The organism is Ensifer sp. EB106-03-01-XG145 (assembly GCF_058792075.1).
This window is the reverse complement of record NZ_JBYTEC010000029.1, coordinates 1-43,730: the sequence shown is the minus strand read 5'-3', so window position 1 is coordinate 43,730 and position 43,730 is coordinate 1. Positions and strand designations below refer to the sequence as shown.

General features: G+C 58.1%; 50 protein-coding genes, 1 tRNA gene and 8 pseudogenes. 28 read left to right on the top strand and 31 right to left on the bottom strand.

Annotation, left to right across the window (positions count from 1 at the left end):
* Positions 1-126 precede the first annotated feature (126 nt).
* Together AC3WWH_RS31675 and AC3WWH_RS31670 are read left to right on the top strand one after the other, a co-directional pair.
* Positions 127-501, top strand: a pseudogene (locus AC3WWH_RS31675) (hypothetical protein); the annotation flags it as partial.
* Positions 502-1,539: 1,038 nt separating this feature from the next.
* Complete coding sequence (locus AC3WWH_RS31670) at positions 1,540-1,710, top strand: hypothetical protein (RefSeq protein ID WP_156433236.1); 171 nt, start codon at positions 1,540-1,542, stop codon at positions 1,708-1,710.
* A gap of 165 nt (positions 1,711-1,875) precedes the next feature.
* Here the strand turns inward: AC3WWH_RS31670 and AC3WWH_RS31665 are convergent, their stop codons facing one another.
* The 6 genes from AC3WWH_RS31665 to AC3WWH_RS31640 form a co-directional block, all read right to left on the bottom strand.
* The gene (locus AC3WWH_RS31665) at positions 1,876-2,256 is read right to left on the bottom strand and encodes a DUF302 domain-containing protein (protein ID WP_058324818.1); all 381 of its coding nucleotides are present in this window, start codon (positions 2,254-2,256) and stop codon (positions 1,876-1,878) included.
* Positions 2,257-2,661: 405 nt separating this feature from the next.
* Positions 2,662-2,904, bottom strand: coding sequence for a hypothetical protein (locus AC3WWH_RS31660; protein ID WP_492377476.1), 243 nt, complete (start codon positions 2,902-2,904; stop codon positions 2,662-2,664).
* 56 nt (positions 2,905-2,960) lie between these two features.
* Positions 2,961-3,482: a DUF4158 domain-containing protein gene (locus AC3WWH_RS31655; protein ID WP_245299288.1), complete on the bottom strand. Its 522-nt coding sequence runs from the start codon at positions 3,480-3,482 to the stop codon at positions 2,961-2,963.
* A gap of 103 nt (positions 3,483-3,585) precedes the next feature.
* Positions 3,586-4,218: a DUF6448 family protein gene (locus AC3WWH_RS31650; protein ID WP_058324815.1), complete on the bottom strand. Its 633-nt coding sequence runs from the start codon at positions 4,216-4,218 to the stop codon at positions 3,586-3,588.
* Between the two features lie 168 nt (positions 4,219-4,386).
* Complete coding sequence (locus tag AC3WWH_RS31645) at positions 4,387-4,584, bottom strand: hypothetical protein (protein WP_245299287.1); 198 nt, start codon at positions 4,582-4,584, stop codon at positions 4,387-4,389.
* A gap of 341 nt (positions 4,585-4,925) precedes the next feature.
* Entirely contained in the window at positions 4,926-5,252 is a 327-nt protein-coding gene (locus AC3WWH_RS31640; protein WP_373419937.1) for a Tn3 family transposase, read from the bottom strand.
* A 108-nt stretch (positions 5,253-5,360) separates the two neighbouring features.
* Here AC3WWH_RS31640 and AC3WWH_RS31635 point away from each other — a divergent pair.
* Positions 5,361-5,614 (top strand): annotated as a pseudogene (locus AC3WWH_RS31635) (type II toxin-antitoxin system HicA family toxin).
* The gene (locus tag AC3WWH_RS31630) at positions 5,611-5,967 is read left to right on the top strand and encodes a type II toxin-antitoxin system HicB family antitoxin (RefSeq protein WP_058324814.1); all 357 of its coding nucleotides are present in this window, start codon (positions 5,611-5,613) and stop codon (positions 5,965-5,967) included. Before AC3WWH_RS31635 ends, AC3WWH_RS31630 begins: the two are co-directional and overlap by 4 nt.
* Before the next feature lie 231 nt (positions 5,968-6,198).
* Here the strand turns inward: AC3WWH_RS31630 and AC3WWH_RS31625 are convergent, their stop codons facing one another.
* The 5 genes from AC3WWH_RS31625 to AC3WWH_RS31605 all read right to left on the bottom strand — a co-directional run bounded on the left by AC3WWH_RS31625 (position 6,199) and on the right by AC3WWH_RS31605 (position 9,327).
* Positions 6,199-6,585, bottom strand: a complete 387-nt coding sequence (locus tag AC3WWH_RS31625; protein WP_058324813.1) for a DUF302 domain-containing protein — start codon at positions 6,583-6,585, stop codon at positions 6,199-6,201.
* Positions 6,586-6,707: 122 nt separating this feature from the next.
* The gene (locus AC3WWH_RS31620; RefSeq protein WP_058324812.1) at positions 6,708-7,499 is read right to left on the bottom strand and encodes a sulfite exporter TauE/SafE family protein; all 792 of its coding nucleotides are present in this window, start codon (positions 7,497-7,499) and stop codon (positions 6,708-6,710) included.
* Between the two features lie 15 nt (positions 7,500-7,514).
* Positions 7,515-7,967 (bottom strand): DUF6691 family protein, encoded by a 453-nt coding sequence (locus AC3WWH_RS31615; protein ID WP_058324811.1) that lies wholly within the window; start codon positions 7,965-7,967, stop codon positions 7,515-7,517.
* Positions 7,964-8,395, bottom strand: coding sequence for a YeeE/YedE family protein (locus AC3WWH_RS31610; protein WP_058324810.1), 432 nt, complete (start codon positions 8,393-8,395; stop codon positions 7,964-7,966). The genes AC3WWH_RS31615 and AC3WWH_RS31610 overlap by 4 nt, the downstream gene beginning before the upstream one ends.
* Before the next feature lie 5 nt (positions 8,396-8,400).
* Positions 8,401-9,327 (bottom strand): MBL fold metallo-hydrolase, encoded by a 927-nt coding sequence (locus tag AC3WWH_RS31605; RefSeq protein ID WP_058324809.1) that lies wholly within the window; start codon positions 9,325-9,327, stop codon positions 8,401-8,403.
* Positions 9,328-9,437: 110 nt separating this feature from the next.
* Between AC3WWH_RS31605 and AC3WWH_RS31600 the strand changes: the two genes are divergently transcribed.
* Both AC3WWH_RS31600 and AC3WWH_RS31595 read left to right on the top strand, forming a co-directional pair.
* The gene (locus tag AC3WWH_RS31600; RefSeq protein ID WP_058324808.1) at positions 9,438-10,082 is read left to right on the top strand and encodes a peroxiredoxin; all 645 of its coding nucleotides are present in this window, start codon (positions 9,438-9,440) and stop codon (positions 10,080-10,082) included.
* On the top strand, positions 10,079-10,501 hold the full coding sequence (locus AC3WWH_RS31595) for an ArsR/SmtB family transcription factor (protein ID WP_058324807.1): 423 nt from the start codon (positions 10,079-10,081) through the stop codon (positions 10,499-10,501). The genes AC3WWH_RS31600 and AC3WWH_RS31595 overlap by 4 nt, the downstream gene beginning before the upstream one ends.
* Before the next feature lie 1,165 nt (positions 10,502-11,666).
* Here AC3WWH_RS31595 and AC3WWH_RS31590 read toward each other — a convergent pair.
* From AC3WWH_RS31590 to AC3WWH_RS31580, 3 genes and pseudogenes are all read right to left on the bottom strand, one after another.
* Positions 11,667-12,077: pseudogene (locus AC3WWH_RS31590) on the bottom strand (response regulator).
* Positions 12,078-12,118: 41 nt separating this feature from the next.
* Positions 12,119-12,521, bottom strand: a pseudogene (locus AC3WWH_RS31585) (type II toxin-antitoxin system VapC family toxin).
* Positions 12,518-12,691: a FitA-like ribbon-helix-helix domain-containing protein gene (locus tag AC3WWH_RS31580; protein ID WP_197417447.1), complete on the bottom strand. Its 174-nt coding sequence runs from the start codon at positions 12,689-12,691 to the stop codon at positions 12,518-12,520. The pseudogene AC3WWH_RS31585 and the gene AC3WWH_RS31580 overlap by 4 nt, the downstream one beginning before the upstream one ends.
* 402 nt (positions 12,692-13,093) lie before the next feature.
* Here AC3WWH_RS31580 and AC3WWH_RS31575 point away from each other — a divergent pair, with 402 nt between their 5' ends.
* From AC3WWH_RS31575 to AC3WWH_RS31560, 4 genes are all read left to right on the top strand, one after another.
* The gene (locus AC3WWH_RS31575; RefSeq protein ID WP_058324805.1) at positions 13,094-13,483 is read left to right on the top strand and encodes a hypothetical protein; all 390 of its coding nucleotides are present in this window, start codon (positions 13,094-13,096) and stop codon (positions 13,481-13,483) included.
* A gap of 71 nt (positions 13,484-13,554) precedes the next feature.
* Positions 13,555-14,058 carry a DUF3833 family protein gene (locus AC3WWH_RS31570; protein WP_058324804.1) on the top strand — a complete coding sequence of 168 codons (504 nt, stop codon included), beginning with the start codon at positions 13,555-13,557 and terminating at the stop codon, positions 14,056-14,058.
* A gap of 17 nt (positions 14,059-14,075) precedes the next feature.
* Positions 14,076-15,362, top strand: a complete 1,287-nt coding sequence (locus AC3WWH_RS31565) for an MFS transporter (protein ID WP_245299286.1) — start codon at positions 14,076-14,078, stop codon at positions 15,360-15,362.
* A 93-nt stretch (positions 15,363-15,455) separates the two neighbouring features.
* Complete coding sequence (locus tag AC3WWH_RS31560; RefSeq protein ID WP_245299285.1) at positions 15,456-16,244, top strand: SDR family NAD(P)-dependent oxidoreductase; 789 nt, start codon at positions 15,456-15,458, stop codon at positions 16,242-16,244.
* Positions 16,245-16,250: 6 nt separating this feature from the next.
* Here the strand turns inward: AC3WWH_RS31560 and AC3WWH_RS31555 are convergent, their stop codons facing one another.
* The 3 genes from AC3WWH_RS31555 to AC3WWH_RS31545 are packed head-to-tail and all read right to left on the bottom strand — an operon-like array spanning position 16,251 to position 19,619.
* Positions 16,251-17,468, bottom strand: a complete 1,218-nt coding sequence (locus tag AC3WWH_RS31555; protein ID WP_058324802.1) for an SAM-dependent methyltransferase — start codon at positions 17,466-17,468, stop codon at positions 16,251-16,253.
* Positions 17,455-18,261, bottom strand: coding sequence for a DUF1365 domain-containing protein (locus tag AC3WWH_RS31550; RefSeq protein WP_306341310.1), 807 nt, complete (start codon positions 18,259-18,261; stop codon positions 17,455-17,457). Before AC3WWH_RS31550 ends, AC3WWH_RS31555 begins: the two co-directional genes overlap by 14 nt.
* Entirely contained in the window at positions 18,261-19,619 is a 1,359-nt protein-coding gene (locus tag AC3WWH_RS31545) for an NAD(P)/FAD-dependent oxidoreductase (protein WP_058324800.1), read from the bottom strand. The genes AC3WWH_RS31550 and AC3WWH_RS31545 overlap by 1 nt, the downstream gene beginning before the upstream one ends.
* Before the next feature lie 89 nt (positions 19,620-19,708).
* Between AC3WWH_RS31545 and AC3WWH_RS31540 the strand changes: the two genes are divergently transcribed.
* From AC3WWH_RS31540 to AC3WWH_RS31530, 3 genes are read left to right on the top strand one after another with little or no spacing between them, the layout of a single operon-like run.
* The gene (locus AC3WWH_RS31540) at positions 19,709-20,422 is read left to right on the top strand and encodes a sigma-70 family RNA polymerase sigma factor (protein WP_245299284.1); all 714 of its coding nucleotides are present in this window, start codon (positions 19,709-19,711) and stop codon (positions 20,420-20,422) included.
* Positions 20,419-21,090: a ChrR family anti-sigma-E factor gene (locus AC3WWH_RS31535; RefSeq protein WP_058324798.1), complete on the top strand. Its 672-nt coding sequence runs from the start codon at positions 20,419-20,421 to the stop codon at positions 21,088-21,090. The genes AC3WWH_RS31540 and AC3WWH_RS31535 overlap by 4 nt, the downstream gene beginning before the upstream one ends.
* 23 nt (positions 21,091-21,113) lie before the next feature.
* Entirely contained in the window at positions 21,114-21,518 is a 405-nt protein-coding gene (locus AC3WWH_RS31530) for a DUF2177 family protein (protein WP_058324797.1), read from the top strand.
* A 47-nt stretch (positions 21,519-21,565) separates the two neighbouring features.
* Here AC3WWH_RS31530 and AC3WWH_RS31525 read toward each other — a convergent pair.
* Positions 21,566-21,736 (bottom strand): annotated as a pseudogene (locus AC3WWH_RS31525) (histidine/lysine/arginine/ornithine ABC transporter ATP-binding protein); the annotation flags it as partial.
* A gap of 313 nt (positions 21,737-22,049) precedes the next feature.
* Between AC3WWH_RS31525 and AC3WWH_RS31520 the strand changes: the two are divergent.
* Complete coding sequence (locus AC3WWH_RS31520) at positions 22,050-22,745, top strand: SDR family NAD(P)-dependent oxidoreductase (RefSeq protein ID WP_058324796.1); 696 nt, start codon at positions 22,050-22,052, stop codon at positions 22,743-22,745.
* 167 nt (positions 22,746-22,912) lie between these two features.
* Here the strand turns inward: AC3WWH_RS31520 and AC3WWH_RS31515 are convergent, their stop codons facing one another.
* Positions 22,913-23,470, bottom strand: coding sequence for a fasciclin domain-containing protein (locus AC3WWH_RS31515; RefSeq protein WP_058324795.1), 558 nt, complete (start codon positions 23,468-23,470; stop codon positions 22,913-22,915).
* Between the two features lie 407 nt (positions 23,471-23,877).
* Between AC3WWH_RS31515 and AC3WWH_RS31510 the strand changes: the two genes are divergently transcribed.
* On the top strand, positions 23,878-24,375 hold the full coding sequence (locus AC3WWH_RS31510; protein WP_058324794.1) for a TspO/MBR family protein: 498 nt from the start codon (positions 23,878-23,880) through the stop codon (positions 24,373-24,375).
* Positions 24,353-25,117, top strand: coding sequence for a deoxyribodipyrimidine photo-lyase (locus tag AC3WWH_RS31505; RefSeq protein ID WP_162752589.1), 765 nt, complete (start codon positions 24,353-24,355; stop codon positions 25,115-25,117). The genes AC3WWH_RS31510 and AC3WWH_RS31505 overlap by 23 nt, the downstream gene beginning before the upstream one ends.
* A gap of 381 nt (positions 25,118-25,498) precedes the next feature.
* On the opposite strand, the gene hemH is transcribed toward AC3WWH_RS31505, so the two are convergent.
* From hemH to AC3WWH_RS31470, 7 genes are all read right to left on the bottom strand, one after another.
* Positions 25,499-26,521, bottom strand: coding sequence for a ferrochelatase (gene hemH, locus AC3WWH_RS31500; RefSeq protein WP_492377475.1), 1,023 nt, complete (start codon positions 26,519-26,521; stop codon positions 25,499-25,501).
* A 156-nt stretch (positions 26,522-26,677) separates the two neighbouring features.
* Positions 26,678-27,673, bottom strand: a complete 996-nt coding sequence (locus AC3WWH_RS31495) for an NAD(P)-dependent oxidoreductase (protein WP_492377474.1) — start codon at positions 27,671-27,673, stop codon at positions 26,678-26,680.
* A gap of 226 nt (positions 27,674-27,899) precedes the next feature.
* Positions 27,900-28,559 carry a YdeI/OmpD-associated family protein gene (locus tag AC3WWH_RS31490; protein WP_082641235.1) on the bottom strand — a complete coding sequence of 220 codons (660 nt, stop codon included), beginning with the start codon at positions 28,557-28,559 and terminating at the stop codon, positions 27,900-27,902.
* A 128-nt stretch (positions 28,560-28,687) separates the two neighbouring features.
* Entirely contained in the window at positions 28,688-28,990 is a 303-nt protein-coding gene (locus tag AC3WWH_RS31485; RefSeq protein WP_058325142.1) for a DUF982 domain-containing protein, read from the bottom strand.
* Positions 28,983-29,345 (bottom strand): DUF982 domain-containing protein, encoded by a 363-nt coding sequence (locus tag AC3WWH_RS31480; protein WP_082641238.1) that lies wholly within the window; start codon positions 29,343-29,345, stop codon positions 28,983-28,985. The genes AC3WWH_RS31485 and AC3WWH_RS31480 overlap by 8 nt, the downstream gene beginning before the upstream one ends.
* A 72-nt stretch (positions 29,346-29,417) precedes the next feature.
* Positions 29,418-29,894 (bottom strand): Hsp20 family protein, encoded by a 477-nt coding sequence (locus AC3WWH_RS31475; RefSeq protein ID WP_058325144.1) that lies wholly within the window; start codon positions 29,892-29,894, stop codon positions 29,418-29,420.
* 150 nt (positions 29,895-30,044) lie between these two features.
* Positions 30,045-30,317 carry an usg protein gene (locus AC3WWH_RS31470; protein WP_058325145.1) on the bottom strand — a complete coding sequence of 91 codons (273 nt, stop codon included), beginning with the start codon at positions 30,315-30,317 and terminating at the stop codon, positions 30,045-30,047.
* Positions 30,318-30,599: 282 nt separating this feature from the next.
* On the opposite strand from AC3WWH_RS31470, the gene groES reads away from it, so the two are divergent.
* The 4 genes from groES to AC3WWH_RS31450 all read left to right on the top strand — a co-directional run bounded on the left by groES (position 30,600) and on the right by AC3WWH_RS31450 (position 33,661).
* Positions 30,600-30,914 carry a co-chaperone GroES gene (groES, locus tag AC3WWH_RS31465; RefSeq protein WP_058325156.1) on the top strand — a complete coding sequence of 105 codons (315 nt, stop codon included), beginning with the start codon at positions 30,600-30,602 and terminating at the stop codon, positions 30,912-30,914.
* A 55-nt stretch (positions 30,915-30,969) separates the two neighbouring features.
* On the top strand, positions 30,970-32,598 hold the full coding sequence (groL, locus tag AC3WWH_RS31460; protein WP_058325147.1) for a chaperonin GroEL: 1,629 nt from the start codon (positions 30,970-30,972) through the stop codon (positions 32,596-32,598).
* Between the two features lie 132 nt (positions 32,599-32,730).
* Positions 32,731-33,033, top strand: a complete 303-nt coding sequence (locus tag AC3WWH_RS31455) for a DUF982 domain-containing protein (protein WP_058325148.1) — start codon at positions 32,731-32,733, stop codon at positions 33,031-33,033.
* A gap of 475 nt (positions 33,034-33,508) precedes the next feature.
* Positions 33,509-33,661 (top strand): cupredoxin domain-containing protein, encoded by a 153-nt coding sequence (locus tag AC3WWH_RS31450; RefSeq protein WP_156433252.1) that lies wholly within the window; start codon positions 33,509-33,511, stop codon positions 33,659-33,661.
* 45 nt (positions 33,662-33,706) lie between these two features.
* On the opposite strand, the gene AC3WWH_RS31445 is transcribed toward AC3WWH_RS31450, so the two are convergent.
* Positions 33,707-35,029 (bottom strand): NRAMP family divalent metal transporter, encoded by a 1,323-nt coding sequence (locus tag AC3WWH_RS31445; RefSeq protein WP_058325149.1) that lies wholly within the window; start codon positions 35,027-35,029, stop codon positions 33,707-33,709.
* 270 nt (positions 35,030-35,299) lie between these two features.
* Between AC3WWH_RS31445 and AC3WWH_RS31440 the strand changes: the two genes are divergently transcribed.
* On the top strand, positions 35,300-35,614 hold the full coding sequence (locus AC3WWH_RS31440) for a c-type cytochrome (RefSeq protein WP_058325150.1): 315 nt from the start codon (positions 35,300-35,302) through the stop codon (positions 35,612-35,614).
* A gap of 653 nt (positions 35,615-36,267) precedes the next feature.
* Here the strand turns inward: AC3WWH_RS31440 and AC3WWH_RS31435 are convergent.
* A pseudogene (locus tag AC3WWH_RS31435) lies at positions 36,268-36,639 on the bottom strand (DUF1194 domain-containing protein); the annotation flags it as partial.
* 1 nt (position 36,640) lies between these two features.
* On the opposite strand from AC3WWH_RS31435, the pseudogene AC3WWH_RS31430 reads away from it, so the two are divergent.
* A pseudogene (locus AC3WWH_RS31430) lies at positions 36,641-37,526 on the top strand (magnesium and cobalt transport protein CorA); the annotation flags it as partial.
* 189 nt (positions 37,527-37,715) lie between these two features.
* On the opposite strand, the gene AC3WWH_RS31425 reads toward AC3WWH_RS31430, so the two are convergent.
* On the bottom strand, positions 37,716-38,021 hold the full coding sequence (locus AC3WWH_RS31425) for a hypothetical protein (protein WP_156433253.1): 306 nt from the start codon (positions 38,019-38,021) through the stop codon (positions 37,716-37,718).
* A 230-nt stretch (positions 38,022-38,251) separates the two neighbouring features.
* Between AC3WWH_RS31425 and AC3WWH_RS31420 the strand changes: the two genes are divergently transcribed.
* The 4 genes from AC3WWH_RS31420 (at position 38,252) to AC3WWH_RS31405 (ending at position 40,771) form a co-directional block, all read left to right on the top strand.
* Positions 38,252-38,326: transfer RNA gene (locus AC3WWH_RS31420), tRNA-Ile, on the top strand.
* A 274-nt stretch (positions 38,327-38,600) separates the two neighbouring features.
* Positions 38,601-39,350 (top strand): exonuclease domain-containing protein, encoded by a 750-nt coding sequence (locus AC3WWH_RS31415; RefSeq protein WP_058325153.1) that lies wholly within the window; start codon positions 38,601-38,603, stop codon positions 39,348-39,350.
* 198 nt (positions 39,351-39,548) lie between these two features.
* Positions 39,549-40,109, top strand: coding sequence for a 2'-5' RNA ligase family protein (locus AC3WWH_RS31410; protein ID WP_058325157.1), 561 nt, complete (start codon positions 39,549-39,551; stop codon positions 40,107-40,109).
* A 32-nt stretch (positions 40,110-40,141) separates the two neighbouring features.
* A complete protein-coding gene (locus AC3WWH_RS31405) occupies positions 40,142-40,771 on the top strand; it encodes a hypothetical protein (protein ID WP_058325158.1) in 630 nt (209 codons plus the stop codon).
* Between the two features lie 168 nt (positions 40,772-40,939).
* Here the strand turns inward: AC3WWH_RS31405 and AC3WWH_RS31400 are convergent, their stop codons facing one another.
* The gene (locus AC3WWH_RS31400) at positions 40,940-41,389 is read right to left on the bottom strand and encodes an Rrf2 family transcriptional regulator (protein ID WP_492377473.1); all 450 of its coding nucleotides are present in this window, start codon (positions 41,387-41,389) and stop codon (positions 40,940-40,942) included.
* A gap of 91 nt (positions 41,390-41,480) precedes the next feature.
* On the opposite strand from AC3WWH_RS31400, the gene AC3WWH_RS31395 reads away from it, so the two are divergent.
* Complete coding sequence (locus AC3WWH_RS31395) at positions 41,481-42,077, top strand: TehB-like domain-containing protein (protein WP_162752536.1); 597 nt, start codon at positions 41,481-41,483, stop codon at positions 42,075-42,077.
* Between the two features lie 24 nt (positions 42,078-42,101).
* On the top strand, positions 42,102-43,316 hold the full coding sequence (gene hmpA / locus AC3WWH_RS31390) for an NO-inducible flavohemoprotein (RefSeq protein ID WP_058325155.1): 1,215 nt from the start codon (positions 42,102-42,104) through the stop codon (positions 43,314-43,316).
* Positions 43,317-43,436: 120 nt separating this feature from the next.
* On the opposite strand, the pseudogene AC3WWH_RS31385 reads toward hmpA, so the two are convergent.
* A pseudogene (locus AC3WWH_RS31385) lies at positions 43,437-43,679 on the bottom strand (LysR substrate-binding domain-containing protein); the annotation flags it as partial.
* Between the last annotated feature and the right edge of the window lie 51 nt (positions 43,680-43,730).

The window sequence follows — 43,730 nt, the reverse complement described above, 5'->3', positions numbered from 1 at the left end:
CGCAGCGCGGTTCGTGTTCGCCTGCGCCCCAATATCACCCGCGGTCGAGGCCTGCGCGGCTGGCAGCACTAGCGTCACGCCTTAGATGGCGCGGGCTTTGACAACGAGACCCTCCGGCCCCTCACGGGGCTGGGACTAAGCTCGGTCTATGGATTTGTGAAGCAGTCCGGCGGGCACGTCGCGCTGTACAGCGAGGTCGGACAGGGAACGACCGTGCGGGTCTACCTTCCCTTGGTCACCGACAAGCGCGATGAGACATCGGAAGGTCAGGCAACTCCGAGATTGCCCAAGGGCAATGGCGAACTCATTTTGGTCGTGGAAGATGACGAGCGCGTTCGTCGCGTCACCGTCTCGCGGCTGAAACAGCTTGACTACAAAGTCCTTGGGGCAAGCAATGGCCCGGAGGCACTGTCCATTCTTGAACGCACGCCTGCCATCCAGCATGCCAGGCGGAATGAGCGGTGCCGATCTTGCTGCGGTAAGCAGCAAGCGTTTCCCTGAAATCCCGGTTCTCTTCACATCAGGCTATGCCGGACCGGAAATCGCAGCGGATGCCCGGGTCAGCAGCCGGTTGCGGAAGCCTTACACGTTCGCGACTTGGCGGCCGCGCTACGGGGTGTATTCAATGGTGTATTCAATAAAGAGGATCGCGCCTCCGTTAACTGAAGTGGCCGTGGCGCTGTGAGAGCTGTCGGTTAGTTTTCAGTGCAAGGACGATACGTCAGTGTGCTTAGCGTCGCCGTTTCGTCCGGCAGCAGGGTGGAGCGGTGTTAATCTTGGCGGGGCAAGCAGCAAACGTTCGCAGGGTTTTTCGCGCCTCGTTTGCTGATGCCGTCAAGTGGACGTGGCATCTGCAAGCTGGGTCAAGGTTGAAGACATGCTGTCCTCCTTAGTTGGGCATATCGGCGGCACAGTACCCTGCGGGACCATGAGGCATACTCAGAGCGCTTTGACAACCGTCTCCAGCATGGATCGCACCTCGTCCGCTTAAGAGTTTGGCCTTACCCGCCAAAACAGCCGCGGAGGCGAACAGCGTCAGGTTGAAATCAACCGCCGTAGATGTAAACTCGGCGAGATCGTTCTATGCTTTCTCACATCATGACGGTCATGAGAGGGTGCCATTTGGGCCCTCTACCGGAGCCGACCCCTTCCTGTCCAGCTGCGAACCCTTTTCGATGTGATCGAGAAGGCAGTGACACTTTTTGTGCCCCTGCTCGTTCCGAGGGTGCGCGAAAACCCAGGATTTCGGGGGCAAGCTATGTAAGATTTCCTCCGTTTTTTCAACATCCACCACCCACAAGAGCCTTTGTCCAATACGATGTTGCCCTGCTTTTCTGCCCTCTCCCATGCGCTGAACTCCGCGAAGCCGAACAGCTTGAAGACTGATGACGACGTCGACTCTGGCTTGACCGATTTGGCGACAACGCCGGGCTATCGAAACAGCAAGAGCTTGCACGCCGTTTAAAGGCTCCATCAAGGCCGCGTCGCTTTGCGCCCATCGTCCTAGTATGCTCCGATCCGGACACGAAGGAGATGCAGGTGGACGATCGCGAAATCGAACAGCGCGCGAAGAAGCTCTGGCAACAAGAGAACCCAGGGCGTCCTTGGTATCCGGTTGCCCATCGGGCCGAACTTGGTCAGGACTTGTCCACCGGCGCCACCGAGGAAGACAGACAGCGATACATCCAGAGGGTTCGCGATGGCGAGTAGGGTCAAGCCACCATAAACTGGCAGGTGTCGCACGCTCAGTCAGTTAGCCGTTCCGCTCTCGGCATCCAGTTGCTCCGCGGCCAGAAACGACAGTCCGCGCATCTTCTCCTGCAGTTGTTCCCTGGTCGCCGCGATTCCGGCCGGCCCAATGGGCATTGACCGAAGTCAACGGCAGCCCGCTCCCAAATGCGATGCGGGCTGCTTTGCCGTCTCCAGAAGCCCCGGATTGTCAATGGCTTGCATGGAGGCGTCATTGTTCAGGATGCTGAGGCCGGCAAGACGGAGATCGCAGCGATCGATTCCGTCGTTACACGGCAGTATCGTCCCAACCTTGTCCTCGATCTTCAATGCTTCGTACGCCATGCGCGGGTTGCAGGCGCCAAGAATGACGTAATGCCGGAAGTCTACATCGATCTTCTTTCTCAGCGTCTCCTTGACATCAATTTCGGTGATGATACCGAAACCAGCATTTTTCAACGCTTCCGCGGTGCGGTGCACCGCCTCGTCAAACCCGCAGGAGAGCGTCTTGGCAAAATAATTGCTCATCGGACATCTCCTTCTGTTCGTGCCCATAACAGCCCATTTCGCCATGCAAAGACCGGGATGTCACGCCTGGATCAAAGCCCGATCAGGGGACAGCCGTTGCACTTAACCAGGCAAAAGGGGCGCAGTTTCATCACCACCGAACATGGGCCGCAGGCTCGCTTCGAAATGGTGCGGCCGAAACCGCACGAGCTCAGTGTCCGCATTCACCTCCCATTGCTCGGTCGCTTCGGTTTCGTCGTTCGAGCCATGTCGTCTTCACCAGCCAGATCGGCATCAGGATTCATGCTCCACTTGAAGGTCATTTGTACACATCAGCCGGCTTTGTTGGCTGCGGCGACCTCTACCTCCTTGTGTTTGGCAGTCCCACTGCCTTCCGGGATAGACCGTGTTGCTTGATAGTCGCGGTCAGGTCGAGATTGATGGGCCAGCGACCTCGCCGAGTGCGATCAGGATCCGCTTCAATATCCCGGTCTCATCTCCCGGCATGCCTTCTTCAAGGGGCACCGCCTCCTCCGAGGCGTTGTATTCGCAGCGGCTTAGGATTTCGATCTTCTGCTCCCGCGTGAGTGAAACATCTCGCAGGACGTCCTCGGGCTTGTCAAAGACCGAGGCAGGATCCTGAACCGCCTTTTCGAATTCAACTGACATGATCACCTCGCCCCGACCCGAAAGGACACTGGTCGCGAAGACGGCCATTGACCTGTTCAGGCGCTTTGGCGATATCTTCGCCTTTCTCCCTGGCCTCGATGAGCGCATGGCAAGCTTTCGAGACGTCCGTCAGCGGCTTCTGAACCTCCCGGACAGACCGGGTGACGGGCGGCCGCCTGATTGTCGGCTCGCCGAATCAAGATTCCATCCGCAAGCGGTCGTCCCGGATAACGCAGCACGGCCAGAACACAGGCAAGTCCCAGCCGGTTGGATGTCTTGTTCTGTCGCATGATCAGATTGAGGTCCTGCCGGTCAAGCGTGCAATGTTTGGCGATCTCCCTTTCGTTGTCCGGGATGGCGTTCACCGCAGCCAAACAAGAACGCCGCGACGCCGAAGGGGCTTCAATCCGCTCGCCATGTCGCTCGCACCGGCGTGATCGCGTGCACTGGCTGGATGGGCGCGTCCAACTTATTCGCTCGGATGGGTAGCGCAGAAGAAGCGGCGATACCGTGTGTGTGTTCTGCCCGTCGCGATCAAAACCAGGGTGTCGTCGGGAACTACGGGTTCGCCCGGACATTGCGGTGGCGCTGTCCATGTCAGCCGCGCTCGTCTTCACGGGGTGCTCGCCGCCGCCCTCCACAGCTACCGTACCGCCGTACTGTACGGGCCGATTGGACACGTCAGTCCGTGCCTTGATGGTGATCCGTGGTAGCCGCGGCTTCGACATGCACGCCGCCCTTCGTCGCGAGATAGATGCCCTCGATATACCCGATGAAGGCGAGTTCCGCACTCACACGCTCACGAGCCTTAGCGACATCAGCTGCTGTGGAAGGCGCCATCATCGCTGGCGCTGCGCTGTGAGGCATCGCGTCGCGGTAGCGGTCTTCAATGCCATGGGCGACTTGCTCGGCTATGAGTGCAGTCAAGTCATCCGACTTGCCGATCTTAAGCGCCTTCTCGGCGGCAGGGATCGCGGGTCCAAAATCTGTGCCCGCGGGCTTTAACCCGGTATAGGGCGCTCCTTCCCCCGCGCGGTGGAGCCGCACGGCGGTTTCCATGAAGTAGTGATCGGCCAGCGCCTTGGCCTCCGGCCCCTTCTCGCGCACGCTGAGGGCCTGCTTGAAGGCGACGCTCAACTCAGGCTCCGCTTGGGCCGGTGCGAAGGGGAGGATGAGATTGACGTTCCGGGTATCGAGGGCCCTGATTGCTGCCGTGGCTACGGGACCATCCGCGGCGTCGCAATGGGCGCGAGCGCTCATAGGCGCAAGCGCAAGCCCGACAAGCAGGGCATAGGAAGCGAGAATTTTCGCCATCGTGAGTTCCTCCTGGGAATTGATCAGCGGGAAAATAGCTCCGCGAGCGCGCCTACTTTCCGAGTCTGAGCTTCAAATAGCGGTCGCCGAGGAGCGCGGCTGGGCAAAGGAATTCTTCCTCAGTTCGGGCGTGCGAGATCAGCCTCTCGGCAAGATGCGCGTACTCGGTTACTTCTCGGCCTTCGCCGCAGCCACGAGATCGCCGAGCGCCGCGCACAATCTGCCTGTGCTCGGCGAACATGCCGGGCAGTTCGCCTCAAGCCTGTCTGTTAGGGCGAGAACGTCGGCAATGCCCTGGACGACGGTTCGCGCGACTTTTTCCGCCGCTTCGCCGGTATAGTCGCCTGCTCTCATTGCATCGACCACGCGTGAATTCCGGCTTGCTCTGCTTTCAGCGGTCAGGGATCTTGAAATCCATCGCTTGCTCCTCCCAAGCGCACGGCTATCCCGGACTGACTACCGGAATTGCTCTTATCGCATAGAAATCAGGTACTGGCTTTGCGGCAGATCAATATGTTGAAGAGGTCGTCCATTCACCGCAGCAAGTGCAATAGGATCCAGCTCTGCTTTTGGTCGATTACAGCGCTTGGGCGAGCAGGCACGGGAGGTCCGCTTCAAGAACAGCTCTGCGCACGAAACCAAAAACGCGAAGGAGAAAACCAGGAACTTGACCGTCACACACGACCCGTTACAACATAAAGGGCGGGTCAATTCTCGCCGAAAAATGCCGGTCTCAGTGGAAATCGACAGTCCACGTCCAAACAGTTCACGTCCAAATCGCTTAGGTAAAATTTCGCCCCCTCCAGCAAGCGACCCCAATCGTCCCGGGAAGAGATGCCGGTGAGATTGATGTGCTCCCAACTGAGAGGCGAGACACATGTTTGAGCAGGCGTCAGGAATGATCCGGCCGCTCTTACGGAGGTGACGACAGCGCGGCTGAGATAGATGGTGTTCCAGTGTACGATGGCACTGACGACGAGATTGAGGCCGGAATCGGAATTCTTGGCTCTCGAAAAATCGGTCGCGGATTTCACCGCGTTCGTGGGTAACACCAGCCAGCGGCTCCATCGATACTCACTGTACTCATAGTGGCATCGAAAATAACGCTTGCAGAAATAGCAAGCGCCACTATGTTTGCTAGCATGAACAGCAAGCAGAAAAAGACCCTCGCGGCTGTGTTCAGAGATCCGGTCTCGGGAACCATTGAGTGGGCCGCTATAGAAAGCCTGCTTGTAGCTGCCGGCGCGAACGTCATCGAAGGAAACGGCTCTCGCGTTAAGTTCGAAAAGGACGGCATAATCGCGAGCTTCCATCGTCCTCATCCCACAAGGAGGCAAAGCGTTATCAGGTTCGCGACGCTCGCGAATTCCTGACGCAAATTGGAGTAGAACCATGAACACCATGACTTACAACGGTTACCACGCTCGCATAGAATTCGACGCGGAGGACGAACTGTTCTTCGGTAAGATTGCTGGCATTTCTGACGTAGTCGGGTTTCACGGGGACAGCGTTGCTGAACTGAAGAAGGCGTTCCATGAAGCTGTCGATGATTACCTTGAGACCTGCAAGAGCGTCGGCAAAGAGCCTCAAAGGCCCTATTCCGGCAAGATGATGTTTCGCGTCGCTCCCGAAGTGCATCGCCGAGCTGCTCTGGCTGCCGAACTTTCGGGAAAGAGTCTCAATCAGTGGGCCGAGGAGGCATTGGAAGAAGCCGCGGCGCACTTCGCAGAGGCCCGTCTTTCGGCATAGGCCATTCGCTTCCCCGCAAGGCCGGCATTCCAGTCGATACATTATGTAACGGTCATCAGTACAATCATGGAGGCCTTGAACATCGCTGTGCTCTTGCTGAGTGAGCATCAATGATAAGTCGCTGGCCAACTTTGGGTCATTGATCGGCATCAAATGTGCCAGCCGACGTCCATGGCCGACAACCAGTGGCTCTGATTTTCTTTGCGTCATGATTGTGAGCGAGACGACCGGTCAAAGTCCCTCGACGACGCTCTCCAGCATCGACCGCACTCGCTTGGCGGTCTCCAAAAGCTTTGGATTGCCGATCGCTTGCATCGAGGCGACAGGATCAATGGCGGCGACCTCGATCTTGCCGTTTCCAGCATCCTGTATGATGACGTTGCACGGTAGCATCGTACCGACCTTATCCTCGATGTTGAGCGCCTCATACGCCATGCGCGGGTTGCAGGCGCCGAGGATTCGGTAAGGACGGAAGTCCACGTCGATCTTCTTCTTCAACGTCTCCTTGACGTCGATTTCGGTGATGATGCCAAAACCGGCAGCCTTCAAGGCGCCTGTCGTTCGCTGTACCGCTTCGTCAAAGCCGCATGACAACGTTTTTGCGAAATAGTAGCTCATTGGACTTCCTTTCATCGGTTTTCGTTGGAGCGTTTCAGATTGGTTCAAGGACGGTTGAGCGAGTGAAGTGTTCGCTACTTCCTAAGCGGCACATCGAAATGGATGCTTCGGTCGGCGTGGGATCAAGACGCCGTAGTCTGGCCCACGCCCCTGTAGATCATGTAGCCAGCGACTACGAAGATCAGTGAAGCGAACAATCTATTGAGCACGCCTTTCCTGGCCGAAAGATGTGCCGCGACGAATGCGCCAAGTGTCCCGCCTGCGACACCGCCGAGGATGAAGACCGCTGCCAGTGCCCAATCGACATAGCCGGAAAAGGCGTAGTTCAGGGCCGTCGTCAGCCCAAGTGCGGTGACGGCGACGAGGGAGGAGCCGATGGCATTGATGATCGGCATGCCTGTTGCCGCAATGAGCCCGGGGACGATGAGGAACCCCCCGCCAATCCCGAAGAAACCTGATAGAATGCCGGTCATGCCGCCAAAACCTAAGACTTTAGAGGCATTCTCGGGATTGCATTGGGCTCCCGGATTGCCTTCGGCATCCCCTCGCTTGAACATCAGGGCGCCGATGACTAGCATCAGGAGGGCGAACAGTATCAGCAAGTGCTGGCCGCTGACGATCTTGCCGAGCGTTGAACCGAGGAACGCCCCGGCGATTCCTGCGGCACTGTAGACGGCGGCACAGCGCCATTTGACGTTTCCGAGGCGCGCGTGAGCGACAAGGTTCGTGAAGGCATTGGCGGCAACCGCGAGCGCGCTGGTACCGATCGCCAGATGCGCGCTCGGAACGCCGACCAGATAGACCATCAGCGGGACGGCGAGTATCGAACCGCCGCCGCCAAACAGGCCGAGAGTGAAGCCAACCAGGACACCGGACAGCCCGCCGAGAAAATATTGTAGAGGATCGAGATACATGGATGTTCCGTCGGGCTAGGCTTTAGTGCTGGCTGAAGAGCTGGTTTTCAACATGCCGCCGAGCGAAACGCGATAGGCCGCCATGCCGAGCAACATCGCCGCAACGAACACTGCGGCCTCCCATCGGCCGGTCGACAATGCGGCGATCGCCGGACCGGGGCAGAGCCCCACCAATCCCCAACCGAGCCCGAAAAGGGCCGCGCCAGTCGCGAGCTTCCAGTCGATCGAGGCGTTTTCTGGCACATGGAAGCGGCTGTCGAGCAGTGGTGCCGCGCGGCGACCGCGGATGATGTAGGCGGCGGCGGAGGGGATGAGGGCACCCCCCATTACAAACGCCAGCGACGGATCCCAGTTGCCGGCGACATCGAGGAAGGCCAGCACACGTGCGGGGTTGATCATGTCGGAGATCACCAGCCCCGCCCCAAAGATGAGGCCGCAGAGGATGGATGCCAGGACACGAGCGATCATAATTGACCTCCCAGATGATGGCGGGTCACGAAGACGGTAATGCCTGCTACGGCCATGAAGATTGCTGTTGCAGCGAGCGAACGTCGCGAAAGACGTGCGATCCCGCAAACGCCGTGACCGCTCGTGCATCCGGATCCGAGCCGTGTGCCGTAACCGACGATCAGTCCTGCAGCGATCAGCAACGGGGGCGAGGAGGTGATGGCGATGTGGGGTTCTCGAACAAGGAGGGACGTGAACCAGGCGCCGGCGACGATGCCTGCGAGAAAGCCCAGTCCCAACTTGTTGATCCCGCCACCTGTCAGGCTCACCGCCGCGGCCGTAAGACCGGAAACTCCGGCGATCCGTCCGTTTAGCAGAAGGTAAAGGCCCGCCGACAGGCCGATTAGAAGGCCGCCGGCTAATGGCCAAAGATAGTTGATCTCACTCATCGCTGTTACAACCTGTTCACGGGGATTTTAAGATAGTGCACGCCGTTGTCTTCAGCGGGTGGCAACCGGCCGCCGCGCATGTTGATCTGCACTGAAGGTAAGATCAGGTTCGGCATCGAAAGCGTCGCGTCCCGCTCGGTCCGCATCTTGACGAACGCATCTTCGCCAATGCCGTCGTGCACATGAACGTTTCCGGTCCGTTCTGCACTCACGGTGGTCTCCCAAGCAAATTCCTCGCGGCCTGGCGCCTTGTAGTCGTGACACATGAACATGCGGGTTTCGTCCGGCAGGCGCATCAGTCTCTGGATCGACCGATAGAGTTGGCGGGCATCGCCGCCCGGAAAGTCGCAGCGTGCCGTGCCGTAGTCGGGCATAAACAGCGTGTCGCCAGGGAATATGGCGTCGCCGATGATGTAGGCGAGGCAGGCGGGGGTGTGTCCCGGTACATGCAAGACCGTTGCCTCGAGATCGCCAATCTTGAACCGGTCACCATCTTGGAAGAGCTGATCGAATTGGCTGCCGTCCCGCTGGAACTCAGAGCCGGCATTGAAGATCTTGCCGAAGACCTCCTGCACCCGGACAATCTCGCGGCCAATCGCGAGCGCGCCCCCGAGTTCGGCCTGCAGTAGTGGAGCTGCCGACAGGTGATCTGCATGGGCATGCGTCTCCAGAAGCCACCGCACCTCGAGACTTTCGGATTTTACGTAATTAATGAGCGCCCGTGCTGAGTCATTCATTGTCCGCCCGGAGGCGGGATCGTAATCGAGCACACTGTCGATAATGGCACAGGCGTTCGATCCCGGATCGCGAACGACATGGCTGACAGTGAAGGTTGCGAGGTCGAAGAATGACTTTATTACTGGCCTCTTCATTGGTTCATCTTGGGCGGCGAGGATAATTTCGCGCGCGTGAGTGAATGCGGTATCCGTCATCGCAGATCTCCTGGCTGACCAATCATATATATATTTACAGTAAATATGCAAGTGTGTATATCGTGGATTTCTGAGCTATAGGCGGAGAAGTACCGGTCAGGAGATTTGGAATGAACGACACCGATTCAGGAACAGAGGCGCGCACTCTCAGGATCAACGATTACGCGCCCGGCTTCTCGGCTCGATCGACGGCGGGAGAGGTGTCCCTAGCCACCTATCGAGGCCGCTGGGTTTTGTTCTTTTCGCATCCGGCCGATTTCACTCCGGTTTGCACGAGTGAATTCATCGCCTTTGCGCGTGCAAAGGAACGTTTTGCCGCATGCGGATGCGACCTCTTGGCTCTATCGGTCGACGGCCTTTATTCGCATCTTGCCTGGTTGCGCGATATCGAGCGGAGCTTCGGCGTCAAGGTGGACTTCCCGCTAATCGAGGATCCGTCGATGGCGATTGCGCAAGCCTATGGCATGCTCGACAGTGCGGCGCCGAGCAGTGCAACTGTCAGGGCCACCTATGCCATCGATCCTGAAGGCGTTATCCGCGCTATCGTCTGGTATCCCACGAATGTAGGTCGATCCGTGGACGAACTTTTGCGCCTTGTCGAAGCCTTGCAGGTATCTCAGCGCGAAGGCGCCTCCACGCCAGAGGGTTGGTGTTCCGGCGACCCACTGTTATTGCAGCCGGCAACGACCCTGGAGGAGGCGGAAGCGGCCAATGGGTCGACGGGCGCTTGGTATTATAGGGAGCGGATCGCATGAGCGGGAAAGACATTCCCATCGAAACGCTGCAGAACAAGGCCACCGAGGCCGCCGAATTCATGCGGTTGTTCAGCGCGCCAAGCCGGCTGATGCTGCTTTGCCACATCGCTCAGCAGGAGCGGTCGGTCGGCGACATCCAAAACGACCTTGGGCTGAAGCAGCCGGCACTGTCGCAACAACTTGCGGAGCTGCGCCAGGCGGGTCTGGTCAAGACGCGTCGGGAGTCGCGCACGATCTTCTACTCCATCGCCGATGAAAGGGTCGAAGCGGTCATGGACCTGCTGCTGAGTCTCTTCTGCGGCGCTGACCGCCATATAAAATCGCGTGACGGCCAACATGCGCCTGCTTTATCGTCGTCCAGCGCCCTCAAGTCAAATATCGGGGAAGCGGCGCACTTCGCACGGATGGATCCGGTTTGATAGCCCCTGAACGGCGTCGAAGAGCCATCACTCCGAAATTCCAATGACCGCACCTAGCAAGCAGAGTCATGCAAATTCGCACGACACAACGTCACCACGCGATCGCCGTCGCAGTCGTAAGCCGGCTTGCCTCTCTGGACCTCTCAGACGACAGCAGCGAGGCCGAGGATAATACCGCCTGAAATTCGCGGGAGCCAGGCTCCCGCCCAACGGCTGATAGCGAAATACCTCTCGTCAACCGCAAGCAGGATTTCGACATCCACCTGCAGCGGCACGTGACCTGTGCCGGCCCGGAAGTCATCACAAAGAGTAACTCGCTTGGAGTATGAACCTCCCTTCAGCCGAACCGTGGAAACAGTAGGGTCCGGAGAAGCATGTTATGAAACTTGTCGAAAGCTGTGCGGCTGTTGGGTACGAGAATGGGCGCCGATCTTGCGCCGTTACCTGTTTCATTCATTTTCTTGAGAGGGTCAGTCGCGACTGTATCGGAACGTTCCACGCCAACGATAGTCAGGCGGTAGCCAGGGGTGGTCGGTTGCGGACAGGATCGCGGAAGGACCTCCGGCCGGCCTCCTCGCGGCTCAGAGAGATCCTGAGCGAGACCGAAATCAGCGCCATTCGCTGCGCAGCGGCATCGGTTCGAAATGATCGACGGGGTCACCGGCGCGGATTTGCGCCAGAATGTCAAACTCCTCGCCAAGACCGTCAGCGGGAATCAAGAAGGTAACTGGCCGTCCCACGGCCGTTTCGGCGGTTTAGCCGTAGATTGGCCTGGCTCCTGCATTCCAGCTGATGACTACTGCGCCATTTACGTCCGTCGACTGGATTGCATCCTCGGAGGACGCCACGATCGCGGTAAGCTGATGAGCTGCCCGCTCGGCTTGGTTCGTTCGCCACTTCGCGCTCGGCCGCCCGAGCGTTTTCGATCGCAATCGCTACATGGGCAGCGATCGAGGCGACCATCTTCTCGGACTCGGCGGTTAACACGCTGGGTTGGTCGTGCCCGACGATAGCTAACGACCGGCAAGTGCCCTGCGGCATACCGTGGTGAGGAGCCGATTTTCCCATAGCGGGGGTCGGCATGGATATCGCGGACCGCACGATGCCGACGACCGAAAGGTGGGTTCGAACGTTGCCACTGCATCATAGCGAATGCGCGATCATTTCAGTTGGTCGCGGGTTGACTGCCCGTTCTGTCATTGAGGAGTTGGGAGATCGCCGTTACCAACTGAGCCAAGCCGAAGCGTTTCTCAAGCATGATGCTATTCGGAACGCCTTTCGAAAGCCCACTCATGGGCGCCATCTCCACTGAGATAGACGACGGCAATCTGCGGGTCGATTTCTCGTGCGATGCGCGCAATCTCCCACCCATCCGGCGGTTTGCCGAGTCGGATGTCGGTGACAATGCCTTGGATTGGCGAGGTTGCCGCCGTCAAGATCTGCAAGGCCTTTTTTTTGCGTTGGACGCCGCCAGAATGTGGGAACCTGCCCCAGCGAGGGCGTGCTCAAAATCCAGTAGCAGCAGCGCATCGTCTAAGGTTGGATGTCTCTTTGGGTCGGGAGCCGACCACCGGATCTTGCTCCTGAAGCGAACCCGAGAGCCGCCCCATCGCGACTCTATGGGTGGCTCCACGGGTTGACGACGGCAGCTCCTGCCGCCTCGAAGGGTCTTGTATCGCGTGTTGCGATTGTAAACCCCTTGGAGGCTGCGATAGCGGTGTCGGGAAGCCCTTCCCCGCCGCTCGCGCGGTTGCCGCGAGGTCCGCATGGTGCCGAGCGGCCGCTGTGTCGAATGGCAACAGGCGATCATCGAACAGTTCGAGCAGGCCATCAAGCGTTTCGGCTAATGCCTTTTGCGCCGGCCATCTGGTAGCGCAGCGATGCCAAACAGCAACTCCGCCAGCGTCATGCTGGACAGATACAAAGTTTCGGCTACTTGGTCATTCAACCAAGTGCGCACGGCCAAATCCGGGGTCGGCTTCATCGCTTCAGAGACAACATTCGTGTCCAGGACGATCATTCAAACCTCATTGGCTCCCCTGGCGCCTTGTCTCGCACCTGGTCGAACACTTCAAAATCCTCATTGGTCAGGCCAAGCCGCCCGCTCAGCTCAGCCAAGGCATCGCCGATGCGAACACGCAAAGCTCGGTGCACCTCATCAGGCACATTTCGTACCGTCAGGATAGCCATACTCAGACCCTCCTCTTCGACTTCATTGACTGCAATGTAGCGTCGAATGCAGTCAATCTTCAAGTTGCAGGATTTCATTCTTGAACGGTTGGCTTCTAGCCCAGCTTGAAAGGCTCGGCCGGCGGTTCGAGTGCAGCTTCAAATCCTCTTCTAGCTGGTGCTTCAAGCACCTCGCCTGCCTGCGCCGTAGAGGCATCGCCGGGCCAAGCTCGCGCGTGGGCGGTCTACCAGGGTTCGTTTGACTAGAGTAGCGCACCACCGGCTCCGGAGGAACGATAGACGTCGATTTAGGACGCCCGAAGCTCACGAAATCCAAACAAGAACGCGTAGCAGAAATGATCCAACTTCACCTGCTTCTCGTAACCACCGCCGACGACAGCAACGGGAGCACTCGAAGGAGCCATGTTTCGCACTGCAATAGTGATCGCAGCGTTGTCCACGGCTACGGCATCCCAGGCCGCTGCGGAACGATACAAAGCGAACGAGATCGAGGGAGAGATCGTAGGCCGGCAGATCTTCCTTGAAGCTCCGCTGGGAGGAGAATTCCCCCTCAACTATCGAAGGAGTGGGAGCGTCGACGGTGACGGCGAAGCCTTGGGTCTCGGTCGGTTCGTCAAACCCAAAGACGCGGGCACCTGGTGGATCGACTCAGACCGCCTCTGCCAGCGGTTTCGCACCTGGTACGACGGTCGCTCAATGTGTTTCGAGCTTTATCGGGTCGATCAAAAGCGGCTGAAGTGGATCCGCGACGACGGAAAGACCGGCATTGCCCGAATAGGTCCACAGCTTTGAAATATCGGTCGGAAGCGAGGCGAGACGGAGTTTGTGATCATGCCGAGCAATAACTTTGACGGAGGACAAGCATGCGGATCTTCAGCGTTTTTCTCACGGTCGTCGCCATGAACCTTGCACTGGTTACGTCGGCGAACGCCGGATCCTTTTCGCTTGAAAGCTTCTTCACAGGCAGGTCGAGCGCCGAAGGAAGCTTTCGAAGCATCACTGGGGTTAAAAGGACATTCGAAGTCCAGTTGCTGGGGAAATGGGACGGCCGCACCCTGACGCTCAGGGAGGATTTCACGTTCGATGATGGCACGCGAGATCGCAAGACATGGCGGTTCATCAAGGATGGACCCGGCACATACAGGGGTACGCGGGAGGACGTGATTGGAGAGACCGAGGTGCGGATTAGAGATAATGTCGCGCGCTTTAGCTATCTGGTGTTACTCGATCCGAAAAACCGCAAGAACAAAGTCCGCTTCCACGACACAATGACGTTGAATAATGACGGTCGGATACTCAATACCGCCTATGTGACGAAGTTCGGATTGCCGGTCGCGTGGACACGTGTCGAGTTCACGAGGCGGTGAACGTGAGAACGCGCGCCGTGACACTCGTTATCTATGCGCTACCTGCGCTTCCGTTGGCGGCGCTGGCTTTGCCGCTTTTCGTTATCGTTCCAACCTTTTACTCCGAGGTCATGGGACTACCAGTCGCGGCCGTTGGCGGCGTACTTTTTGCCATTCGTGTTCTTGATGCGGCGAGCGATCCGATGTTCGGCTGGCTTGCCGACCGGTGGCATGGCGTCGGCGGTCGCCGGCGCGGCTTTTTTCTCGCGTCGATCCCGCTAACTGCCTGCGCCGCATTTATGCTCTTCTGGCCGCCTCAATCTGTCGGGCTCGCTTATCTGTTTTTATGGGGCGGGCTTTTGTCACTTGGCTTTACATGGACATCTCTCCCCTACACAGCCTGGGGCGCAGAACTTTCAAACGACTATGCCGAGCGAACACGTATTGCCGCTTTCCGCGAAGGGTCGACACTATTCGGGACCTTAACGGCAATCAGCCTCCCCTTCGTTGTTGGGCCGACAGTGACCGATGGCGTTGAGGGGCTAGAGACGATAGCCATCCTGGTCGCGGTCCTCCTTCCGATCACAGGTCTTGCGGCCTTCGTTTTCGTTCCCGAACCGGTCAACCGATCGACCCGTGACGTTAACATCGTTCAAAGCCTGCTTCTCATGACGAAGAACCGGCCTTTCCTGCGCCTCATTGTCGCTTTTCTTTTGAATGGATTCGCCAATGCAGTGCCAGCTACCCTTTTTCTTTACTTTGTCTCCGATCGGCTCGGCGCACCGGATTGGCGCGGCCCGCTTCTCCTTGTCTATTTCGCATGCGCCATCCTTGGTGTACCGCTCGCAGTGAAGACCGCAAGCCGGTGGGGCAAGCACAAGGCGTGGAGCGGCGCTATGATAGCGACGTGCGCCATCTTCGCGATATCTGGATTTCTTGGGGACGGCGATCTGGTCGCCTTTGGTGCGATATGCGTGTGCACCGGCCTTCTGCTCGGCTTCGACCTGGTCCTGCCACCGTCCATGCAGGCAGACGTAATTGACAACGATACAGCAGTCTCAGGTTCTCAGCGTTCCGGCATGTATTTCGCTGCGTGGGCGCTTGCCACAAAGCTCTCGCTCGCGGCAGCCGTGGGGGTGGTATTTCCGTTGCTGAGTGTGTTTGGCTTCGATCCGGCTCAAGAACGTTCGCCGCCCGACGCGCTCAAGGGACTTTCGATGCTTTACGCCTGGTTACCGATAGTTCCGAAGCTCGCAGCAATCGGGCTCATGTGGCGTTTTCCGATCGATCGAGTGGCCCAACGAGAGCTTCTTGACCGCATTTGAGAGGATTTGAGGTCGTTCCAGACTGGCAGGGTTAATCACAAAGCCGTCCCCCTTGCTACCTGAGGTAGATTCGTTTTGACTGTGAGGCTCGAATTGATCAACAATCACACGCTCCACAAGACCGATGAGCGAAAGGTGGCGTGGATCACCGGCGCAAGCTCTGGGATTGGTAAATCGCTTTCCCTCCGTTTGGCACTTGACGGCTGGACCGTCGCCGTGAGCGCGCGTAACTCGGTGGAGCTTGATACTCTCGCAAAATCGCTGGAGAACAAGATCCATTCTTTTCCCCTCGATGTGACCGACCGCGAAGCGACAGAAATCACCGTACGCGACGTTGAAATGCGCCTGGGTCCGATTTCCCTTGCGGTCTTCGGCGCAGGCACGTATCGGCGCGATACACTGGCCACTTTCAACGCCGCGGCGATCGGAGAGATGGTCGGGCTCAATATCATTGGTACCGTCAACTGTTTGCAGGCAATCATGCCAGCAATGACCGCGCGCCGGTCGGGTCGGATTGCAGTAATGGCGTCTGTGGCAGGCTACACCGGTCTTCCTGGTGCCGCCGGCTACGGCGCAACGAAAGCCGCCTTGATAAACATGTGCGAAGCTCTTTATCCGGAACTGGAAAGGCATGGCGTCCAGATGACAATTATCAACCCGGGGTTTGTCGATACGCCTTTGACGCGTCAGAATGACTTCCCAATGCCCTTCCTGATCTCGTCAGAAAGTGCGGCGGAATACATTATGCGGGGGCTTGAGCGAGGGCAGTTCGAGATCGCATTCCCGTGGAGGATGAAAGTGGCCTTGAAGCTATTGAAGGTTCTCCCTCCAAGTCTACGGTTCGCCTTAACGCGCCGTATGCTGCGCGAGGACGAAACCTGACCTCAGTCACTTCAATTCCAGGCGGAACTGGTAGACATCGATGGTACCGTTACGAAAACCGGCAGCGCAGTAGTTGAGGTAGTAGCGCCACAATCGCTTAAACCGTCCGTCGAATGCAGCGGATTCAATCTTGTGCCAATTGTCGAGGAAAGCGCCCTCCCACATGAGCAGGGTTTTTTCGTAGTCACGGCCGAAGGAAAATGCATCCCGCACCAGTAAGCCGGAAGCGACAGCCGTCTGCCTGAAGACTGCCGCAGAAGGCAGCATGCCACCGGGAAACACATAGGTTTGAATAAAGTCGGCGTTTTGCCGGTACCGCTCAAACCGCGTCTCATCGATCGTAATGACCTGGACCAGCGCTTGTCCGCCTGGAGCGAGGTTCGCTCGCAGCTGCTCGAAGTATACCGGCCAATTCTCCTCTCCGGCGGCTTCGAACATCTCTATTGAGACGATCTTGGTGAAACGTCCTTTGCAATCTCTATAGTCCTGCAGCCGAACCTCAGCCAACGGGGACAATCCTTTGCCTGCCAGCCGAGTTTCCGCAAAGCCGGCCTGTTCCTTAGACAAAGTCAGCCCGGTAATACGACACCCCGTGCGCGAGGCGGCGTACTCCATAAATCCGCCCCAGCCACAACCGATCTCAAGAACATGATCTTCGGGACCGATTCGAAGCTCATTTAGGATCCTGTCATACTTAGCCCGTTGGGCCTCACCGAGTGACTGCCCTTGCCGCTCAAAGATGGCGGCAGAGTAGGTCATCGTCTCATCGAGCCATGCGCCGTAGAAACCGTTCCCGAGGTCGTAATGGAACGCGATATTTCGGCGGCTCCCGGCACGGGAGTTTCGTCTGAACAGATGCCGTAGGTAAGCGAGGCGGCTGAATAGCGGGCGAGAGGCGAGCGCGGGCTTCAGGGGCTCTTGGTTGGCGAGCGCCAGATCCATGAGCCTTCCCAAGTCTGGCGTCTCCCAATCGCCATCGAGATAGGATCGGGCAAACCCCAGGCCGCCGCTTGTTAACATTCGCCAGACTGGTCTTGCATTCTTGAAAACGATCGCCGCCGCCGGTCCGGGTCTGTCGCCCTTGACCAAGTGCCCCGCCCCGCACGGAAATTCCACTCGCACTTCACCGCACTCAATGCGGGCAAGCCACTCGCAGGCTATTCTCTGCCACAGCGGGCGACCGTACCATATTGGCAACGGAGCACGCTGCTCAAACTCGCTCATTTTTAGTATCTTTCTGTTCGAGACGGGAGACAATCGTTGAGGCGACCCGCAGAACCGCCGGCCGATGGCGATGCACGGGCATGCCCTTTAGCCAGATTTTGAGCGCCTCCCAATGGATCGCACCCATTACTTTTACAGTCATGAGGGGGTGTTTCAGGAAGGTTAGAAGAAGCCTCTTGTCCGAGATCTCTTCCCTTTCTCCGGAAAACACAGCCGTGAGAAGTCGCCCGTCACAATCGTTTTCGGTTATGCCGACGAACACGGTTTCTGCCGGCGGCCTGAGGTTGAACTCGTAGCGGCAATCCATCGGTACAAATGGAGAAACGTAAAGTTCTTTGACGCACGACTGCCGGATCGCTCCCCCTTCGTCTTTGCTCACCGGAATTACATAGGTATGACGTTCGTGGAACGTGTTGCAGACCTCATAGAGAACGGCCCGGACTTGGCCATCGCTTGCCTCACAGTAAAAGACCGTCAAAGGGTTGAAGACGTAGCCGAGTATGCGGGGGTAACATAGCACACGGATACGCAGTTGCTTCGCGTCCACTCCGGCCTCAGAAAGCTGCCGTTCGACCCAACTGCGAAGCGCGCCTACTTCACCATTGCCGTGATCGCTGTCGCGAAAACTGAACAGAGCCCAGCGATTATGGCTGAAAAGGCGCAGCTTGCGGTCTAAGGACGCCAACTCATCCAGATCGAGGAGCAGCGAAAAGACCCTGTAGGAAAGCCTATGCCGGCGGGGCCGAAACCGAACGTGCCACACTTGCCCGCTGTAAAGAGCCGACCTCGACATCATTGAGCCGCCGCATAACCGATATCGGAGGGGATCCGGCCAGAATCATCGCGGACCGTCCATGGACGCCGCTCGCCGGAGATGGCCTCGGCAACCGCAAGCCCGGACTGCAGTCCGTCCTCGTGAAATCCGCTGCCGAAGTAGGCCCCGCAAAACCAGACACCGCCGCGTCCCTGGAGACCCCAAAGCTCCTTCTGAGACGCCAACGCTCGCTGATCGAACAGAGGATGGTCGTAATCGAATGTCGTGATTATCCGCTCACTGGCTATATTTTGATGCGGGTTCAGTGTCACAAAAAGCGGCGTCGCCGGATCGATGCCTTGCAATCGGTTCATCCAGTAGGTCACACACAGCTGGCGCTCACCGCAATCCTCCGAAGCGCCAATATAGTTCCAGCTCGACCAGACGGTTCGCCGCTTGGGCATCAATAAAGTGTCTGTGTGAAGAACTGCCTTATTGATCGTGTATCCGATTGCTGACAACAGTTCTTGCTCATGAGCGTCAGGCTCTGAAAGCATTGCCAGCGCTTGATCGGCGTGCGTCGCGAGAACGACATCCGTGAACGTGTCACGGTTGCCATCACGATCGGTTACGACCACCGTTCCCACCTCGCGGCGGATCTCCCGAACTGCACTTCTTGTTCGTAGCTCGCCGGAAAAATCCGCCATTAGCCTGTTGACATATTCGCGGCTTCCGCCGGTTACGGTTCGCCAGCGCGGCCTGTCCGTCAATGTAAGCAAACCGTGACTGTCGCAGAATCTAATGAAGGCATGCAGCGGATAATCTCGCATGCGTTTGGTCGTTGTGGACCAGATCGCAGCGCCCATCGGAAGGAGATGATCGGTAACGAAAGCATGGCTATAGCCATTCTCGTCGAGAAACTCACCAAGTGTCTTGCTAACCAGATTTTGGCAGTCGAGGGCTTTGGGAGCGTCTCGATAGAACCGCAAAATGTCTGACAATATTCTCCAGAAGCGCGGGCGAAGTGCGTTCAACGGCTGAGCAAACAAGCCTGTCAATCCAGAGCCCGAGTATTCGAATGCCCCGCCATCCAACGAAGCGGAGAACGACATGTTGGAGGCTTGGGTCGGGACACCGAGGTGGTCGAACAGCGCCACGAGGTTGGGATAGTTGCGATCGTTATAAACGATGAACCCGGTGTCGACGCGAACCGGCCCGCACGGCGTCGGCGCGACAACGGTATTGGCATGGCCGCCGGGTTTCTCGCCGGCTTCGTAAAGCACCACCTCCAAGGTTTTTCCGAGCAACCAAGCCGCGGACATTCCCGAGATACCCGCGCCAATCACGGCGACCCGCCGTTGCCCGGATTCATCCCCAATACCCCGATCGAACCGCATGTTGTCCCCTTACTCTGACGAACAATTACGAACGCACTACGAAAAAGTTGCCCAAGCGGATTGAACCCTTTGCAAAATTTTGAACGACTATGATCCAAGAAGCAGGAGGCACCGTAACTGGAGCCATGGAGACAATTCGTGCGATTTCGGCTACCGCTATTCCCGACATTCCGTTTGCTCGAACCAGGCCCGTGGCGCCGGTTCAACGCGGGAGACAGAAGAAGCGTGGACGCATGATAGAGCCGGCCGGGGAACTGACGAAAGATGAAGCCTGCTCGCTGCTGGAGGCGGTTGGCCGCGACGGGGACATCGAATCCTTTGAGACGCTGTTCCGATACTATGGTCCGCGCGTTAAGGCCTATATGGCCCGCCTTACGCGTGATCCGAACGTTGCCGAGGAATTGATGCAGGAAGTGATGATCACAGTCTGGAACAAGGCAGGCCAGTTCGAGGCGACACGCGGCAACGCAGGCACGTGGATCTTCACGATCGCCCGCAACCTTCGCATTGACGTATACCGCAAGAACCGGAGGCCTGATTTTGACGTCAATGACCCCGCTTTTGTCACGGAGGATGCCAAAAGCGCAGAAAACGCGCTGGCGGAACGGCAGGATGCGGCCCGATTGAAGAAAGCGATGAAGAACTTGCCTCAGGAACAGATCCAACTGCTGACGCTATCGTTCTTCGACGATTGTTCCCACAGTACGATTGCCAACAAGCTGAACCTGCCGCTCGGAACGGTTAAGTCGCGAATTCGGCTTGCCTTTGCGAGGCTTCGGGCTGCGCTGGAGGACGGAAAATGAACATCCGTCACCACGTTAGCGACGAATTGCTAATGGGATATGCATCCGGCACGCTCGAAGAAGGATGGCGGCTCGCTGTTGCAACCCACCTTGCTCTGTGCCCGAACTGCCGCGCACGACTGAATCTAATGGAAAACACGGCCGGAGAGTTGCTCGAGAATATATCGCCGCTGCCAGTTGAAACCTCGTCATTTGATCGATTGAAAGAACGCATCCGAACCGAGGTCATAGCCGCCAGCGTCTCGCCCAGGCAGCCCACGAGTTTCGCCAAAGTTGATTCGCCGCCGATAATCCCGGAACCCCTGCGTTCGTATCTTGGAGGAGATCTGACGGAGCTGAAATGGAAGTCTCTTGGACGAGGCGCGTATCATATTCCGATCAAGCTCGCGGACCGGTCAACGACGGCGCGTCTGCTTCGCATACCTGCTGGAAAACCGGTGCCTGAACACAGCCATGGAGGGCGCGAGTTGACGCTCGTGCTCAGCGGCAGCTTCAACGATGGTGAGTTAGTGTTCGCCCGCGGAGATCTTGAGGAGGCGGACGCGAGCGTTCAACACCAGCCCCTGGCGACACCGGGTCAGGATTGCATCTGTCTGGCCGTGACCGATGCGCCGCTCAGGTTTCGGAGTTGGATTATGCGGTTGCTTCAACCTGTTCTTGGGATCTGATCGTAAAGCGGGGCGTAACCGATATGACTTACGTAATTTCGTATCTGGTGACAGCCGTCGTTTTTCTCGGTTTGGACTTTTTATGGCTGACGGGCTCGTCGAAGTTCTATCGCAGCCGTATTGGTGAGCTTCTGCTAGACCAACCGAATTTTGTTGCTGCAGGCGCCTTCTACATTATCTACCTGACAGGCGTCTCGTTTTTTGCCGTGATGCCTGCAGTTAATTCTGGAACTTGGTCGACAGCGCTGCTGTCGGGCGCTCTGCTCGGCTTCGTCGGTTTTGGCACCTACGACATGACAAATCTGGCAACAATTAAGGGATGGTCGTTGGAAGTAAGCATGGTGGACATGGTGTGGGGTGTCTTCATCACCGCGACGTCCGCTCTCGCCGGCTATTTTTCCGGTTTGGCGGTACAGAAGTTGATTTGACCGAGTTCCGATTACCCGGACTCGTCGATTGAAGCGCCCGGGGGCGCTCAACCCATATCCCGCGAAGAAAGAAAGGTTCGAAGACGTTCGGAACTCGGGTTGCTCAGAACATCGCGTGGATCGCCTTGCTCCTCGATGACGCCTTGGCTGAGAAAAATCACCTGATTGCCAACGTCGCGGGCAAACGCCATTTCATGGGTGACAATAATCATCGTTCGTCAATCATCGTTCGTCCCTCCTCGGCCAATCCCCGCATGACGGCTTTTACATTTCTCGCATGTCCGATTATTGCAAGGGCTGCAAATACGATGTGCGAAGGAAGACCGGACAATCCGCCTGCCCGTTCAATTTCCTCTATTGGGATTTTTTGGATCGCCACGGGGAACAGCTTTCCTCCAACCGACGTCTGCATCAGTCTTACGCTACATGGAGGCGCATGAACGAGGATCGGAGAAATGAGCATCGGCAAAGCGCTGCTGCATTCCTGAAGAGGCTGGACGAAGGTCTGGGCATTTAGAGGAGACCGTTACAATGCCGCTTACGTCACTCCCCAGAGGTTACCGCGCCGTCGTAGTAGGGGCTAGCGGCGGCATCGGCGCCGCAGTCGCCGATGAGCTGAGTTCCGACTCACGTTGCCTGGAGCTTGCGACGCTATCACGAAGAGACGACGCGCTGGACATCACGAACGAAGAGTGTGTCGCTGCCGCAGCGGCGGATACGGCTGACGAGCTTCATCTCGTTTTTTGTGCAACCGGCGGACTTGTTATAGATGGCTTCGGCCCCGAAAAGTCGCTCAAGCAAATCGCGCCGGATGTAATGATGAAACAATTTGCGCTGAACGCGATCGGGCCGGCACTCGTTCTCAAACACTTTGCACCGAAACTTGCCCGCAGCGACCGAAGCATCGTGGCGTTTCTTTCTGCCCGGGTCGGGTCGATTGGGGACAATCGCCTTGGCGGCTGGATATCGTATCGCGCGTCCAAGGCCGCGCTCAATCAAATCGTTCGCACGGCCTCATTCGAAGTGAACCGCACCCATCCGCGCGCGGTGATCGTCGCACTTCACCCTGGAACCGTCGCGACGAAAATGACGGCCGATTATTCCACGCGTCACCGCCGCTTGGATCCAAGTGAGAGCGCGTGCGCAATGCTCGATGTAATCGATCGGTTAACGCCGGCTGACACCGGAGGGTTCTTCGCCTACGACGGCTTGCCGATCGCGTGGTGATCCTGAACAGGCACGATTAAGCGATTTAGCGCGACGCTCAGGCCATACCCCATCGGAGTGTTCGAGCCTTTGAAAGGGGGGTTACAATTTCCGGGGACGCGCACGAGCTTCTATGGAGCTGCCGCCGACAAAATCGGCGGCAGAGCCGTCAACGCGACCTGCTTTTGTTACGCTTTCGGAAGCAGCACTTTATCGATCACATGAATGACACCGTTCGACTGCTTGACGTCGGCGATCGTCACAGTGGCAGTTCCACCCGTTTCGTCGGTCAGTGTGATCTTGTCGCCATCCATCTTTGCCGAAAGCGTGCAACCACCAACGGTCTTGACCGGATGGTTCCCTCCGTCATCGGCAATCATCTTGCCGACCGCATCGGAAAGCGCATTGGCAGCCACCACATGGCAAGTCAGCACTTTGGCCAATTTTTCTTTGTTCTCCGGCTTCAGCAGTGTTTCGACTGTGCCAGCCGGCAAGGCTTCGAAAGCTGCGTTCGTCGGCGCGAACACGGTGAACGGCCCATCACCTGAAAGCGTTTCCACGAGACCTGCGGCCTTCACTGCTGCAACGAGTGTCGTGTGGTCTTTGGAATTTGCAGCGTTTTCCACGATGTTCTTGCTTTCGGACATGGCAGCTCCGCCGACCATAGGATTGTCGGCATTCGCGGTGAAGGCTACGAGAGCGAAAATCGACGCGATCGCGGCGGTAGATCTAAGGGACCGTTTCATTTGCGTTCATTCCTCCTTGCAGGCCCGCACCATGCAGGCGTTCCAACCGATGTTCGCCAGACCTTGTCCAGCAGTCTCGATACGTCGTCTCGTCGAACCTGGATCACCCTTGCGGTTGATGTGACTTTGACCGACGTTGCGGCAAGCCGACTTGGAAAACAGGACGGCTTCAGTGAACGAGCGCGAACGGCCTTGATGCTTGCCGCCGGAAGCCTCGTAAGGTTCCCAACTTTACTTCGCTAATCCAATGAGCAGGCTCGTGCGTATAGGGAACAATGAACGCATCAGCTGCCACTGCGACGGCAAATCGATCACCCGCGCACGGTAAAACGTCCGCGGGTCCGGGTGCGCGAACCGAATGCGACAAGGTGTGGTCGGCGTTGAGGACGGAAATGAGGGATAGAGGAATGCTACAACGAACTTCGAATGACAACAGGAGGTGGATCCGCGCGCTGCTGCTCGCAATTCTACCGGTCGTCGCGACATCCATACTGGGCCAGCTGGCGACCTATCCGAACATCGAAAGTTGGTATGCAACGCTAGCGAAGCCGATCTTCAATCCTCCGAACTGGGTGTTTGCCCCGGTTTGGACAACGCTTTACGTTCTCATGGCTTATGCTGCCTGGCGGCTCCTGAGCATGCCTGCGAGCACGCCGGGCAGGTCGACGGCCTTGATCCTCTTTTTTATTCAACTCGCTCTCAATGCATTGTGGTCCTGGATGTTTTTCGCCATGCAAAGTCCGGTCGCCGGCTTGGTGAACATCATCGTGCAAATCGGGTTCATTCTCGCAACGATCGCGCAGACTTGGCGCGTGGAAAAGACAGCGGCGCTTTGCCTCGTGCCGCTGGCGGTCTGGGTTTCGTTTGCTGCCGTTCTGAATTTTGCAGTCTGGTACCTCAATTGACCGCCTTCGAGGAGGCGAAGACTGCGATAACGAGGCGCTTTGGGAAGCGGCCAGCACTGAAAGACCGGTGCTATGCGTTTATGTGCATGAACAGGAAAGCACTGGTATCCGCCCGCTTGGAGGAGCCACACTTTGGTGGCTGCATGGCGCGTTGAAGGATCTAAATGCGACACTTGCCGGCCTTGGCAATGGCTTGACGATCTTTTGCGGTAAGGCAATCGATCTTATCCCGCGCATCGCCCAAGAATGCGGGGCATCCGCCGTATTCTGGAATCGTCGATATGGAGCTGCGCAGCGCCGGATTGACGCGGAAATCAAGGCCACTTTGCGTGGCCAAGGGAAAACCGCGAAGAGCTTCAGAGGAAATCTGATAAACGAGCCCTGGACCCTACAAACGACCGAAGGCGGCCCGTTTCGCGTCTTCTCCGCCTATTGGCGCGCCGCCCGGACTATAGGCACTCCGCCTTATCCGCTACCGCCGCCGCGCCGTCTCGAGCCGCATCGTGGGGCCAAAGGATCAGCGGTCGCGCGTGTTGAGCTTGACGAACTCGGACTGGAGGTTTCCCAACCGGATTGGGCTTCCGGCCTGAGACAAAGTTGGACCCGAGGTGAGACCGGCGCGCAAGGGACGCTGGGACGATTCCTTGAGAGCAGCTTCAACACGTATGCCACCGCCCGCGATAGGCCCGATCGTTCGGCCTCGACATCCAGGAAGACGTCGCGTTGCTACTTGAACGGTTGAACGGGCAATCCCACTGATTTGTGAGAAGAAAATCCGCTCGCGATCTCATCGCGGGTTTCTAACCACGCGGAGCAAGGGAATGTTTCAACCAGTCTCTCACCACACTTCATTGTCCGCGTTGGAAGGGGCGGACATTACCTGTGCGGCGATCGCTCGCGTTCACAGTGCATGCCCATCCTGATTGAAATCGCCGGAATTCCGGGAAGCTGGGGCGAATGGTCTTCTTCTCCTCCTCTCCTTTTTCGGAGCCGGAGCGCTCCGAGATCCATGCGAGCTGACTTAAGACCTAGGGCGAGACGCCAGGTAGCCCTTGCCGGGGTCGCTTCGTCCACAGACGAAGCTCGGCCTTAATGCGGCACACACTGTCATTTTATAGGCTCACTAGAGCCAGCCGGCGAGTTCGCGGCGCACGACGTGTTCGAGGACCGCCATGCCTTCGGCGCTGTCGTTGAGACAGGGAATGTGGGTGAACTTGTCGCCGCCATTATGGTGGAAGCTCTCGGCCGCCTGCTCGGCGATCTCCTCCAGCGTTTCCAGACAGTCGGACACGAAACCGGGATTGATGACGGCAATACGCTTGACGCCTTCCTGTGCGAGTTTCTCGACCGTCTTGTCAGTGTAGGGCTGCAGCCATTCCTCGGGCCCGAAGCGCGACTGGAAGGTGACCTGCAGCTTCTCCTTGGACCAGCCGAGCTTTTCGCGCAGCAGCCGCGCGGTCTTCTGGCATTGGCAATAATAGGGGTCGCCCTTGTCGAAATAGCTCTTCGGGATCCCGTGGAAGGAAGTCAGAACCACTTCCGGTTCCCAGTCGAGCGTCGCCAGATGGCGCTCGATCGAGGTCGCGAGCGCGTCGATATAGACCGGATCGTCGTGGTAGGGCGGAACCGTGCGCAGCGCCGGCTGCCAGCGCATCTTCAAGAGCGCCTCGAAGGCCTTGTCGTTGACGGTGGCGGTGGTGGCGGCCGCATATTGCGGATAGAGCGGGAAGACGAGGATGCGTTCGCAACCGGCCTTCTGCAGCGCTTCCATGCGCGAGGCGATCGAGGGCTGGCCGTAGCGCATGCCCCAGTCGACGATCACATCAGGGCGATCGGCGAACGTTTTGGCCATCAGTTGTGCCTGGTTGCGGGTGTAGGTCCTGAGGTAGCTTTCGTTCAGCTCCTTGTTCCAGATCGTCTCATAGGCCTTGCCCACCTTGCCGGGACGGGTGTTGAGCACGATGCCGAACAGGATCGGGTACCAGAACAGTCGCGACCATTCGATCACCCGGCGGTCCGTCAGGAACTCCTTCAGGTAGCGGCGCATCGAGGTATAGTCGGTGCCGTCGGGCGTGCCGAGATTGACCAGCAGAATGCCGATGCGGCCGTGTTTGATGATCGGGTGACTAGCAAGCGTGGTTAGCATCAATACCGTTCCTTTTTGTCTCCAAGCCAATTACGGATGGAACGTGGAACGGATCAGTGTGGGCTGAAAATCCTGCTCGAAACAGGCAGAAGTCGTCCTCAATCAAACCTGAAACCACCAAGCGGACTATGCAGCAGGCGGTCAGTCCGTTGGTCGTCACTCCAATCGAGCCGGGAATCCGTCGGCGCGAAGGTTCTCTCCAAGAGTATCCTCCAACAGCTTGACGATCTGCGTCGACTGCGCGGTGCCGCCGTATATTTCCTTGCCTTTGACGAAGATCTCATTGGTCAAGGCAGCCAGATTTAGCGGCACTCCAAGAATTCTGCCAAAGTCGATCGCAAACCCTAGATCCTTCACAGCAAGATCCATGGTGAAGCCCACGTCGTAGCTGCCGTTCAGGATGAGTTGGCCCTCCGTTTCATGGACGAAACTGTTTCCGGAACTCGCCTTTATGGCTCGCCATGCTTGAGCAAGGTCTAGGCCACCGCACTTCGCGAGCATCAGGGCTTCACCATCTGCTATGAGGTGGATGAATGCCAGCATGTTGGTGATTACCTTGATGACCGCTGCGTTACCTAAAGGACCCATGTAGAAAATCTGGTCCCCCATGGTCTGCAGCACTGGAAGAAATCGATCGAACACCTCCGCATCGCCGGCAGCCAACAGGGTAAGCTTTCCTTTTGCGGCAAGATGGACACCCCCTGTGACAGGAACTTCCAGAGTCGTGACACCTCTTTCCGAGGCCTTGCCTGCCAGCCGAAGGATTTCACTGCGACCGATTGTGGACATCTCGATCCAGGTCATGTCCGGTCCACAGAATTTGAGAAAGCCGTCAAGAACCGTCTCTGAAACCTGCGGAGACGGAAGGCACGTGAAGATAACATTTGATTGCTCGGCAAGCGCGATGAGTGAATCTGCCCACAAGGCACCGGCTTCGACCAACTGATCGGCTGTGCGGCGTTCTTTGTCGTGAACCGTCACCATGAGACCGGCGCGCAAAAGGCTTGCTGCCAGATGCGCGCCGAGGTTCCCAAGTCCTATGAAACCACAACGCATTGCCTGCCCTTTCCGATTTAAATGAGTTTGCTTTAGATGAACGAAGGGGCTTAGCACCGGCGAGCGTCGGCAGCCTACCGACGCAGAGAGTGCCATCGCCTTCCCTTCCTGACCACACTCTTGATGGCGCCCCCCGTATCTTCCGCCGACCTTCAAGAGCGGATCGGTCTCGGGCAAAGAATGGTGTTCAACTCGTCGATTGCGTAGGCATTCAACCCGTGCCTCCCGTAAACATGAGATTAGGATCCCGGCGTGCGGGTGCACGACGCTTGTGTCCGGTCTGAATGGCTCGGTACATAGACACACGCGGTCGGTCGATGCGTCAACTTGGTTTCCTTTCGGATCGTCCGCGACGGAGGTTCAACAACGTGTCTTGGTGCACGATGGTTCGAGTTTTCGGTTGTCTGGCCTGGTTGGCTCGGATGTTCCTGCCTGCAAGGACTGCCGTTTCATCAATCCGCTTGGCGCGAGTTTCGGGCGTTTTCGCATGCAGTATCCATTCCAAGATCGCACGCTTGGTCGACCGCGGGCATCCCTCAAAGTTTCGCGCTGCGTCCAATACGCCTGCCAATGCGATGGTCAGATCAGTTGGAACTTGAAGCGCTTCGACGGCGTCAAGGCAAGACCAGGAACCATCTTTGCGCGCCGCCTCTATCTTGGCCATGCCCGAAGATTGCATAAGCCCAGAGGCAATTAGGCGCTCAATGCGCTGCTTGTTGACCGCAGACCAGGCGCTTTTCGGCCTTCGGGGCGACAGCAGTCGCATCGACCGTTCTGCATCAAGTGAACGTGGCGTGCTGTCAACCCAGCCGAAACAAAGCGCCTCGTCCACAACCTCATCATATGAAAGATGCTTGGTCCCGGCAGCCTTTTTCCACGTGACAAGCCATACGCTGCTGGTTTGCGCGTGATGTGTTTCCAGCCACGCGCGAAGCTCTGCACGGCTTGCCACTTCAACACGATCGAGTTCGTTAGAAGCCATTTTTGGTCCTAGCGGGCAAGCGCCCAGCTTTATGCATTGCTGCAAATATCTGGCAGTGAAACTCGACCACAAATCCGTATCATCTCAAGCGATAGTCGGGGTAGTTCACGCGCCGCGACCCAACCATTCTAGGCACGCGAATGTTGACCACCGGCGCCAGGTTTGTTGCCGAGCGGTCCATCTGAAGCGATCGACATGCCCGCATCTTGGCAGGCATCAATGAAAGCCGCACGGGCGATGGCGACTGGCGTCATTCGGTTCAAAGCACGACGGCAAGTTTGAACCGCCCGATTGTGCTTGCTTCCTCGATAAACGGTCCAATTGCCTTCAAGGAAGTCAAGCACATCGTTGACGGAAGAAAATACTTGTTGCCTCCCATCCTTCATCTGAACGGTGACAGGCGTCATCCAAAGCAGTTCCGGGCTAAGCATGTTGTCCTCCTTTCGCGTTCGAGCAAGACGAAAAGGGCGTGCTGAGGTTGCTGCACTCAATGCCGACTTCAGCCGACGTCGGCGAGAAATGTAAGCTTAGGCTAGCGTCCGTCCCTGGCGCGAGCAAATGATGCCTCTCGGCGAAGGCGACGAAAAGGCCCCGTACGGTCTCCGGCTCGACTTCGTCACGCAATGCGGCGCGGCAAGCATTAGGAGCAATGGAATGCGCCGCCTCCCGCAATATCGGCGGCCATTCGATAAGGTGGCGGTAGGCATCCATTACAGAACGAATCTCGGCCGAGAAACCAAGGCCGACGAAAATGGAAACAGGCTTCTGGAGCAGATCGGGTTTCATCGCGCGCTCCTTTCCAACCGGGTGTGATACCATGGGCGCCATCGAAACGGCGCCCATATCCGATGTTTTCGTTTACGCGGCGCTCTGGGCTTCTATCCGCGGCGCGGCGTCCGGCCGTCCAAGAGCGGAACCGCTTTGAATGCTGACCTTGCGCGGTTTCAATCCCTCCGGAATCTCCCGGACGAGATCGATGGTCAGCAGACCATTGCTCAATCCCGCTCCACTCACCCTGACATGGTCGGCAAGCTCGAAACGATGTTCGAACGGGCGTCCGGCGATGCCTCGGTGCAGATAGGCTTCGGACGGAGAATCCTGCTTCTTGCCAATAACGGTGAGAAGATTGGTCTGAAACGTTAAGTCGAGGTCGCCTTCGGCGAAGCCGGCAACCGCAATCGAGATGCGGTAACTGTCGTCACCCGTCTTGACAATGTCATAGGGCGGCCAATCGCTGGTCGGACGGTCGCGCTGGGCGTTTTCCAGAAGGTTGAAGAGCCGGTCGAAGCCAACGCTCGATCGAAAGAGAGGCGTGTAGTCATAAGATGTTGCCATAGCCATATCCTCCTAAAAGCAACATGGGTATGGAGCGCCGAAAGACGGCGCTTCCAGCATTGCCAGCCCTGTTGTCAGCGGCTGGAGGACTATGATCTGGTATTTGAGAAATCCGGCTTCAAGTGCTGCCTTGGAGAATTTTCGCAAATCTCAGTGCAGCTTGAACTCACCTTCAATACGGCGCCATTCGTTCGGCCGGATCAGGCGCTGATGCGTATAGCGAACGGAATGCAGCGGACCGTCGAGATTGGCTTGCCAGAAATCGAGGAATTTCTGCATTTCAGGAAAGTCGGGAGCAAGATCGTAATCCTGCCAGACATAGGTCTGCAGAACGGATTCGAAATCGGGAATGCGGTAAAGGATATGCGCGGTGGTCAGTCCGTAGCCGTTTATTTGACGCTCGAAATCCGATGAATATCGCATGCTTCATCTCCGTTTCTCAACAAGCGCTAAGGTGGCGCAATTGTTCGCGGTCATCAACGGAATTCTAAACGTCAAGCAGTCCTTTGTTGTTCGTTTACAGCATGTTAGCAGCCGCGCGATGCGAGTGCTGATTTTTTTGGTTTCACCCCTTGAATTCGAAAAATCGCGAAACCAGATGATTTTGCGCAAGACGCTCATATGAGGTTTTGTACCCGTCCGGACTGGTCATCCGGTCCGGTGATGGGGGAACAACGTCACTACTGTTTGTCCATGGAGGAAAACATGTCTTTCCGACCGCTGCATGATCGTATTCTCGTCCGCCGGGTTGAATCGGAAGAGAAAACCAGGGGCGGGATCATCATTCCCGATACCGCAAAGGAGAAACCTCAGGAGGGTGAAGTCGTCGCCGTCGGCCCTGGCGCACGCAACGAAGCGGGCCAGATCCAGGCGCTCGATGTCAAGGCAGGCGACCGCATCCTGTTCGGCAAGTGGTCAGGGACCGAGATCAAGATCGACGGGGAAGATTTGCTGATCATGAAAGAGAGCGACGTCCTCGGTGTCCTCGAAGCCCAAGTCGAGCGCCAGCAGGCAGCCTGAGCCATCACACGATAAATCCACCAGTCAAATAGCTGCCTATTGAGGAGTTAAGGAAATGGCTGCGAAAGAAGTCAAGTTTCACACCGATGCCCGTGAACGCATGCTGCGTGGGGTCGATGTCCTTGCCAATGCCGTCAAGGTGACGCTCGGCCCAAAGGGGCGCAATGTCGTTATCGACAAGTCCTTTGGCGCCCCTCGCATCACCAAGGACGGCGTCTCGGTCGCCAAGGAAATCGAACTGGAAGACAAGTTCGAGAATATGGGCGCGCAGATGCTGCGCGAAGTCGCCTCCAGAACCAACGATCTCGCCGGTGACGGAACGACCACGGCCACCGTGCTGGCGCAGGCGATCGTCAAGGAAGGGGCTAAGGCGGTTGCTTCCGGCATGAATCCCATGGATCTCAAGCGCGGCATCGATCTCGCGGTTGACGCGATCGTGAAGGAGCTGAAGACCAACGCCCGCAAGATCTCCAACAACTCGGAGATCGCGCAAGTAGGCACCATCTCAGCCAACGGCGACGAGGAAATCGGGCGCTACCTGGCGGAGGCGATGCAGAAGGTCGGCAATGAAGGTGTCATCACCGTCGAGGAAGCCAAGACGGCGGAGACCGAACTCGAAGTCGTCGAAGGCATGCAGTTCGACCGCGGCTATCTCAGCCCGTATTTCGTGACGAATGCCGACAAGATGCGGACCGAATTCGACGATCCCTATATCCTGATCCACGAGAAGAAGCTTTCCAACCTTCAAGCCATGCTGCCAGTTCTTGAAGCGGTGGTGCAATCCAGCAAGCCACTGCTGATCATCGCTGAAGATGTCGAAGGCGAAGCACTTGCGACTCTCGTCGTCAACAAGCTGCGTGGCGGCCTGAAGATCGCAGCGGTCAAAGCTCCTGGATTCGGCGACCGGCGCAAGGCCATGCTTGAAGATATCGCCGTTCTCACCGGCGGCACGGTTGTCTCCGACGACGTCGGCATCAAGCTCGAGAATGTCACCCTCGACATGCTCGGCCGGGCGAAGAAAGTCACGATCGAGAAGGAGAACACAACGATCATCGACGGCGTTGGCGCCAAAGCTGATATTGACGGCCGTGTCTCGCAGATCCGCGCCCAGATCGAAGAAACCACGTCCGACTACGATCGCGAGAAGCTGCAGGAGCGCCTGGCCAAACTCGCCGGCGGCGTCGCCGTCATTCGCGTGGGCGGCTCAACCGAAGTTGAGGTGAAGGAAAAGAAAGACCGCGTCGACGATGCACTGCATGCCACCCGGGCGGCAGTGGAAGAAGGCATTCTTCCGGGTGGCGGTGTCGCGCTGCTAAGGGCGGTCAAGGTGCTTGACGATCTCCCTACGGCCAATCAAGACCAAAAGGTTGGGATCGAGATCGTGCGGCGGGCGGTCGAGGCACCGGTTCGGCAGATCGCTGAGAATGCTGGCGCAGAAGGCTCGATAATCGTCGGCAAGCTGCGCGAGAAGACGGACTTCTCCTTCGGGTGGAACGCTCAGACCGGAGAATACGGTGATCTTTACGCCCAGGGCGTGATCGACCCGGCCAAGGTAGTGCGCACAGCGCTCCAGGATGCGGCCTCCGTCGCTGGTCTCCTGGTGACGACCGAAGCCATGATCGCCGAGAAGCCGAAGAAGGACACGGCTCCGGCACTACCGGCCGGCGCAGGAATGGACTTTTAATACGGCCGTCTGGTCCGCCCCTCTGAGGGGCGGGCTGGATCCTTGAACTCAAGAGGCCGCGAAATCAAATCTTCGGCTGGCGCACTCCCGGCGCCATCGTTGTTGAAAACCAACGAGTTCAGTGAGGTAGAAATGCACACGAAGATGTTTGATCGACCAGTTTACCTGCGTGAAAGGAAGGATCTGGTCCTCGAAATCACAAACCTGGACGACGCGATCGATTTCCTCGAGGAGTGGTCCAAAGGAGATCGCGATATCATTCACGACGCAACCCTGAAGACCTGCTACCTAGCCCATGACGGCCACAAGCCCGTTCAGGTGGCACGAGACGCGCTTCGCTCCTTTGCGCGCAAGAAGGGCATCCTTGTGAAAGCTCCCGCGGTTGCGCCGTGGATGGTCAAGGCGAAGTCGGGCGGCGGTCGAATCTCCCTGTAAACGAACCGTCAACAGTGAGAGGCTGCACTCGCGGCCTCTCTCCCAGATCCCTACGCGCCCGCATCGGCGCAGTAAGCGGGACGCGCAAGCAGTGGCGGCAGAACGCATGCAGTTCCACTGCTTAGGGAACAAGCGCAGGATGCGCCCGTGGCGCCTTGTCCCCCGTGACATAAAGGCGGCGTGCCCGCCCCGACGGCGTTACGACTTATCCCTTTCTCAGCGGGAGCATCGTCACCACTTCCGCGTGCAATTCTAGGCAGATCTGACGATACTCATGTATCAAGTCCTCACACAAGGAACCGTTCCCGAGCGCCGCCCTACCGGAAGGTAAGGGCTACGAGCTCGAAGCTCCCAGTGCCGTGGGTCGGTTGGAGGTATCGGCCTACCGCTGGGAGCCCAATCAGATCGTCGTGAACCAGGGCGATGCGGTTAAGCTCGAGATCCTTGGTGTCAACGGCTCGCGGAGCATCCGGGCGTGATCGACGGCTACGATATTAGCTTCACCGTCAAGCGCGGCCAGCTCACTACCGTAACCTTCACTGCTGATAAGGCGGGTGTGTTTGAGTTTCGGTGTGGGACTCACCAGCCGTCGATGGTGGGCGAGTTGATCGTGCTGCCGGGCAGTTGAGCGGCGCGATCCCGATGACCCGAAGCCCGCCCGCCGCAGGCAGAACTAGCTGAGGACGAACATCGTGAAGGCCGCAGCCGCCATGCAGGTGGTGGCGAACCATCCCATCAAGCGCAGTCGAAACGACGCCACGAACTGACCCATCTCGTCTTTGCGGGAAACCACTATCATCATTGCGGCCATCAGCGGCACGGAGATCACGCCATTGAGGACAGCGCTCCAGAACAGCGCCCGTATGGGATCTAGGTCCGAATAGTCCACCGCGACGCCTATGAGGGTGGCGAGGCCGATCACAGTATAGAATCCAACCGCCTCCCTCGGTTTGTGCTCAAGCCCGATTGCCCAGCCGCGCGACTCGCATACGGCATAGGCCGCCGAGCCCGCCAGGACTGGCACAGCCAGCAGACCCGTGCCGATGATGCCCAGGCTGAACAGCGCGAACGCTAGATCGCCGGCAATCGGCCGGAGCGCCTCGGCGGCGTCGGCGGAGGTCTCAATCTCGGTCAGGCCATGCAAGGTGACGGCGGTCGTCAAGATGATGAAGAAGGCGACAAGGTTGGCGAAGGCCATGCCGATATATGTGTCCCAGCGGATGCGACTGAGCTGGACGGGCGCTTGTTCGGGATGGTCGATGAGCGGATCGGTCGTTGGGTCGGCCTCGTCGTCCTCCACCTCCTCCGACGCCTGCCAGAAGAGGAGATAGGGGCTGATGGTGGTGCCGAAGACCGCCACCACCATGGTCGCTGTCTCTCCCGTCAGGGCGAGTTGCGGCGTGACCGTCCGCAGGGCAACCTCGCCCCAGTCGATCTCTACAGTAAAGACGACGCCGACATAGGCGAAGAGCACCAAAGTCAGCCACTTCAGATACCGGACGTAGCGGTGATAGGGTACCAGCACCTGCAGGGTCAAGGAAACAACGGCGAACAACAGCGTGAAGAGGTGGTGCCCCCGTCCAAGCACCAGTTCCGCCGCAGCCCCCATGGCGGCGAGATCGGCGCCGATGTTGATGGTGTTTGCGATGAACAGCAGCGCCACGAGGCCTGTCACGGCCCAGTCGGGAAAGATCCGGCGCATGTTAGCGGCAAGCCCATGCCCGGTGACGCGTCCGATCCTGGCGCTGATCATCTGCATCGAGGACATCAGCGGGTAGAGGAAGAACATTATCCAGAGCATGTTGGCCCCGAACTGCGCGCCCGCTTGCGAGTAGGTGGCGATGCCGCTCGGATCATCGTCTGCCGCCCCGGTTATCAGTCCGGGCCCCGATCTCTCGAACAGCGCAGCACGGCGCATCCGGTGAACAACCGGCTTCGGCAAGATTCCCGGTTGGGCGTGATCACCATGGTCGGTATGCCAAGACTTGCCGCGCATTGAGGGAGCCTCCAGGCCGATTCGACTCGACAGATTTTCGGCCGTCCTACCGGCAAGTACAGTGCAGTTTCAACAACCCGTCCGCGCTGCGCGCAGTCGATGGATGATGTAAGACAGAAAGGCCCACCGCCTCGTCGGGAGACCGGAACCTTGGTGATCCTGAATCATTTAACGGTGTAAATTGGCATACGTATACCGCTCGCTGCCGTTGACGCGAACCGACAGCGATTGATCTGTCAATCGATGCGATGAGTTAGAGGGGAGATCGCAATGCGAGTAACGATCGTCTTGGTGATTGCCAGCACCATTGCACCGGTTCCGACGGTACAGGCACAGGACGTCCAGCAGGGAGGCCAGCTCGCGCTTGAGGTCTGTGCTGCGTGTCACGCCGTCCTCGCCGGTCAAGCTCAGTCGCCCATGGCGGAAGCGCCGAGTTTCGAGGCGGTTGCTGCGACACCGGGAATGACCGCAGCGGCGCTAAACGTTTGGCTCACGTCCCAGGACCATCCGACCATGCCGAACATAGTACTCTCGCAGGCCGATGTTCAGGATGTATCGGCTTATATTCTGAGCCTGGGGGAATAGAGACTTGCCCATTTGGCGGAAGCGATGACTGCGAAGCAGAAACGCCTCACCGTCGGCGACAGTAACGCTCTCCACATGTCTTTTCGCTTCCTTTGATTGTAAACAAGCAGTTGGCTCCGCCGATCGAGTACAGGATGTACCTTGCCAAGGTATCCGGGCCGCAGCTTTTCGCCGAACAGGAATCGCTTGCTGGCGCAGCGTCGCACGACCAGAGTGTCAGCCTCTTGCGAAGGAGACCCGAGTGTCAGGAGTGTGCGTTTGGTTCGACTGCGCATAGCCGGCCGTCGCCTGCGATTAGCCCGCGCCCTGCTAATCGCTGCCGCTGCCCGTTCGCTTTGGCACTCGGCCACTGCCACAATCCGCCTTATGCGGTGGCTTTACCGCCGGAGATTGATCGGTGAACACGGGACTGGGCATTTCTTCTGGGTTGCGAAGCGGTTGGAACGGTGCGCTGACTGGCTGGTGTCCTTGGAAAAAGGACGACCATAGACTCACTGAGGGTGACGAGGTTGCGAGCTGATATTGAGTCGGGAGCAATCGCGTCTCAGCCATCGCACAGACGGATACGGGTCGCGGTGGCCGCGGCACAAATCACCATGGCTCCACTGCCACTTTGCTCGCCTGGCCAAATCCCTGCCAACGGAGACGCTTCACTAACGATACAATTCCGGAGATACCGGTTCGAGAAAGCTCGGGTTCAGCCTCTCGCCGATCAGGCAATCGACCGGGGGCGTCGCAGCGGCTGGCCGGGGAGCCCAGGCAGCCGCGCGGCCGCTCACCTCGAGGAGCAGCTTCTGGTGGACGGCGGTCGCAAAGTCCTCCGCCTCGTGCACGGGAATCATGAAGGAGCCGGGGCCGCCGATGATGCATTCCGCATAATATTGGTCGAGCGGAACCACCGAACCGGAGGGCCGGATGAAGATCGCCAATCCGTTGATAACGATCCCGCGCTCCAGGGCATCAGAGCCGGCGGGTGCGACGGGCAGCCCGGTGTTGTTGTGCCCGTCGCCGGAAAGGTCGAGAATCAATGACAATGAATTTGCATGGATCGGGCTTGCACGCTCCGACGGGCGACGAGATGGCGACCCTCCAGAAAGCCTTTGGGCTTCATCAGCTTGCCGCGGAAGACGCGCTCAGTTCGCAACAGTTGGCGAAGGTGGATATCTACGGCGAGCAACTGTTCGTGAGCACCAAGACGGCACATCTCGAAGGCGACAGGATCGTCTATGGCCAGACGGCGCTGTTTGTCGGGCGGCATCACATCATCTAGGTCAGGCAGGGCTCGGCGCGTGCACACACCGAGCTGCGTGCGCAATTGGAGGCCTCACCCCTATTGTTGCAGAAGGGGCCGGATTACGTGCTGCATGCGATCATCGATTTCATCGTCGATGGCTATCTCCCGGTCGTGCAAGCGATCGAGGACAAGGTGCTGGCGATGGAAAAGCACATGCTAGTAGCGTTTCTCGAGCGCGAGGAAATCCGACGCATTTTTCGCCTGAGGCGGCAGGTCATCCTGTTCCAGCGCATTCTCCATCCGATGTCCGAGGTCGCGAGTAAGCTCGCAAACCTCGATTTGCCCTGCATCGACGACCACGCCAAGCCTTACTTCCGCGACGTCCTCGATCACGTGAGGCGCGTCGAGAGCATGGTCAGCGGTCTGCGCGAGGTCATCACCTCCGCGTTCGAGGCCAGCAACCTGCTGGAGTAGCAGCGGCAGGGCACCATCACTCGCCAATTGGCGGCCTGGGCTGCCATCCTCGCCGTTCCGACGGCAATTGCCGGGATCTACGGGATGAACTTTGAGCACATGCCCGAATTGGAAACGCGGTACCGCTATTTCGTGGTGCTTGCAGCGATCGCCGCGCTTTGCTCTTTCCTTTTCTACCGATTCAAAAAAGCCGGCTGGATCTGACTGCCGGTACGGTTCTGCGGCTGTTCTCTTGGGAGCTGCGGAAACACTATTCCCTCCTGCATGCACGCCGCTGTGCGATTCCGTGTCGAATGGCCCGGATGGCCGTGCCGTTCAGGCGTGTGGCGGTACTTACGTCGCAGGCTGTTGCCACGGGGCATTTCATCGCTGGTAAAGCTAACTACTGGGCATTTACTCGGATGGTGCGGTTCCGGCGCGCTCACGTTGCCAGCGAGCGTGATCAGAGGCGCTAAACTCTTTCTCCTCATGAGTGTCCGTTTCGATGATAACCCTGCGGTTATTTTCGTCTGGACCGCCAGCTTTAACGATGGCGTCTATCAGCTCTCCGTAATTTCGAAACTCTTCTTGCCGTTCAGCATCCTTGGTCCAGTGCCACAACGGCCAACGACCGTCAGACATGAGATACCGAGGGATCCCGCTGGCACGAAGATACGAGCGAGCCCGATAGGTAACTTTTTTCGGCTGGCAGCGGTTCATGGGCGACTCCTCTCTAGTGAAGCGAAAGCCTAAGGATAGCGCTACTTGCCTCGCTCAGGAAGCACACAGGATGCTCGATCACCTTTCGGCGGCCCGCTCCATAAGGCAGCACCGGAGGGTCCGAATGAACATCTTCTCTGCATAAACCCAAAGTCGGCGCTCTTGAGAGGAAACAATTCATCGTGACCGAGCTTGATCGATCGGTTTGCTATCTCTTGAAAACCTCTGATGGGCCTGTAGCTCAATGGTTAGGCCCTCGGCTCATAACCGATTGGTTGCAGGTTCGAGTCCTGCCGGTCCCACCATGCATCACGAGAAACGCAAACCCCTGACAGTTCAGTCCTTGGGCAACGAGCTGTGGCTCGTGGTGGACGGCAATTCAACTTTGCTCAACGCTCGTCATTCAAAGTGGCGGGCGATACCTTGCTGCACTAGATAATTAGATCCTACTGCCTCGATCACCGGAATCGGCCTCAAGGGTCGAAACAAAGCCCTTGACGAGCAGGCAGAGAGAAACCCGTAGCGGCCGGATCGCACCAAAAGCATGGCGACCGCACTAGGACGAGAGAACAGCAAGCAGTGTCGACATCCCGCGTTCGCGTCATCGATCTGGAAACGGCCGGCAACGGACCGAATGACGTCTGCGAGATCGGCTGGCAGGATGTGATCCTTGAAGACAGTGGACGATGGGCCGTCAACGATGAGCGTGGCGCACTGATGGTCAATCCGGGGCGGCCGATTTCGCCCGACACGATGGCCATCCATCACATTCTCGACGAACAAGTCGCCGGTGCGCCCCGCTGGAAAGATGTCGCGCCAGGAGTGTTGCGTCCGCCCGGCAGGATCGACGCTCTTGCTGCACATCGTGCGGCATTCGAGCAGCGGTACTGCACCCCTCGCCTCACCGGCGGCTCACCCTGGATTTGTACCTGGAAGTGCGCCCTACGGGTTTGGCCAGAGCTCCCGCGGTTTTCCAATCAGATGCTCCGCTACCAGCGCATGCCGGAAGGTCTCGTTCACGAGATAGGACTGCCGGCCCATCGAGGCATGCCGGATGCCTATGTCACGGCCCATCATCTGCGCGACCTGTTGAACGCGACATCGATCGATCAGCTGCTGGCGTGGAGCGTCGAGCCGGGGCTCCTGCCGCGCGTGCCGTCCGGGCCAGATCGTGGAAAGAGTTGGGATCGCCTTAGTAAGGAGACGCTCACGGAATTTCTTCACGATAGAGATAGCGATATCCGTTTCAGCGCCCAGACCGAGTTGGCAAGGCGGGGTGAACTCGAGCCGCCCGCTGTTATCGAGCCAGTGCAGCGAACCTTGCTATGAAAGCGACCGACGCGTCGCACACGCGCCGGAGGATGGGCGATGCCAAGGTGGCGCTTGGTGAACGTGGCCCTATTTGGCGGGACGACGAGGAACCGGATCTTAGCCGGCATCTCGTGAAGAACATCCCCGACCGTAGCCTGGTTTGCACATCTGCCCTCGTAAAGCACGTTGCCCACCCAGCATCGACAGGACTTTGGCTTGAAGACCCGCAAACCGCTTATCCTCACCGCCCGGATCGCGGAGACAGACCTTGAACCGTTCGATCGCCTTCGAAAGGCGCACTTTCCGTCGGAACGAAACTTCCTTCGGGCTCACCTGACGATGTTTCATCGGCTGCCGGGTGAACACCTCGAGCGGATCGCCGGAGAATTGCAGGCCGCTGCCACCAAGCGTGGCCAGATCCGCGCGGAGGTAGCCGGAGTTTGCCATCTCGGCGCGGGTGTCGCGTTCACGATCAGAAGTCTTGCGCTTGAGCAGCTTTATGCAGGGCTAAGAACCGCTTTCATGCCATGGCTGGGTGGCCAGGACATGCAGAGGTGGCAGCCGCATATCACCGTCCAAAACAGAGTTTCGAGGTCAGCCGCAGACACCTTGCACCAGCAACTGACACACGATTTCAAACCGCGATCGGTGATGCTGGAAGGCCTGGACCTCTGGAGATATCTAGGCGGGCCTTGGCAGCTCGAACGGACGGTCAGTTTCGCGATGGTGCCCACTCTTCGTGCAGGGCCATCATGTCGGTTCAGCAACGCTCGTTGACGATCGTCGATATCGAACCATCTATTCGACAGATGTCTGAGAAATCGAACGCAAACTATAGAATGATTGAAACCTGGACACTGCCATCTGCAGCCACCCTCGGGTCGTCAGTGCGAGCGAAAGGTATCCTCCTGGAATTGCGTGCTCGCTTGCCCCTGGTTTCGCGCAAGTCGCTCGATGTCGAGTGTAAGACCTTGGTTCTCGCAATGCCGGAAGGGTCTGAAAACGAGTTTAAGTCAGCGGCAACCCTCATCACCCGCTCTCTTGAAACCATCGAAAACCTCCTGGTCATTCCGCGCGAGATCGAGGACATCCTGACGATTTCGACAAGTGAGAGGCGCCGCTGGCTGGAAGATGGCCGCTTGCCGAGCGCCGGAACGCGAACAGTGAAATTGCGGGGGCGCGCGAGACAGATCACATTTCACGTCTTCGATCCGCGGGTCGTGGAAGAGTTGCTCGACCGAGGCACCGTCGACGAATGGCGCGAAGAAGACGCCTCCTCCAAGTTGGAGAACAGGCGGCGAGCAGCTCACAAGGCGAAGCTGACGCGCTCGCTCAAGAAGGACGCGAAACGCAAGTCGAAATCGAAAGTTGAACCCGAAGACGCTTCGTCCAGATTGGCCGGATGGCAAGAGTTCGGCAAGGACGGTTTGCTGCGCTAGCCGCGCAAGATAGCAAGTGGGGGGGTGCAACTTCCGCGCAAGACATGAACTTGGCCTGTTTGGCGCTCTCCCCTCGCTATCCGGGAGTTTCAATCGCGACCCGCCCGCGATCACCTGCAAAGGGTGACAAGGAGAATGGCCGCGTCTTCGAAGGGCCACGACATAGCCTCACCGCGATGAATGCCCCCCGAAGCCCAAAAGCTCGCCGAGCGCCGAACGCTTGCCCACGAGATCGGCGAGCGTGTATTTGTCGAAAACCGCCACAAAGGCAGCTGTGGCTTCCGAAAGCACGCTCGGCAAGGCGCAGGCGGGCGCGATACGACAGCCGTGGCAATCTATCAGATCCGTCAGCCCTTCAGTATGCCGAAGCAGGGCACCGAGATTGATCTCGTTCGTCGGCCTCGCGAGGCGTATGCCGCCATTGCGACCGCGCACGGACTCCAGGAACTCAGCGTTCGCAAGGTCCTGAACAACCTTCATCATATGGTTTTGCGAGACCGAGAACGTGTCCGATATCTCCCGGATCGAGCTAAGCCCCGATGGCCGTGATCCCAAATAGATCATCAATCGCATTGCGTAGTCGGTGTATTTGGTGAGCCTCATCGGGGTCTGCGTCAAATAGTCCAATCCAAAAACATGCATTTGATTAGCATCTTTGTTCTCGGATAAATAGATGCATCTGAGATACATGTTTAAGAGCGGATTTGCGATGAGCTCGCAAGCGATTACCGAAACAGACATCCGAACGATCGTTGAACGTTTCTACGCCGAGGTGCGAGCAGACCAGGTCTTGAACGCTGGCTTCGCGGCCGTAACGGATTGGGACGACCATCTCGAGCGCATGACGGCATTCTGGGGGTCGATGATGATGTCGACCGGCCGTTACAAGGGCAATCCGGTGGCAATGCACTTGATCCACCTTGAACGCATCCACCCGGGCATGTTCGAGCGCTGGTTGACGCTTTGGAGGAAGGTCACTTTAGATGCCCTGTCGCCGGAGGTTGCTGCCGAGATCCAGTCAAGGGCCGTCAGAATTGCTTCGCGTTTGTCGTCCGCCCTGTTTGGATCGGACCACGCAGTCCCGCCGGCCAGACCGCTTGAGCTTGCCTCACGGCCCTATAGGAGCACACCGGTTTTCGACGAAGACACGGTCCCCAAACCGCACCTGCAATCCTATCGACTTCGACCGCAGACCTGGGCAAAGCTCACCGTCCTCGAGGGAAGCCTCCACTACCACCTTCATTCTCAGCCGGCGATCGAAGCGGACGCCCGCTCGCCGGTCATCATCCCCCCTGCCCCCCACTGATGCACCGCATCGAAAGGAAAGATCATGCCGAAACCACTCTCACCCGAGACTGTTCAGATCGTAAAGGCAAGCATCCCGGCGCTCGCGGCACACGGAGCGGACATCACGAAGAGCATGTATGCCCGCCTCTTCCGTGACGATCATATCCGCGAGCTGTTCAACCATGCCAATCAGGGCGAAGGCGGCTCACAGGTTAACGCGCTTGCCGCCGCCATTGTGGCCTACGCGCAAAACATCGATAACCTTGGCGTGCTCGGCCCCGTGGTCGAGCGGATCGCGCACAAGCACATCGGGTATCATATTCTGCCCGAGCACTATCCCTTTGTGGCCACGGCCCTTCTCGCCGCCATCGAGGATGTGCTCGGAAGTGTAGCGACACCTGAACTCTTGAATGCATGGGGCGAGGCTTACTGGTTCCTGGCCGATATTCTCAAGGAGCGCGAAGCCGAGATACGCGGCGAACTGCTGAAGCGATCGGGCGGCTGGGATGGCTGGAGAGACTTCGTCGTCGACGCGAAGGTTCGCGAAAGCGATGTCGTTACCTCGTTTGTCTTGAAGCCCAAGGATGGCGGTCGCGTTGCGCGCCACAAGCCCGGCCAATATCTGACGCTTCGCTTCCAACTGGAGAACGGCCAGGAGATCAAGCGCAACTACTCGATCTCCAGCGGTCCCAGCGATAGTTTCTACCGCATCTCGGTCAAGCGGGAAGAGCAGGGACAGGGTGGATCGCGATACCTCCACGATCAGGCGAGCGTAGGCATGGTGTTGAGTGCGACCCCGCCGGCCGGCGACTTCTTCCTTTCCGAAGCGCCGGAGAAACCGGTCGTGTTGCTTTCGGGCGGCGTTGGCCTGACGCCGATGGTCAGCATCCTGGAGACGATCGCCGAGGAGCATCCGAACCTCGAAGCGCATTTCGTCCACGGCGCGCTGAACAGCGGGACGCATGCCATGGACCGGCATGTTCGCCAGCTCGCCGACGCGCATGGCAAGATCAAGATCAGCAGCTTCTACAGCGCGCCAACAGCCGAGGACGCGGTCGGACTGTCTCACGATTTCGACGGCTTCATCACCGCAGAGTGGCTTCGCAAGAATACACCCATTCAAGATGCCGAATTCTATCTCTGTGGACCGAAGCCGTTCCTTCGCGCCCTCGTTCCGGCGCTGGCCAGAGAAGGCGTTTCAAGAGAGCGGGTTCACTTCGAGTTCTTTGGCCCGTCCGACGAACTGATTGCCGCCTGAAGGCGGCGAACAACGAAACGTGGCATCGTCACTCCGATCCTGCGGCCGGCGCTTTCGGTGTCGGCCGCAGGACGGTGCCTGCACGCTTTTCAGACCAGCGCTCGAATATCAGGCGCCACCTCACCGTCCCGGCCGGCCCAGCGACCGGGCAATATCGATGATGTTGTCCCGCGACGCCGTTGGATCCTCCTTGTTCCAGGCAACGCCAAGCCCGATCTTGAGATCGACGCCGCGCACGGGCCTGAGCTCGAAGTTGCGGTTCGGTAGATCCTTCGTCCATTCCGGCGCAAAGCCGATGCCGAGGCCGGCCGAAACCAGCGACACCAGCGAGAAGGTATCGTCGCAGCTCACATGAGGATTTTGACGTCAAGATCGATCATCAATACATAGCGTTCTTTCTCCCATTTCTTGCAA

Coding starts and splice junctions, on each gene's coding strand:
- AC3WWH_RS31665 (WP_058324818.1), bottom strand. CDS start 2,256: ATGAGCAATTATTTTGCCAAGACGCTCTCCTGCGGGTTTGACGAGGCG.
- AC3WWH_RS31660 (WP_492377476.1), bottom strand. CDS start 2,904: ATGTCAGTTGAATTCGAAAAGGCGGTTCAGGATCCTGCCTCGGTCTTT.
- AC3WWH_RS31655 (WP_245299288.1), bottom strand. CDS start 3,482: ATGTCCGGGCGAACCCGTAGTTCCCGACGACACCCTGGTTTTGATCGC.
- AC3WWH_RS31650 (WP_058324815.1), bottom strand. CDS start 4,218: ATGGCGAAAATTCTCGCTTCCTATGCCCTGCTTGTCGGGCTTGCGCTT.
- AC3WWH_RS31630 (WP_058324814.1), top strand. CDS start 5,611: ATGAACACCATGACTTACAACGGTTACCACGCTCGCATAGAATTCGAC.
- AC3WWH_RS31625 (WP_058324813.1), bottom strand. CDS start 6,585: ATGAGCTACTATTTCGCAAAAACGTTGTCATGCGGCTTTGACGAAGCG.
- AC3WWH_RS31620 (WP_058324812.1), bottom strand. CDS start 7,499: ATGTATCTCGATCCTCTACAATATTTTCTCGGCGGGCTGTCCGGTGTC.
- AC3WWH_RS31615 (WP_058324811.1), bottom strand. CDS start 7,967: ATGATCGCTCGTGTCCTGGCATCCATCCTCTGCGGCCTCATCTTTGGG.
- AC3WWH_RS31610 (WP_058324810.1), bottom strand. CDS start 8,395: ATGAGTGAGATCAACTATCTTTGGCCATTAGCCGGCGGCCTTCTAATC.
- AC3WWH_RS31605 (WP_058324809.1), bottom strand. CDS start 9,327: ATGACGGATACCGCATTCACTCACGCGCGCGAAATTATCCTCGCCGCC.
- AC3WWH_RS31600 (WP_058324808.1), top strand. CDS start 9,438: ATGAACGACACCGATTCAGGAACAGAGGCGCGCACTCTCAGGATCAAC.
- AC3WWH_RS31595 (WP_058324807.1), top strand. CDS start 10,079: ATGAGCGGGAAAGACATTCCCATCGAAACGCTGCAGAACAAGGCCACC.
- AC3WWH_RS31580 (WP_197417447.1), bottom strand. CDS start 12,691: ATGGCTATCCTGACGGTACGAAATGTGCCTGATGAGGTGCACCGAGCT.
- AC3WWH_RS31575 (WP_058324805.1), top strand. CDS start 13,094: ATGTTTCGCACTGCAATAGTGATCGCAGCGTTGTCCACGGCTACGGCA.
- AC3WWH_RS31570 (WP_058324804.1), top strand. CDS start 13,555: ATGCGGATCTTCAGCGTTTTTCTCACGGTCGTCGCCATGAACCTTGCA.
- AC3WWH_RS31555 (WP_058324802.1), bottom strand. CDS start 17,468: ATGAGCGAGTTTGAGCAGCGTGCTCCGTTGCCAATATGGTACGGTCGC.
- AC3WWH_RS31550 (WP_306341310.1), bottom strand. CDS start 18,261: ATGTCGAGGTCGGCTCTTTACAGCGGGCAAGTGTGGCACGTTCGGTTT.
- AC3WWH_RS31545 (WP_058324800.1), bottom strand. CDS start 19,619: ATGCGGTTCGATCGGGGTATTGGGGATGAATCCGGGCAACGGCGGGTC.
- AC3WWH_RS31540 (WP_245299284.1), top strand. CDS start 19,709: ATGATCCAAGAAGCAGGAGGCACCGTAACTGGAGCCATGGAGACAATT.
- AC3WWH_RS31535 (WP_058324798.1), top strand. CDS start 20,419: ATGAACATCCGTCACCACGTTAGCGACGAATTGCTAATGGGATATGCA.
- AC3WWH_RS31530 (WP_058324797.1), top strand. CDS start 21,114: ATGACTTACGTAATTTCGTATCTGGTGACAGCCGTCGTTTTTCTCGGT.
- AC3WWH_RS31520 (WP_058324796.1), top strand. CDS start 22,050: ATGCCGCTTACGTCACTCCCCAGAGGTTACCGCGCCGTCGTAGTAGGG.
- AC3WWH_RS31515 (WP_058324795.1), bottom strand. CDS start 23,470: ATGAAACGGTCCCTTAGATCTACCGCCGCGATCGCGTCGATTTTCGCT.
- AC3WWH_RS31510 (WP_058324794.1), top strand. CDS start 23,878: ATGCTACAACGAACTTCGAATGACAACAGGAGGTGGATCCGCGCGCTG.
- hemH (WP_492377475.1), bottom strand. CDS start 26,521: ATGCTAACCACGCTTGCTAGTCACCCGATCATCAAACACGGCCGCATC.
- AC3WWH_RS31495 (WP_492377474.1), bottom strand. CDS start 27,673: ATGGCACTCTCTGCGTCGGTAGGCTGCCGACGCTCGCCGGTGCTAAGC.
- AC3WWH_RS31490 (WP_082641235.1), bottom strand. CDS start 28,559: ATGGCTTCTAACGAACTCGATCGTGTTGAAGTGGCAAGCCGTGCAGAG.
- AC3WWH_RS31485 (WP_058325142.1), bottom strand. CDS start 28,990: ATGCTTAGCCCGGAACTGCTTTGGATGACGCCTGTCACCGTTCAGATG.
- AC3WWH_RS31480 (WP_082641238.1), bottom strand. CDS start 29,345: ATGAAACCCGATCTGCTCCAGAAGCCTGTTTCCATTTTCGTCGGCCTT.
- AC3WWH_RS31475 (WP_058325144.1), bottom strand. CDS start 29,894: ATGGCAACATCTTATGACTACACGCCTCTCTTTCGATCGAGCGTTGGC.
- AC3WWH_RS31470 (WP_058325145.1), bottom strand. CDS start 30,317: ATGCGATATTCATCGGATTTCGAGCGTCAAATAAACGGCTACGGACTG.
- groES (WP_058325156.1), top strand. CDS start 30,600: ATGTCTTTCCGACCGCTGCATGATCGTATTCTCGTCCGCCGGGTTGAA.
- groL (WP_058325147.1), top strand. CDS start 30,970: ATGGCTGCGAAAGAAGTCAAGTTTCACACCGATGCCCGTGAACGCATG.
- AC3WWH_RS31455 (WP_058325148.1), top strand. CDS start 32,731: ATGCACACGAAGATGTTTGATCGACCAGTTTACCTGCGTGAAAGGAAG.
- AC3WWH_RS31445 (WP_058325149.1), bottom strand. CDS start 35,029: ATGCGCGGCAAGTCTTGGCATACCGACCATGGTGATCACGCCCAACCG.
- AC3WWH_RS31440 (WP_058325150.1), top strand. CDS start 35,300: ATGCGAGTAACGATCGTCTTGGTGATTGCCAGCACCATTGCACCGGTT.
- AC3WWH_RS31425 (WP_156433253.1), bottom strand. CDS start 38,021: ATGAACCGCTGCCAGCCGAAAAAAGTTACCTATCGGGCTCGCTCGTAT.
- AC3WWH_RS31405 (WP_058325158.1), top strand. CDS start 40,142: ATGTCTGAGAAATCGAACGCAAACTATAGAATGATTGAAACCTGGACA.
- AC3WWH_RS31395 (WP_162752536.1), top strand. CDS start 41,481: ATGAGCTCGCAAGCGATTACCGAAACAGACATCCGAACGATCGTTGAA.
- hmpA (WP_058325155.1), top strand. CDS start 42,102: ATGCCGAAACCACTCTCACCCGAGACTGTTCAGATCGTAAAGGCAAGC.